Source organism: Streptomyces sp. NEAU-174 (assembly GCF_052665095.1).
The window spans coordinates 681,709-739,133 of sequence record NZ_JBQTCE010000002.1 but is presented as its reverse complement, the minus strand read 5'-3'; the positions used below and the strand labels follow the sequence as shown (position 1 = coordinate 739,133).

51 protein-coding genes (2 of these 51 only partly in view) are annotated in these 57,425 nt (G+C 71.0%); 31 read left to right on the top strand and 20 right to left on the bottom strand.

All coding sequences use genetic code 11. The features are described 5' to 3' along the window. The 8 genes from ACT2CW_RS08070 to ACT2CW_RS08035 form a co-directional block, all read left to right on the top strand. A protein-coding gene (locus ACT2CW_RS08070) for a nitrate- and nitrite sensing domain-containing protein (RefSeq protein ID WP_445516054.1) crosses the window boundary here: on the top strand, positions 1-1,159 show its 3' end. The gene continues 1,682 nt to the left of window position 1, outside the view; 1,159 of the gene's 2,841 nt are visible here — the last part of the coding sequence; the start codon falls outside the window, past its left edge; the stop codon is at positions 1,157-1,159. 30 nt (positions 1,160-1,189) lie between these two features. After that, positions 1,190-1,639: a roadblock/LC7 domain-containing protein gene (locus tag ACT2CW_RS08065; RefSeq protein ID WP_037953651.1), complete on the top strand. Its 450-nt coding sequence runs from the start codon at positions 1,190-1,192 to the stop codon at positions 1,637-1,639. Between the two features lie 16 nt (positions 1,640-1,655). Then, a complete protein-coding gene (locus ACT2CW_RS08060; RefSeq protein ID WP_445516053.1) occupies positions 1,656-2,270 on the top strand; it encodes a DUF742 domain-containing protein in 615 nt (204 codons plus the stop codon). 485 nt (positions 2,271-2,755) lie between these two features. Further along, the gene (locus ACT2CW_RS08055; RefSeq protein WP_445516052.1) at positions 2,756-4,099 is read left to right on the top strand and encodes an extracellular solute-binding protein; all 1,344 of its coding nucleotides are present in this window, start codon (positions 2,756-2,758) and stop codon (positions 4,097-4,099) included. 9 nt (positions 4,100-4,108) lie between these two features. After that, positions 4,109-5,086: a carbohydrate ABC transporter permease gene (locus ACT2CW_RS08050; protein WP_445516051.1), complete on the top strand. Its 978-nt coding sequence runs from the start codon at positions 4,109-4,111 to the stop codon at positions 5,084-5,086. Beyond that, positions 5,083-5,928 carry a carbohydrate ABC transporter permease gene (locus ACT2CW_RS08045; protein WP_445516050.1) on the top strand — a complete coding sequence of 282 codons (846 nt, stop codon included), beginning with the start codon at positions 5,083-5,085 and terminating at the stop codon, positions 5,926-5,928. The genes ACT2CW_RS08050 and ACT2CW_RS08045 overlap by 4 nt, the downstream gene beginning before the upstream one ends. Before the next feature lie 53 nt (positions 5,929-5,981). Continuing rightward, entirely contained in the window at positions 5,982-6,938 is a 957-nt protein-coding gene (locus ACT2CW_RS08040) for a carbohydrate kinase family protein (protein WP_445516049.1), read from the top strand. Further along, positions 6,935-8,245, top strand: a complete 1,311-nt coding sequence (locus tag ACT2CW_RS08035; RefSeq protein ID WP_445516048.1) for an alpha-glucosidase/alpha-galactosidase — start codon at positions 6,935-6,937, stop codon at positions 8,243-8,245. The genes ACT2CW_RS08040 and ACT2CW_RS08035 overlap by 4 nt, the downstream gene beginning before the upstream one ends. Before the next feature lie 56 nt (positions 8,246-8,301). On the opposite strand, the gene ACT2CW_RS08030 is transcribed toward ACT2CW_RS08035, so the two are convergent. From ACT2CW_RS08030 to ACT2CW_RS08005, 6 genes are all read right to left on the bottom strand, one after another. Next, positions 8,302-9,204, bottom strand: coding sequence for a LysR family transcriptional regulator (locus tag ACT2CW_RS08030; RefSeq protein ID WP_445516047.1), 903 nt, complete (start codon positions 9,202-9,204; stop codon positions 8,302-8,304). A 135-nt stretch (positions 9,205-9,339) separates the two neighbouring features. Beyond that, positions 9,340-10,785, bottom strand: coding sequence for a glycoside hydrolase family 43 protein (locus tag ACT2CW_RS08025; RefSeq protein ID WP_445516046.1), 1,446 nt, complete (start codon positions 10,783-10,785; stop codon positions 9,340-9,342). Positions 10,786-10,844: 59 nt separating this feature from the next. After that, positions 10,845-12,695: a glycoside hydrolase family 76 protein gene (locus ACT2CW_RS08020; protein ID WP_445516045.1), complete on the bottom strand. Its 1,851-nt coding sequence runs from the start codon at positions 12,693-12,695 to the stop codon at positions 10,845-10,847. Positions 12,696-12,975: 280 nt separating this feature from the next. Further along, positions 12,976-15,282 carry an AbfB domain-containing protein gene (locus tag ACT2CW_RS08015; protein ID WP_445516232.1) on the bottom strand — a complete coding sequence of 769 codons (2,307 nt, stop codon included), beginning with the start codon at positions 15,280-15,282 and terminating at the stop codon, positions 12,976-12,978. Positions 15,283-15,521: 239 nt separating this feature from the next. After that, positions 15,522-15,962 (bottom strand): hypothetical protein, encoded by a 441-nt coding sequence (locus tag ACT2CW_RS08010; RefSeq protein ID WP_233361485.1) that lies wholly within the window; start codon positions 15,960-15,962, stop codon positions 15,522-15,524. 48 nt (positions 15,963-16,010) lie between these two features. Next, entirely contained in the window at positions 16,011-16,472 is a 462-nt protein-coding gene (locus ACT2CW_RS08005) for an ATP-binding protein (protein ID WP_445516044.1), read from the bottom strand. 243 nt (positions 16,473-16,715) lie between these two features. Here ACT2CW_RS08005 and ACT2CW_RS08000 point away from each other — a divergent pair, with 243 nt between their 5' ends. The 3 genes from ACT2CW_RS08000 to ACT2CW_RS07990 all read left to right on the top strand — a co-directional run bounded on the left by ACT2CW_RS08000 (position 16,716) and on the right by ACT2CW_RS07990 (position 18,830). Then, complete coding sequence (locus tag ACT2CW_RS08000) at positions 16,716-17,591, top strand: helix-turn-helix domain-containing protein (protein WP_164431884.1); 876 nt, start codon at positions 16,716-16,718, stop codon at positions 17,589-17,591. Between the two features lie 25 nt (positions 17,592-17,616). Continuing rightward, positions 17,617-17,829 (top strand): DUF397 domain-containing protein, encoded by a 213-nt coding sequence (locus ACT2CW_RS07995; RefSeq protein ID WP_445516231.1) that lies wholly within the window; start codon positions 17,617-17,619, stop codon positions 17,827-17,829. A gap of 185 nt (positions 17,830-18,014) precedes the next feature. After that, entirely contained in the window at positions 18,015-18,830 is an 816-nt protein-coding gene (locus ACT2CW_RS07990; RefSeq protein ID WP_445516043.1) for an SAM-dependent methyltransferase, read from the top strand. A 73-nt stretch (positions 18,831-18,903) separates the two neighbouring features. Here the strand turns inward: ACT2CW_RS07990 and ACT2CW_RS07985 are convergent, their stop codons facing one another. The 5 genes from ACT2CW_RS07985 to ACT2CW_RS07965 all read right to left on the bottom strand — a co-directional run bounded on the left by ACT2CW_RS07985 (position 18,904) and on the right by ACT2CW_RS07965 (position 24,600). Further along, positions 18,904-20,256, bottom strand: coding sequence for an MFS transporter (locus ACT2CW_RS07985; RefSeq protein WP_445516042.1), 1,353 nt, complete (start codon positions 20,254-20,256; stop codon positions 18,904-18,906). A 107-nt stretch (positions 20,257-20,363) separates the two neighbouring features. Beyond that, complete coding sequence (locus ACT2CW_RS07980) at positions 20,364-20,834, bottom strand: RpiB/LacA/LacB family sugar-phosphate isomerase (protein ID WP_164431473.1); 471 nt, start codon at positions 20,832-20,834, stop codon at positions 20,364-20,366. A 127-nt stretch (positions 20,835-20,961) separates the two neighbouring features. After that, the gene (locus ACT2CW_RS07975) at positions 20,962-21,993 is read right to left on the bottom strand and encodes a LacI family DNA-binding transcriptional regulator (protein WP_445516041.1); all 1,032 of its coding nucleotides are present in this window, start codon (positions 21,991-21,993) and stop codon (positions 20,962-20,964) included. 244 nt (positions 21,994-22,237) lie between these two features. Then, positions 22,238-22,930: a response regulator gene (locus tag ACT2CW_RS07970; RefSeq protein ID WP_164431469.1), complete on the bottom strand. Its 693-nt coding sequence runs from the start codon at positions 22,928-22,930 to the stop codon at positions 22,238-22,240. Next, the gene (locus tag ACT2CW_RS07965; RefSeq protein ID WP_445516230.1) at positions 22,927-24,600 is read right to left on the bottom strand and encodes an ATP-binding protein; all 1,674 of its coding nucleotides are present in this window, start codon (positions 24,598-24,600) and stop codon (positions 22,927-22,929) included. Before ACT2CW_RS07965 ends, ACT2CW_RS07970 begins: the two co-directional genes overlap by 4 nt. A 97-nt stretch (positions 24,601-24,697) precedes the next feature. Between ACT2CW_RS07965 and ACT2CW_RS07960 the strand changes: the two genes are divergently transcribed. From ACT2CW_RS07960 to ACT2CW_RS07950, 3 genes are all read left to right on the top strand, one after another. Further along, positions 24,698-25,705, top strand: coding sequence for a Bug family tripartite tricarboxylate transporter substrate binding protein (locus ACT2CW_RS07960; RefSeq protein WP_445516040.1), 1,008 nt, complete (start codon positions 24,698-24,700; stop codon positions 25,703-25,705). A gap of 134 nt (positions 25,706-25,839) precedes the next feature. Beyond that, entirely contained in the window at positions 25,840-27,300 is a 1,461-nt protein-coding gene (locus ACT2CW_RS07955) for a GntP family permease (RefSeq protein WP_445516039.1), read from the top strand. Positions 27,301-27,459: 159 nt separating this feature from the next. After that, positions 27,460-28,482, top strand: a complete 1,023-nt coding sequence (locus ACT2CW_RS07950; RefSeq protein WP_445516038.1) for a LacI family DNA-binding transcriptional regulator — start codon at positions 27,460-27,462, stop codon at positions 28,480-28,482. Positions 28,483-28,580: 98 nt separating this feature from the next. On the opposite strand, the gene ACT2CW_RS07945 is transcribed toward ACT2CW_RS07950, so the two are convergent. The 4 genes from ACT2CW_RS07945 to ACT2CW_RS07930 are packed head-to-tail and all read right to left on the bottom strand — an operon-like array spanning position 28,581 to position 32,936. After that, positions 28,581-29,450 carry a carbohydrate ABC transporter permease gene (locus tag ACT2CW_RS07945; RefSeq protein WP_445516037.1) on the bottom strand — a complete coding sequence of 290 codons (870 nt, stop codon included), beginning with the start codon at positions 29,448-29,450 and terminating at the stop codon, positions 28,581-28,583. Then, positions 29,440-30,411, bottom strand: coding sequence for a carbohydrate ABC transporter permease (locus ACT2CW_RS07940; protein WP_164431463.1), 972 nt, complete (start codon positions 30,409-30,411; stop codon positions 29,440-29,442). The genes ACT2CW_RS07945 and ACT2CW_RS07940 overlap by 11 nt, the downstream gene beginning before the upstream one ends. Continuing rightward, positions 30,408-31,784, bottom strand: a complete 1,377-nt coding sequence (locus ACT2CW_RS07935; protein WP_414083352.1) for an ABC transporter substrate-binding protein — start codon at positions 31,782-31,784, stop codon at positions 30,408-30,410. Before ACT2CW_RS07935 ends, ACT2CW_RS07940 begins: the two co-directional genes overlap by 4 nt. Before the next feature lie 60 nt (positions 31,785-31,844). Continuing rightward, complete coding sequence (locus ACT2CW_RS07930) at positions 31,845-32,936, bottom strand: glycoside hydrolase family 172 protein (RefSeq protein ID WP_445516036.1); 1,092 nt, start codon at positions 32,934-32,936, stop codon at positions 31,845-31,847. Between the two features lie 297 nt (positions 32,937-33,233). On the opposite strand from ACT2CW_RS07930, the gene ACT2CW_RS07925 reads away from it, so the two are divergent. The 5 genes from ACT2CW_RS07925 (at position 33,234) to ACT2CW_RS07905 (ending at position 40,918) form a co-directional block, all read left to right on the top strand. After that, positions 33,234-34,712 (top strand): FGGY-family carbohydrate kinase, encoded by a 1,479-nt coding sequence (locus ACT2CW_RS07925; protein ID WP_445516035.1) that lies wholly within the window; start codon positions 33,234-33,236, stop codon positions 34,710-34,712. 131 nt (positions 34,713-34,843) lie between these two features. After that, on the top strand, positions 34,844-36,493 hold the full coding sequence (locus ACT2CW_RS07920; RefSeq protein WP_445516034.1) for a fucose isomerase: 1,650 nt from the start codon (positions 34,844-34,846) through the stop codon (positions 36,491-36,493). Between the two features lie 83 nt (positions 36,494-36,576). Continuing rightward, a complete protein-coding gene (locus tag ACT2CW_RS07915) occupies positions 36,577-37,701 on the top strand; it encodes a DUF4185 domain-containing protein (protein WP_445516033.1) in 1,125 nt (374 codons plus the stop codon). Between the two features lie 34 nt (positions 37,702-37,735). After that, positions 37,736-39,433: a hypothetical protein gene (locus ACT2CW_RS07910; protein WP_445516032.1), complete on the top strand. Its 1,698-nt coding sequence runs from the start codon at positions 37,736-37,738 to the stop codon at positions 39,431-39,433. Between the two features lie 132 nt (positions 39,434-39,565). Then, positions 39,566-40,918 (top strand): FAD-dependent oxidoreductase, encoded by a 1,353-nt coding sequence (locus ACT2CW_RS07905; protein WP_445516031.1) that lies wholly within the window; start codon positions 39,566-39,568, stop codon positions 40,916-40,918. A 77-nt stretch (positions 40,919-40,995) separates the two neighbouring features. Here ACT2CW_RS07905 and ACT2CW_RS07900 read toward each other — a convergent pair whose 3' ends face one another. From ACT2CW_RS07900 to ACT2CW_RS07890, 3 genes are read right to left on the bottom strand one after another with little or no spacing between them, the layout of a single operon-like run. After that, positions 40,996-41,766, bottom strand: a complete 771-nt coding sequence (locus ACT2CW_RS07900) for an SDR family NAD(P)-dependent oxidoreductase (protein WP_432046869.1) — start codon at positions 41,764-41,766, stop codon at positions 40,996-40,998. A gap of 29 nt (positions 41,767-41,795) precedes the next feature. Next, complete coding sequence (locus ACT2CW_RS07895; RefSeq protein WP_445516030.1) at positions 41,796-42,824, bottom strand: phosphotransferase family protein; 1,029 nt, start codon at positions 42,822-42,824, stop codon at positions 41,796-41,798. After that, entirely contained in the window at positions 42,821-44,023 is a 1,203-nt protein-coding gene (locus ACT2CW_RS07890; protein ID WP_445516029.1) for an acyl-CoA dehydrogenase family protein, read from the bottom strand. Before ACT2CW_RS07890 ends, ACT2CW_RS07895 begins: the two co-directional genes overlap by 4 nt. A 348-nt stretch (positions 44,024-44,371) precedes the next feature. Here ACT2CW_RS07890 and ACT2CW_RS07885 point away from each other — a divergent pair, with 348 nt between their 5' ends. Continuing rightward, positions 44,372-45,673: an MFS transporter gene (locus tag ACT2CW_RS07885; protein WP_164431441.1), complete on the top strand. Its 1,302-nt coding sequence runs from the start codon at positions 44,372-44,374 to the stop codon at positions 45,671-45,673. Positions 45,674-45,708: 35 nt separating this feature from the next. Here ACT2CW_RS07885 and ACT2CW_RS07880 read toward each other — a convergent pair whose 3' ends face one another. Beyond that, the gene (locus ACT2CW_RS07880) at positions 45,709-46,458 is read right to left on the bottom strand and encodes an SDR family oxidoreductase (protein WP_445516028.1); all 750 of its coding nucleotides are present in this window, start codon (positions 46,456-46,458) and stop codon (positions 45,709-45,711) included. A 71-nt stretch (positions 46,459-46,529) separates the two neighbouring features. Next, complete coding sequence (locus tag ACT2CW_RS07875; RefSeq protein WP_445516229.1) at positions 46,530-47,570, bottom strand: NAD(P)-dependent alcohol dehydrogenase; 1,041 nt, start codon at positions 47,568-47,570, stop codon at positions 46,530-46,532. A 95-nt stretch (positions 47,571-47,665) separates the two neighbouring features. On the opposite strand from ACT2CW_RS07875, the gene ACT2CW_RS07870 reads away from it, so the two are divergent. The 11 genes from ACT2CW_RS07870 to ACT2CW_RS07820 form a co-directional block, all read left to right on the top strand. Further along, a complete protein-coding gene (locus ACT2CW_RS07870) occupies positions 47,666-48,469 on the top strand; it encodes an SDR family NAD(P)-dependent oxidoreductase (protein WP_445516027.1) in 804 nt (267 codons plus the stop codon). Positions 48,470-48,607: 138 nt separating this feature from the next. Continuing rightward, a complete protein-coding gene (locus ACT2CW_RS07865) occupies positions 48,608-49,840 on the top strand; it encodes an acyl-CoA dehydrogenase family protein (protein ID WP_445516026.1) in 1,233 nt (410 codons plus the stop codon). Between the two features lie 94 nt (positions 49,841-49,934). Beyond that, positions 49,935-50,723 carry an enoyl-CoA hydratase/isomerase family protein gene (locus tag ACT2CW_RS07860; RefSeq protein WP_164431434.1) on the top strand — a complete coding sequence of 263 codons (789 nt, stop codon included), beginning with the start codon at positions 49,935-49,937 and terminating at the stop codon, positions 50,721-50,723. Positions 50,724-50,728: 5 nt separating this feature from the next. Further along, a complete protein-coding gene (locus ACT2CW_RS07855) occupies positions 50,729-51,112 on the top strand; it encodes a Zn-ribbon domain-containing OB-fold protein (RefSeq protein ID WP_445516025.1) in 384 nt (127 codons plus the stop codon). Further along, positions 51,109-52,254 (top strand): thiolase family protein, encoded by a 1,146-nt coding sequence (locus ACT2CW_RS07850; RefSeq protein ID WP_445516024.1) that lies wholly within the window; start codon positions 51,109-51,111, stop codon positions 52,252-52,254. Before ACT2CW_RS07855 ends, ACT2CW_RS07850 begins: the two co-directional genes overlap by 4 nt. A 30-nt stretch (positions 52,255-52,284) precedes the next feature. Then, on the top strand, positions 52,285-53,487 hold the full coding sequence (locus tag ACT2CW_RS07845) for an acyl-CoA dehydrogenase family protein (protein WP_445516023.1): 1,203 nt from the start codon (positions 52,285-52,287) through the stop codon (positions 53,485-53,487). Next, the gene (locus ACT2CW_RS07840; protein WP_445516022.1) at positions 53,484-54,458 is read left to right on the top strand and encodes a phosphotransferase family protein; all 975 of its coding nucleotides are present in this window, start codon (positions 53,484-53,486) and stop codon (positions 54,456-54,458) included. Before ACT2CW_RS07845 ends, ACT2CW_RS07840 begins: the two co-directional genes overlap by 4 nt. A 38-nt stretch (positions 54,459-54,496) precedes the next feature. Continuing rightward, positions 54,497-55,729, top strand: a complete 1,233-nt coding sequence (locus tag ACT2CW_RS07835) for an acyl-CoA dehydrogenase family protein (RefSeq protein ID WP_445516021.1) — start codon at positions 54,497-54,499, stop codon at positions 55,727-55,729. After that, entirely contained in the window at positions 55,726-56,502 is a 777-nt protein-coding gene (locus ACT2CW_RS07830; protein ID WP_445516020.1) for an SDR family oxidoreductase, read from the top strand. Before ACT2CW_RS07835 ends, ACT2CW_RS07830 begins: the two co-directional genes overlap by 4 nt. Next, positions 56,499-57,278 carry an SDR family NAD(P)-dependent oxidoreductase gene (locus tag ACT2CW_RS07825; RefSeq protein WP_182469476.1) on the top strand — a complete coding sequence of 260 codons (780 nt, stop codon included), beginning with the start codon at positions 56,499-56,501 and terminating at the stop codon, positions 57,276-57,278. Before ACT2CW_RS07830 ends, ACT2CW_RS07825 begins: the two co-directional genes overlap by 4 nt. Next, on the top strand, positions 57,275-57,425 hold the beginning of the coding sequence (locus tag ACT2CW_RS07820) for an enoyl-CoA hydratase/isomerase family protein (protein ID WP_445516019.1). It continues 641 nt past the right edge of the window; the window shows 151 of its 792 coding nt (coding positions 1-151); it begins with the start codon at positions 57,275-57,277; its stop codon lies off the right edge, out of view. Before ACT2CW_RS07825 ends, ACT2CW_RS07820 begins: the two co-directional genes overlap by 4 nt.

The window sequence follows — 57,425 nt, the reverse complement described above, 5'->3', positions numbered from 1 at the left end:
GCCGGAGACCCGGGTGACCGTCAGCAATACACTACGGCTGGACGGTTCCGCACTGATCGAGGTCCGCGACGAGGGATTTGGGATGAGCGGTGCCGAATTGGCCAAGGCTCATCGGCGCGTAGCGGGGGACGCATCCGTGGAGGTACCTACGTCCCGGCAGATGGGCCTGACCGTCGTCGGTCGGCTGGCCCGTCGTCACGGCGTCACCGTGGAGCTGATCTCGGAGCGGGACACCGGTGGCGGGCTGCGCGCGGGTGTGCTCGTACCGGCCAGGCTGATGCTCGGTGACAGGCCCGCCATCGGGGGCCGGGAGAGCTCGCTGCCGGTCCGGAAGACCTCCGCCAGGACGTCCGAGCCGGCGCGGCCGCACCGTGAGCTCGGTGGCGCCCCGGCGGCGCCCCTGCCGCGCCGCGTGCCCGACGCCCCCCGCTCGCTGCGCGCCGGTGATGCCCCGGCCGCGTCCGAGCACGCGGGCCGCTCCCTGCCGACCCGCCCCGGCTCCTCGCGGGCGTTCACGGATCCCCAGCAGACCGGCGGACTGCCGCGCCGGAACCCCGTAAAGCCAGGCCACCCGGCCAAGCCAGGTCACCCCACCAAGCCGGGTCGTCCCACCCCGGTCGGCGAGGGTGCCCCGGTCGGCGACGGAGTACCGGCTGGCGACGGAGTACCGGCCGGCGATGGCGCACCGGAGAAGAACGGCGCCCTGCCCGGCGATGCCGGAGCGCCCGTGGACCGCCGTACCGCACAGCCGCCGGGGCAGCCCATGGTGCCCCCGCAGCGTTCGCGTCCGACCGCCCCGGACGACGCCGCCTCGCCATGGTTCACGTCGCCCGAGACGGCGCCGGCGGGCTCCCACGACGAGGAGCCGCCCGACGAGAGCCGGCCGGACCCCGCGGACGAGCCCCGCCAGATCGTCCACGAGCGGCCCGGTGCCGCGGAGGCGGGCGGCGTCACCCAGGCCGGGCTGCCCCGGCGGGTGCCGCGCCAGGGTCAGGCGGCGGACCGGGAGAAGCCGCGCGCCACCGGAGAGCGGTCCGCGCCGCGCGCCACCGCGGACGAGGCCGCCGCGCGGCGGAACGCCGGTCGCACCCATTCGTTCCTCAGCAATTACCAGTCGGGCATCCGGCGGGCTCAGCCCGACGGACGCGACGAGACATAAGGTCTCAGCGAAGATGGACAGGAAGAACCCATGACCTCACCCCAGCTGCGGGAGGTGAGCCAGTTCGGATGGCTGGTCACCAACTTCACCGAGCGTGTGCCCAATGTGGCGTGCGCCGTGGTGGTCTCGGCCGACGGGCTGTTGCTCACCGCGTCGGAAGGGCTGGCGGCCGATCGGGCCGAGCAGGTCGCCACCATCGCCGCCGGGGCCATCAGTCTGATCCAGGGCGCTGCCGAGTGCATGGACACCGGTGATGTGCGGTCCTCCGTGATCCAGATGGAGCTCGGGAACATGCTCCTGATGTCGATCAAGGACGGCTCGTGCCTCGTGGTGCTGGCGGCGCCGGACTGCGAAATCGGTCAGGTGGCGTACGAGATGACGGTACTGGTCGATCAGGTCGGCGAGATGCTGACTCCGGAACTCCGCGCCGAGCTCCAGGAATTGCATCTTCGGGGCATCAAGCGGACAGCAGCCCAATAGGCCGGACGGGGAGAAGATGAGCACCGGTGAAGGCCCTTCTGGGCAGGGACCTGGGAGAGAACAGGGGGCGGAGGACGAACAGACCTTCGCCGACGTGCTCAACGCCTTCAGCTTCGGCAAAGGGCGACGCGGGCGGAAGCCACGCCGGTCCGACGGGGCGCCGGAGGGCGCCCGGTCCGGCCGCCGGGGCGGGCACGCCCGGCCCGAGGAGCCCGGGGAAACCTCCCCTCGGGGGGCGTCGGAGCCGGAGCGGTCGAGCGTCTGGGACGCGGAGCACGACGGGAGCCAGGGCCCGGCCTCGCTGGTCCGCGCCTACTCGTGGACGGGCGGCCGGACCAGGTCCGACCATCACTTCGAGGTCGAGACCCTGGTGACCACCACCGAGCTGGGCCACCGCTCGATGGACACCCTCCACGCGGACCACCGCCCGGTGATCGCGCTGTGCCAGGAGCCGCGGTCGGTGGCCGAGGTGGCGGCCATGCTCTCGGTGCCGCTGGGGGTGGCCAAGGTCCTGCTCGGCGACATGGCCGAGCACGGCCTGATCACCGTCCACCGGACGGCTTCCACGGAGGGCGACGTACCGGACGTCTCCCTGATGGAGCGCGTGCTGGTGGGCCTTCGGCGGATCTAGGGGGTGTCCGGCGGATTCTTGGCGCCCGCGGCGGGTCTTTCCCCTCCCCGCCCCTTCCCTCAACTGGGGCTCCGCCCCAGACCCCGGGGTCCAGGGGCGAAGCCCCTGCCACGAGGTGGAGCCGCATATCGGTGCTGTGGGAAGGGGCGGGGAGGGGAAAGGCCCGCCGGACACCCGTGGCGGCTTCGCCGCGCGGGAAGCGACAGGTCCCCGCGCGGCGATATGCCCGTTTCTGGGTGCGATGCCCATCGAAGAACGTCCACTCGCTGATTGCTTGTGCGCGTTCAAAGCCAACACTGAGCAGTTTCACGCTCTTGACGTGATTCGGTCTGATCGGTTTACTCCCTGGCACGCCGATGTCGAATCCTCGGCGGCAGAGGTACGCCCAGCCGGTATGCGGCTCCGCCGTGAGTCCGGCCCGAGTCGCCAGGTCGCTGTCCGTGACCGAGGCGGGGCCGTGCCCTCGGATCATGGAGCTCTCAGCGATGAGCCTGAACCGTTCGCGTATCCCTCCTCCTGTGCGCGGCGGTCCGTCCCGGCGTGGGCTGCTGCGTGGCGGCGGGGCGCTGGCGCTCACCGGCGCCATGGGTGCCGCCGTGGCGGGATGCGGGACGGGCCTGGGGGTGGATTCCCACGGAACCGTGCACATCGAGGTGTGGCACGGGCAGACCAGCACCGCCCTGCGAGCGGTCAAGCGGCTCGTGGCCGACTTCCACCGCGGCCACCCGAAGATACGGATCGACCTGAGCGGCGGCGTGCTCGCGGACGACATGCTCCAGAAGGTGATGGCCGGTCTCGTCGCCGGATCACCGCCCGATGTCGCCTACATCTTCGGCTCCGACCTGGCCAGCGTCGCCAGAAGCCCCCAGCTGACCGATCTGACGACGGTCGTGGAATCGGGGCAGGTGCCGTGGAAGCAGTACTGGCCCGCCGCCCGGGAGGGCGTCACGGTCGACGGTGTGGTCCGTGCGGTGCCCGCGGTGCTGGACTCGCTCGCCGTGGTGTGCAACAAGGCCCTCTTCCGCCGGGCCGGTCTTGAGCTGCCCGGCCCCGGCTGGACGTGGCCGGAGTTCATCGAGACGGCCAGGAAGCTGACCGACCGCGGCAGGGGCACGTTCGGCACCGGCTGGCCCGCGGCGGGCGACGAGGACACGGTATGGCGGATGTGGCCCATGATCTGGGACCTGGGCGGCGAGGTCATCGCCGAGGGCAAGCGGGAGATCGGATTCGCCGGTGAACCCGGGGTCCGGTCCCTCGAGGTGCTCGCGGCACTCGCGAAGGACAGGAGTGTCTACGTCGATCCCAAACCCGGTGGCGAGCAGATGTACCAGGCGTTCGCCGCCGGCCGGGTGGGCATGGTCGCCACCGGCCCATGGCAACTGCCCGACATCCGCCAGGCGAAGATCGACTATCAGGTCGTCCCGCTGCCGAGTTTCCACGGCAAATCGGTGACCATCTCCGGCCCGGACACCTGGAGCGTGTTCGACAACGGCTCCGCGCGGCTGACGGCGGCCCGTACGTTCGTCGGCTGGCTCATGGAGCCCGAGCAGGGGTATCTGTGGGACACCCAGGTCGGCAGCCTGCCGCAGAGCCGGCCGGCCGAGCGCCGTCCGCAGTGGCGGGCGTACGCGGCCGAGGTGCCCGGTCTGCCGGTGTTCACCGAGGTGCTGGAGACCGCCCGGGTACGGCCCGTCGACCGGGCCTACCCCAAGATCTCCATGCCGTTCGGCGAGGCCATCACCGCCGTCCTGCTCGGCAGGAGCACACCGGAGAAGGCCCTGCGGCGATGCGCCGACGAGGCCGACGCGGCCATCGCGAAGGTGCGTTGAGGAGCTCCCATGTCCCGTCTGCCCACCCCCATCACCCGTCCGGCGCCCCGCACACCGGCCCGTCCCGCACGCCGCACCGGCCGCCGGGAGCCCGCACGCCGCACCGGCCGCCGGGAGGCCGCGACCGCCTGGGCGTTCGTCCTCCCCTCCGTCCTGGTCATCCTGGGCCTGAGCGTCATCCCCGTCCTGTGGTCCCTGCTGCTGTCGTTCCAGTACAGCGACCTCCTCACCCCGAGCGTCTGGGTGGGCTGGGACAACTACCGCCGGCTGGCCGACGATCCGCAGTTCGGCCAGGCCGTGCGCAACACCCTGGAGTACACGGCGCTGTACGTACCGCTGAGCATCGGTCTGGGGCTGGTGCTCGCGCTGGTCCTCAACCGCCGGATCAGGTTCGCCGGTCTGTACCGCACGCTGCTCTTCGTGCCGTTCGTGGTCTCGGCCGCCGCCCAGGGCGTGCTGTTCTCCTTCATCCTCGACCCGGAGTTCGGCGCGGCCAACTCGCTGCTGCACCACCTCGGAGTCTCCCCGCAGGGCTTCCTGTCCGACCCGGGCCAGGCGCTGGTGGTCCTGGTGGGCATCTCCCTGTGGAGCGGCACCGGCTTCTGCGTCGTGATCTACCTCGCGGCCCTCCAGGACGTGCCCCGCGAACTCACCGAGGCCGCCACCCTGGACGGCGCGGAACGCCGGCATGTGCTGCGCCATGTCACCCTGCCCACCATCGCGCCGGTCAGCGTGTTCCTGCTGCTGTGGCAGACGATCAGCGCCCTACAGGTCTTCGACCTGGTGTATGTGACGACGAAGGGCGGTCCGCTCGGGTCCACCACCGTGATCGTCTACTTCGTCTGGGAGCAGGCGTTCCGCAACTTCACCGCCGGTTACGGGGCCGCTGCGGCCTACGTCCTCGGCGTCGCCCTGCTCGTGGCCGCCGCCGCGCTGCGGCTGGTCCGGCGCCGTGGCGACCGCCGCATCGAGGGAGCCACGTCATGACGGATCCGTCCTCCTCACGGCGGTGGCCGCGGCTGCCGTTCAGCCCGTGGCATCTGCTGCTCGCGCCACTGGCGCTGCTCTTCGCCGTACCGCTGATCTGGCTGGGGCTCAGCTCGGTGATGAGCGACGCGGAGATCAACCGCTTCCCGCCCGCGCTCTGGCCCTCCGGAATCCACCTGGGCGGCTACCGCTTCGTACTCGGCAACGCGATGTTCCCGCGCTGGTTCGCCAACTCCCTGATCGTCTCGGCGGTCGCGGTCGTGTCCAATCTGCTGCTGGGGACGCTGGGCGGCTACGCCTTCGCCCGGATGCGGTTCGACGGGTCCCGGGTGCTGCTGGTGCTGATGCTGGCCACCATGGCCATCCCGTTCCAGCTGACGATGATCCCGACCTTCCTGGTGATGCGGAAGCTGGGGCTCGTCGACACCCTCGGGGCGCTGATCGTGCCGTCGCTGGTGACGCCGTTCGCGGTGTTCCTGCTGCGGCAGTTCTTCCTCTCGCTGCCCCGGGAGCTGGAGGAGGCCGCCTGGATCGACGGGTGTTCGCGGCTGCGGGTGCTGTTCCAGATCGTCGTCCCGCTGTCCCGCCCGGCGCTGAGCACGGTCGCCGTCCTGACCTTCCTCACCACCTGGAACGACCTGTCGTGGCCGCTCATCGCGCTGAACCACGACGCCAACTACACCCTCCAGCTGGGTCTGACCACCTTCCGGGGGCAGCACCACACCCAGTGGTCGGCCGTGATGGCGGGGAACGTCATCACCGTCCTGCCGGTGCTGCTCGCCTTCCTCGCCGCCCAGAAGACCTTCGTCCGGTCGATCACCTCCACCGGCCTCAAGGGCTGACCGACACCTCAATGAGGCGGCTCGGCCCCTCCCTCACCTGTCAGGAACCCGTTATGTCACCCACCTTCGACCTGCTCGTCATCGGGGACGCCAACCCGGACGTCATCGTCGGACCGCTCGACACCGCGCTCGCCTTCGGCCAGCGCGAACAGCTCGTCGACGGCGGCGCGCTCACCCTCGGCGGATCCGCCGCGATCACCGCGTGCGGCGCCGCCCGGCTGGGGCTGCGCGTGGCCTTCGCCGGACGCGTCGGGGACGACGGCGCCGGACACTACCTGCGCGACCGGCTCGCGGCGCACGGCGTCGATGTCAGCGGGCTGCACCTGGACGGCGGCCTGCCGACACCGCTCACGGTCATCGTGACCCGCGGCGACGACCGGGCCATCCTCACCGCGCCGGGCACCCTCGCCGCCACCTCGGGCCGCGACATCCCCCCACACCTGCTGGCCTCGGCCCGGCACCTCCACGCCGCGTCCTTCTTCCTCATGCCCGGCCTCGCCGCCGATCTGCCGGACCTGTTCGACACCGCCCGCGCGGCGGGCGCCACCACCTCGCTGGACACCAACGACGACCCCTCGGGCCGATGGGACCCCGCCGCGCTGGCGCCCGTCCTCGCCCGGACCGACCTCCTGCTGCCCAACGCCGCCGAGGCCCACCGGCTGGCCGGCACCGACGGCACATCCGTCGCGGCGGCCGCCGAACTCCTCGCGCGACAGGTCCCGCTGGTGGCCGTCAAGAACGGGGCGGACGGCGCCCTGTGCCACGACGGCCGGACCCTGCACACCACCGCCGGGATCCGTGTCACACCCCAGGACGCCGTCGGCGCGGGCGACAGCTTCAACGCGGGCTTCCTCGCCGGACGGCTCACGGGCCGGCCGATCGCCGAGGCGCTCGATCTCGCCGCCGCCTGCGGTGCGCTGTCCACCCGCGCCGCGGGCGGCACCACCGCCCAGCCCACCTGGGACGAAGCTCTCACCCACCTCACCGCCAACGGAGACCTCCCGTCATGATCAACCCCAAGATCGTGCTGATCGGCGCGGGCAGCGTCGTCTTCACCCAGGGCCTGCTGGCGGATCTCTTCGCCTTCCCGGAGCTGAAGACCGCGCGGATCGCCCTGCACGACATCGATCCGGAACGCCTCGCCACCGCCGAGGCCGCCGCGCGCTACATCGCCGAGCGGCGGGGCGCCGCCGCGCACATCACCGCACACGCCGACCGGCGCGAGGCGCTCGACGGCGCCGACTTCGTCATCAACCTCGTCCAGATCGGCATGGGGGAGGCCACCCGGATCGACTTCGAGATCCCGGCGCGCCACGGTGTGCGGCAGACCATCGGCGACACCCTCGGCGTCGGCGGCATCTTCCGCGCCCTGCGCACCTTCCCGTTCCTCAAGGCCCTGGGCGAGGACATCGCCGCCGTATGCCCCGGGGCATGGCTGCTCAACTACACCAACCCGATGGCCATGAATGTGCAGTACCTCGTGGCGGCCACCGGTCTGACCCGGGTGGTCGGCCTGTGCCACTCGGTGCACTGGACCATCCACGACCTGTGCGAGCTGCTGAAGGTCCCCTTCAACGAGGTCACCTACCGCGCCGCCGGGGTCAACCACCAGGCGTGGGTGCTCCGTCTGGAGCACGACGGCACCGATCTCTACCCCCGGCTGGACGCGCTGATCGCCGAGAACGCGCAGCTGCGGCGGCGGGTCCGGGTCGACATGTACCGGCGGCTCGGCTACTACCCGACCGAGACCAGTGAGCACTCCTCCGAGTATGTGCCCTGGTATCTGCACCACGACAGCGAGATCGAGCGGCTGCGGCTGCCCGTCGGCGCGTACCTCGGCATCGTGGACGAGAACGTCGCCGCGTACGAACAAACCCGCGACGCCCTGGCGACCGGCGCCCCGATCGACGTCGAGGGGACCATGGAGTACGCCCCGCAGATCATCCACTCCATGGTGACCGGCACCCCCAGGACCGTCTACGGCAATGTGCCCAACCACGGCCTCATCGAGAACCTTCCGTCCCACGGCGTGGTCGAAGTGCCGTGTCTGGTCGACCGGTCCGGGGTGCGGCCGACCCGGGCCGGTGCGCTGCCGCCGCAGCTCGCCGCGCTCAACCGCACCTACCTCAGCATGAACGACCTCGTGGTGCGCGCCGCCCTGGAGGACGAGCCACGCCACATCCGGCACGCGGCCATGACCGACCCGGCGACCGCCGCCGCCCTGCGTGTCGAGCAGATCTGGGAGCTGTGCGACGAGATGGTGCGCGCACACCGCGAACGGCTGCAACCGGCGCTGCGCGCGACCCTCGCCATCTGACTCTCGCCATTTGACCGTCACCATCTGACAATACGAAGAATAGTGTGCCAAGCGACTCACGCAGTGCCGTCGGTCGCCTCGCGGAGCACGTCCCGCACCTGGCCGCGCAGCCATGCATGGGCGAGGTCGCTGTCGTGCCGGTGATGCCAGGTGAGGACCACCCGGGTCGGTGGCAGCTCCAGCGGGAGCCGCCGGGTGACGAGACCGAGCCTCGCCGCGGCGGGGCGGCAGACCCGCTCGGCGACGACGGCCACGGCGTCCGAACGGGACACCACGTCCAGCGCCGCGGCACTCGTCGGCAGGGACGCGATCACCCGCCGCCGCAGCCCGCGTTCGGCGAGGGCGTCGTCGATGGCGTTGTGCAGCCGGCCCCGGCGCGAGACGGTCACGAAGGTCATGCGGACGAGCCGGTCGAGGCCGACCCGGCCCTTGGCGAGCGGATGCCCCCGTCGCAGCGCCAGGACCAGCCGGTCGGCGCCGACCACCTCGGAGGAGATCTCCGGGCGGCCCGGCTCGTTCGCGCCGATCTCCAGATCGACCTGGCCCCGGGCGAGGTCGGGCTGGTCGGCGGCGGACTCGGCCAGCAGGCTCAGATGGATGTTCGGGGCGGTGGCGCCGATCCTGGCGATCAGCGGGGCGGCGAGGGCGGCCAGCAGGGCGTCATGGCCGCGCACGGTGAAGTGCCGGTTCAGGGCGGCGAGGTCGAGCCGGCGTACGGGAGTGAGCACGGCGGTGGCCCGCCGGACCAGGTCGCGGGTCTCCTCGCGCAGTTCCAGGGCGCGCGGGGTCGGGACCATGGTGCGGCCGGCGCGCACCAGGATGTCGTCGCCGGTCGCGCGTCGGATCCGGGCCAGCGTCCGGCTCATCGCCGGTGGCGTGAGGTTCAGCCGGTCCGCCGCGGCGGTCACGCTGTTCTCCTCCAGCAGCGCGTCGAGCGCCACGAGCAAGTTGAGATCCACCTGCGCCACGGTAAGGCAACCGCCGGTGGGATTGCGCACGGCGCCATGTCCCACCCGACCCCGCGGCGTGTGCGGCCCCCGCCGCCGGGCGGGGGCCGCGGAGGTGCCGGGCGGGGGCCGCGGAGGTGCCGGGTGTCAGCGGGTGTACACCTCGGCGCGGTCCACGCTCACGAACGAGGCGCCCGACTGGGCGTTGTGCTCGCCGGTCACCCGGATGCGCAGGGTGTGGCGGCCGGAGGCGAGCCGGGGACTGCGGTACTGGAGCGTCTCGCCGGTGCGGATCGCCCCGTAGAAGTCCACGCGCTGCTCGGGGCCGCCGTCGATGCTGAGGGCGGCGATGCCGTTGCCGGTGTCGCGGACCGACAGCAGGGCGATCCGGGTGCCGGTGAAGGAGAAGGTGGCGGTGTTGCCCGCCCGGTCGCTCCAGTGGTCGTCGCCCCAGAAGCACTGGGTGGCGCAGCCGGTCCCCGAGTTCCAGGAGCCGGTGTAGGACACGCTTCCGTCGCCGCTGGACCGGCCGTCGTCATTGATCCAGTACGTGCCCGCTCCCGGGTCGCCGGACGGCAGGTCCTGGGTGGCGCCCATGGCGAGCGGGCGGCCCAGGTTCGGGCTGCCGTCGGCGTTCCAGGTGATCTTCTGCGCACGGGTGGTGCGGTTGCTGTAGGTGTTCACCGACGTGGTCTTGGCGTGGTAGACGATCCAGTCCTCCTTGCCGTCGGGCGAGCGGAAGAACGCGTGGTGGCCGGGGCCGTAGACGCCGTGGTCATCGGCGCGGGAGAACACCGCGCCGGAGCGCTGGGTCCAGTTGCCGGGCACGAGCGGGTCGGCGGTGGACGGCAGGGACATCATCCAGACCTGGTAGTCCGGCTTGCCGGTGTCGCAGGTGGAGTACGTCATCCAGGTGCGGCCGTTGCGGTAGAGGAACTCGGGGCCCTCGCGCACCTCCGGGCAGCCGCCCGCCGCGTTGATGGCGACCGCGTTGCCCGAGACGGTGTACGGGTTGGACATCGGGGCGATGTTGAGGCCGTTGTGCTGGTACTGGTTGATACCGGAGTAGGCGAGGTAGAGGCGTCCGTTGTGCTCGAGGAGGCCGGGGTCGATGGCGAAGTCCGCGGCGTGGTTGGGCGGCGTCAGCCGGGACTTGAAGTGGTACGGGCCCGCCGGGTCGTCGCGGTCCGACTCCAGCACATAGAGCCGGTGGTGGTCGTCGGTCCCGTCGTCGGCGGTGTAGTAGAGGTACCAGCGGTTGCCGAAGCGGTAGAACTCCGGTGCCCAGATGTGCTGGTTGCGGGAGGCGTCGGTGTCCGTCCACACGGTGATGGGGTCGGCATCGAGCAGGGTGCCCAGGGAGGTGGAGCGCCACATCCGGATGCTGTCGCCCTGCGTGGTGGTCAGGTAGTAGTTCCCGTTCCAGGTGGCCACAAAGGGGTCGGGGCCGGTGTTGAGGGGGTTGCGGAAGGTGCCCGCGGCGGTGGTGTGCGGGGCCGCAGTGGCCGCGGGCGGGCCGGAGATCAGGCCCCACAGGACGGCGAGCAGGGCGGTGAGCAGCGCCGCGCGGCGGCGGGTGGTGCGAGGGCTCATGGGCGCTTCCTTGCGTCGATGCGAGTACGGCTTGTGAGGGTTGGCTCGTGGGGGAGGTGTCACAGGCCGTCCGCGGCCGTCAGCGCGCCGAGTCCACTGGCCTGGGTGCGCCAGTCCACCTGGTTGGGGCTGGTGCCCGCCCAGCGCTGGCCGAGCCGGTTGAGGGGGTCGCGGTCGGTGGCCCAGATCGAGTCGGCCTGCTTCTTGATGTACGCCCGGTAGCCGGCGGATCCGGTGGCGTCCGCGAGGTCGGCGAAGTGGCGCATGAAGACGCCCTTGAACTGCTTCTGGTTGTCGTCGCAGGAGTTGCCGCCGGTGTCGCAGGACTCGGTCAGCACGCCGTCGCGGGTCAGCGCCGCCGAGCTGGTCGCGGCGTCAGCCAGGCGGCGGGCGGTGTCCAGGTACTTGGTGTTGCCGGTGGACCGCCACAGCTGGGTGAAGGCGCCGATGGCGAGGCCCTGGTTGTAACTCCACACGGTCTGGGAGTTGTTGCGGCAGTCGCCGGTGAGTCCGTCGTTGACCAGCCCCGATCCGTTGATCAACCCGCTGCCCAGGTACCAGGTCGCGGCCGTGGCCGCCCGGCCGCCCCACAGGGTGTCGCCGGAGATCCGCCGGTGCAGTGATGTGGTCAGCCACAGGTACAGCCCGTTGGTCACGGCGTTCTTGTAGGTGCGCTCACGGTCCCACCACACACCGCCGCCGCAGCTGCCGGTGTCCCAGTACTGGTGGACGTAAGCGGCGATGGTGACCGCCTCGTCCAGGTAGCGCCGCTCGTGGGTGTGGTCGTACGCGGCCAGCCAGGCCACGCCCCACCAGGCCGCGTCGTCGACGGCGCGGCTGATGAAGTGGCCCTCCACCGCGTCGGAGCTGCGCTCGCCCGGGGCGAAGGTGCCGCGGTTCTGCTCGAAGGTGCGGGCGATGACCCAGTCGTAGTCGTGCCGCCCGGTGCGCTGGGCGAAGTCGATGAGCGAGGTGACCGCGACGGCCGAGTTCCACCAACTGCTGCGCCACCAGCCCTCGTACGGGTGGTACGAGGCCATCAGCGCGTCGGCGGCGGCGCGCGCCCGGCTCGGCGCGGGTCTGACCCAGGCCGTGCAACTGCCCTCCTGGTGGCTCGCCTCGCGGCCGCACGCCCGCACCGCGCCGCCGAACATCAGCCCGCGCGGATCCCGGGTGGCGAACATGGCCGTCCGTGTCGAGGTCTTGCCCGGCGCCACGCTCGTACGGCCGAGGGAGGAGCCCTCGGGCCAGGTGGCGCCGGCGTCCCAGGAGCGGTCCAGCCAGATCTCGTCGCCCGTGCCACCGCTTTCGATGACGCCCCACGCCATCGCGTTCTTCTGGTCGACATGGAGGCTGATGGTGCGCCCGAACAGGGTGGTGGCGGGCACCGGGCGGTCGTCGCCCGCCGCGGTGGCGGGGTCGGCGCCGTCGCAGAACGCGCCGTCGCACACCTTCGGGTAGACCCAGCCGGTGCAGGCGACACCGGCGGCGTCGGCGCAGGCGCGGATCCAGCCGCGCCGGTGGCCCACCGGGTCGGTGAGGTTGTACATCAGGGTGCGGGTGCCGGTCCAGGTGCCGGGGATGCTCGCCTTGCCGAGCAGGCCCTCCCAGGTGGCGCCCCGGTCCCAGGACCGGTCGAGCCAGACCGCGTCGCCGCTCACACCGTTGTCGATGCTGCCCCAGGCCATGGAGTCGGGGTCGGAGACGTGCAGCTTCAGGATCCGGCCATTGAGATTCACCTGCGGTACGGGGAAGGTCTCGCGCTGCGCCTTCGAGGGGTCGAGGGTGTCGCACGCCAGCGCGCAGACCGGGGTCGCGGCACGGGACGGCGTGGGGAGGGCGACCAGTCCGGCCAGGGCGATGGCCAGGGTCAGAAGTCCGTGGAGGACACGGTGGAGCCGCGCTGACATGACGTACCCGCCTTTCCGTGGGGGCCGTGCGCATGAGCGTGGGGGAGGAGCGAAGTGGCGGCTGAACGTGGGGGAGGAGATACGGGCGGCCGCCCGCGCGGGGCGGCCGCCGGAGCGCGCGGGCCCCTTCGGCCGGGGCCCGCGGCGGTCGTGCTAAGCGCTCCGCTGGAAGTGTCGCGATGGGGCGTCGGCCGGCTGCGGTGCCGTCGTGGCTGGTCGCGCAGTTCCCCGCGCCCCTTCGGGGCACTGCCCGAACCGTAGCGGACTTCCTCTGACCTGCTTAGGGAGCCCAGGGCGACTCGATCGCCCAGGTGGTGTCCTCGGTGAAACTGGCCGGGTTGTCCCAGGCGTGGCTGCCGCCGGACTGGGCCAGCCACAGCTCGGCGTTGATATGCCGCAGATACTGTCCGGGGAAGTTGGCGGCCGACATCCGGATGCCACCGTTGCCCTGGGTCGGGCACCAGGTGGCGTCCTCCTTGGACACCGTGGAGCCGTCGCCCGCCTCGCGCCGGACGCGGAAGTCGCGGTGGCGCAGATACTCACCGGGGTAGTTGCGGGACTCGAAGGAGTAGCAGAGCTTGTTCGCGAGACCCTGCCGGACCGTCCAGGTGGCGTCCCGTTTCAGCAGATCGGCGCTGGCCGCGTGCACCACCTCGGTGAAGCCCAGACCGTCGTAGTGGCGGATGTAGCGGTCGGTGTAGCCGGGGGTGGTGACCCGGATCGACACGTTCTGCCCGACGGGCAGCTTCACCGTGGCGCCGGCCGACCGGGAGGCCGCGATGAGGGCCTGGTTGGCGGCCCGGACCCGGGCCTGGTCGACCTTGACCACCTGCCGGTCGTAGGACATCAGCCCGTTGGCCTCGTTCTCCACGTCCGTGATCTGGGTGTAGACGGAGGCCGACAGGCCACCCGCGGGCATGCCGCTCTCCCGGATGCCGTCGAGCAGGCCGACGAGCCGGTTGTTGAGCGCGGGGACGCTCGGCTGGTCCTCGTAGCTGAACCCGCCGCCCGGATACCACTCATGGCCGGGCATCCGGTAGCCCAGGCCGCCGTACTCCCCGAGCACCGAGGCGCGCACCGGCTCCGCCGGGGTATTGCCGGGCCCGACGTAGTTGTGGTTGTCGATGACGTCGCCGTTGCCGCCGTCCTTGGCGGCGCAGCAGTTGACGCCGCTCATGTTGTCGACCAGGCGCGAGGGGTCGTACGCCTTGACCATGTCGGCGATGCGGGCCTGGTCGTACTGGCCCCAGCCCTCGTTCTGGTCCACCCACTGGATGAGCGCGGGCGAGCTGCGGTGCTGGTCGATGATGGCGCGGTACTCGCTCTCCCACTGGGCGCGGGCCGCGGTGTCCGGGGTCTTGCCGCTGTCCATCGAGGGCATGTCCTGCCACACCAGTAGCCCGAGCCGGTCCGCCCAGTAGAACCACCGCTGCGGCTCGACCTTGATGTGCTTGCGGACCATGTTGAAGCCCAGGTCCTTGTGTTTCTGGAGGTCGTACTTGAGGGCCTCGTCGGTGGGCGCGGTGTAGATGCCGTCCGGCCAGTAGCCCTGGTCCAGGGTGCCGGTCTGGAAGACGAACTTCCCGTTGAGCACCGGCCGCCGGACCCCGCCCACGTCCTTCACCGCGATCGACCGCATGCCGGTGTAACTGCCGACCTTGTCGGCTCCGGCGGCGCCGGTCAGCTCGGCCGTGACGTCGTACAGGAACGGGTCCTCCGGCGTCCACAGACGGGCGTTCGGCACCGGTACGGAGAGCTCGCCGCCCACGGTGCCGGTGGCGCTGCCGACCGTCGTACCGCCGCTGGAGACGGTGACCTTGACGCCCGCGCCGTCGGCTCCTCCGGCGCCGCGCACCGTGACCCGCAGGGTGTTGTCCGCCAGGCGCGGGACCATGTCCAGCCGGGTGATGTGCGCGGGGGCGGTGGGCTCGAGCCAGACGGTCTGCCAGATCCCCGACGAGGCGGTGTAGACGATGCTGCGGCCGGGGTGCGGGGTGACGTCCTGGACGCGCTGCTTGCCGATGGCCTGACCGCCGGTCTCCGTGGGGTCGTACACGGAGACGACGACGGTGTTGGTGCCGCCGTTCAGCAGAGACGTGATGTCGTAACTGAAGGCGTCGTAGCCGCCGCGGTGGGCGGCACCCGCCTGCTTGCCGTTGACCCAGACCGTGGTCTCCCAGTCGGACGCGCCGAAGTTGAGCTGGACACGGCGGCCGTTCCAGCCGGAGGGGACCGTGAAGGTGCGCTTGTACCAGAGCTTGTCATTCTGGGTGATCTTGCGCTGGACGCCGGAGAGCGCCGACTCGGGCACGAACGGCACCCGGATCCGCTCACCGAACGTGGCCGGCTGTCCGGCGTCGCGGGAGGTGACCGCGAAGTCCCAGATCCCGTTGAGGGGGGACCAGTCGGGCCGGGTGAGCTGCGGGCGCGGATACTCCGGCAGCGGGTTGTCGACCGGGACCTGGTTCGTCCACGGGGTCGTCATCGGGGAGGGTTTGGGCTCCCAGGCCTGGGCGGCGTGGGAGGGGCCGGCGCCGGAGACGAGCAGACCGGTGGCGGCCAGCGCGGGGACCACGGCGGCGGCCACGCGCCGCCGCCAGGTCCGTCTTGGACGGAGGGCGGGGAAGCGAAGGAACAAGTGTCTCAGCACGCTGCTGCTCCATGGTCCGGTTGGCGCCGCCGCCCGGAGGACGGCGGAACTCTTCCACAGGGAACACTTGCTGCACGCATTACCAGAGCACTCACTCCAGTGTTTGTCCATACCTTGGGACAACGTTGTCGGCGAGGCAGGGTCGTATGCGGAGCGGCAGCGCGCGGGAGGGGGCCCTAGATCGCTCGGGACGGCCCGGAGGCATCCCCAGGTGACCAGCGGGGCCGGATGCCCGCGATATGACAGGTCATGAAGTACAGCGGAATCGGCGGGGTGTACGGCGAGTCGTCCTGGGGGTGGTGGATCAGGCGGGGGAGGCGGGAGCGCCCGGAGTACTCGCCGCTCAGGTCGGTCATCCGCGCCCCGACCGCGTAGCTGGTGAACGGCGGCCAGGCGACGTCGATGTGCGACCCCGACGGCACGATCCACCACCACCGCTGGTCGTCGGCGAAGACACAGCCGATACGGGGCAGACACTTCATGACCCGCCTGCCGATGTCCGTGGGCATCCCCACCGCGTCGTACCCCAGTCTGGCGGGCAGTCCGTCGGGGAGCCGCAGACGTCCGCGGTGGCCTCGCCAGAGGCGCGCCGCACCGAGTGACGGGGCCTCAGGCATCTCGCGTGCCTCAGGCGCCTCGGGGGCAACAAACTGTCGGTCCATGAGTCAGTGACACTCTTCCGTGCGCGACGGCAGCTCGGCCCATACGATCCGCCCCGGCCCGTGCGGGGCGTCCCTGACGCCCCAGGCGCTGCTCACCGCGCCGACCAGCAGAAGCCCTCGCCCGCAGTGCTCATCGGAGTCGGGGGTGCGGGGCGCGGGGAGGGTGTGGGCCCGGATCTCATCCTCGACCTCGAGGCGCAGCAGTCCCGCGCCGACGCTCAGCCTGCACTCCAGATGATCGCTGACCGTATGCGTGATCACGTTGGTGACCAGCTCGGAGACCACGAGGAGCGCGTCGTCGCACACCTGGGCGCTCACGCCCCAGGCGCGCAGCCGCTCGCGCACGGCCGCGCGGGCCGTGCTCACCGACGAAGCGGTGGACGGAAGCCGTAAAGCACATCCCGGGTGGGTGTCCTGCTCCCGGGACGTCCGAAGGGGAGTCAGGGGAAGGGCGAGGGGAGCCACGAGCGGCCGCCTTTCGTCTGCCTGCGCATCATGACCGTGCCGTTCCCGCACTGCGCAGTGCCTACGGACGTACCCACGCAAGCGTTCCCACCGTGATCGGACGGTGTGACCACTGTGACAGGTGCAACGAACGACTTGCAAGCGGTAAGTTGAAAATTGCAAGTTGCCATCGGGGGGATGTCGTTCGCGCGGCCGGCGACCGTGACAGACTTCAGCCGTAGCCCGGTGTGGGGAGGTAGAGCGTTGGCGGCGGAAACCGCATGGGGCGGTGCCCCCTCCGTCCTCCGCATGATCCTCGGCAGGCAGCTGGAGGAGCTGCGGACGCGCGCCGGCCTGACCTACGACCAGGCGGGCGCCGCGATCGGGGTCAGCCACTCCACGATCCGCAGGATGGAAGCCGCCAAGGTGGCCCGGCTCAGACTCGCGGACGTGGAGAAGCTGCTCCAGACGTACGGCGTCACCGACCGGCATGAGCTCGACACCTTCCTGAAGTCGGTCCGCGAGGCCAACAAGCGCGGCTGGTGGCACACCTACCGCGATGTGATGCCGGACTGGTTCGCCGCCTATCTGAATCTGGAGCAGGCGGCGCTTCAGATCCGCGCCTACGAGGCGCAGTTCGTGCACGGGCTGCTCCAGACCGAGGACTACGCCCGTGCGCTGCTCAGCGCCGGAAATCCGCACGCTCCGTCGGAGGCCACCGAGCGCCGGGTCGCCCTGCGGATGCAGCGCCAGGAACTGCTGTCCCGGGAGTCCCCTCCCCGGCTGTGGGTCGTGATGGACGAGACGGTGCTGAGGTGGCCGGTCGGGGGCCCGGCCGTGATGCGCGCCCAGATCGACCATCTGATCGAGGTCAGCGCCCTTCCCCAGGTGACCGTGCAGATCATGCCGTTCGGAAGCGGACCGCATCCGGCCATGCGGGCCGGTGCGTTCCATGTCTTCCGGTTCAGGGCCCCGGAGTTGCCCGACATCGTCTACCTCAGCGGCCTGGTCGGCGCGGTGTATCTGGACAAGGAAGACGACGTGGTGGTGTATCGCGAGGTCCTGGACCGGTTGGGCGCCCAGTCGGTGCCCGCCAGGAAAACCGAGGCCGTCCTCGGCGCAATTCGCAAGGAGCTCTGAAGTGCACCACCACATACGCAGCGGCATGCCCTCCGACGACCTCGGCGCCCTGGGCTGGTCCAAGCCGTGGAGCGACGACGCCGGGGGCGCCTGCGTCGAGGCCATGAAGCTGCACGACGGACGGGTGGCGCTGCGCCAGTCGACCGACCCCGACGGCCCCGTACTGGTTTTCACCACGAACGAGATGACCCTGTTCCTGGCGGGTGTGAAGGACGGCGACGCCGACTTCCTCTGCTAGCCGTCACGACACCACATCCTTCCCGGTCGCGGGGGGAATTTTCTAGCCTCTCTACCAAGGGAAACACCACACACAAAAAGCAACAACAAACGAAATATCCCTCCTCACACTACCACCCCCACCCCCCCCCCCACGACCGGGGGCCACACCAACAGCGAACTGACGATCCACTGGGAGGGGACGCCTTGAGCGACAACGGATGGTCGGCCGACCGCATCGACACCGAGAGCGCGCATTCGGCACGTATCTACGACTACATCCTCGGCGGTAAGGACTACTACCCGGCCGACAAGGAAGCGGGCATCGCCATGTCCCGCGAGTGGCCCGCCCTGCCGATTCATATGCGGGCCAACCGCGACTTCATGAACCGGGCCGTGCGCTATCTGGCCGAGGAGGCGGGCATCCGGCAGTTCCTCGACATCGGCACCGGCATCCCGACCTCGCCCAACCTCCATGAGATCGCCCAGGCGGTGGCCTCGGACTCCCGGGTCGTCTACGTGGACAACGACCCCATCGTGCTCACGCTCTCCCAGGGCCTGCTCGCCAGCACCCCCGAGGGCAGGACCGCCTATGTCGAAGCGGACATGTGTGAGCCCGCCACCATCCTGCGGGCCCCCGAACTCCGCGAGACCCTCGATCTGACGCGGCCGGTCGCCCTGACGGTGATCGCCATCGTGCACTTCGTCCTGGACAAGGACGACGCCTACGGAATCGTCAACCGCCTCCTGGAGCCGCTGCCCTCCGGCAGCTACCTGGCGATGTCCATCGGCACCGCCGACTTCGCGCCGGACGAGGTGGCCCGGGTCGCCCGTGAGTACGCGGCCCGCGACATGCCCATGCGGCTGCGCACCGAGGCCGAGGCCGAGCGGTTCTTCGACGGCCTCGAGCTGGTCGAGCCCGGCCTCACCCAGGTTCACAAGTGGCGCCCGGACGCCACCGCCACCGAGGACATCAAGGACGAGGACATCGCGATGTACGGGGCGGTGGCCCGCAAGCCCTGACGTCGTTGCCCGACGCCGTTGACCGGTGGGCCCGGCGCCGTATCCGGGCCCACACGCCGACTGCTCCTCGCCCTCAGCGGGAGGGGTGCCGTTCGCGATCGGCCGCTCGCCGCGGCTGACCGGACGGGAGGACCGCGCGCCGCTCGGGGCTCCAGGTCTCGCGGGTGGACAGCACCCCGAGGAGTCCCACGAGCGCGATGCACACATAGAGTCCGGCCGGGCCCACCCAGCCGAAGGACTCCGCGAGTAGCACGGCGAGGAACGGCGCGAAACCGGCCACCGACGCCGCGGTCTGGTAGCCGAGGGACGCCCCGGACGTACGGGTGGCGGTGTTGAACAGCTCGGCGAACCAGGCGGCTTGGGTGCCCGTCAGCGCCGCGTGGATCACCCCGATGCCGATCAGGAAGATCAGCACGATGAGCACCGGAGCGCCCGTGTTGGCCATCAGATACATCGGGAAGCCGAAGACCGCGGCCAGCACACACGCCACCAGGTACACCGTACGGCGGCCCACGCGGTCGGTGAGCGCGCCGGAGAGCACGGTGGTGGCGGTGGCGAGCAGGCTGGCGGTGACCACACCGGCGAGCGCCACCCCACGGTCGCCGTCGTCGCGGTCGGTGATGTAGGAGAGGAGATAGGTGGCCGTCAGGTAGTAGGCACAGGACTCCACCACGCGCAGCGCGATGATGCGCAGGATATTGCGCCAGTCCTCGCGCACCACGCTGAGCAGCGGGTTGCGGACGGTAGTGCCCTTCGCCCGGGCGGCCTCGAACTCCGGGGACTCGGTGAGCTTCATCCGGATCACCACTCCGGCCACGATCAGCAGGGCGCTGGCCAGGAACGGCAGCCGCCAGGCCCAGTCGGAGTCGAGGGTGGCGGAGAGCAGGAAGGCGATGTTGGCGAGCGCGATGCCCAGGGGGTTTCCGGCCTGCGGTATCGCCGAGTACAGGCCGCGGCGGGTGCGCGGCGCGTGTTCGTACGTCATCATCACGGCGCTGCCCCACTCGGCGCCGAACGCCAGCCCCTGGACACAGCGGATGACCACCAGCAGTACCGGCGCGGCCACTCCGACCTGCTGATAGGTGGGCAGCATGCCGATCAGGACGGTGGCTATGCCCATCGTCAGCAGGGCGCCGACCAGGACCGGCTTACGTCCGTGGCGGTCTCCGAGGTAGCCGCCCACGGCCCCGCCGATCGGGCGCATCAGGAAGCCGACGCCGAGGGTGACGAAGGCCAGCAGGGTGCCGACCACCGGGTCCGAGTTGGGGAAGAACGCGTCGCCGAAGTAGAGGGCGGACGCGGTGCCGTAGGCGACGAAGTCGTAGTTCTCGACGCAGGTGCCGACGGCGGACGCGAGGGCTGTCCTGACGCGTCCTCGTGCGGCGGGCGGGGGCGGGGGAGACGAGGGTGAGGCAGGAGTGGTCATACCGGTTCCCTTCGAGCGGAGGTGTGCCGGGGACGGGGTGTGCCGGGGACGGGTGTGTGCCGGGGACGTCAGAGGTGGTCGGCGGGATCAGAGGTGGTCGGCGGGGATCAGAGGTGTTCGGCGAGCTCGCGGGCCGAACGCAGCTCCAGATCGCGGAGCTTGGCCACGCGGCGTACGGTGTCGGCGTCGTCGTCGAACGTCGCGCCGAGGAACGCCGCCAGGACCTCCGTGGCCATGGCGGGTCCGATGAGCCACGCGCCCATGGCGAGCGCGTTGGCGTCGTCGTGCTCGACTGCCTGGTGGGCGGAGTACACGTCATGGCCGAGGCCACACCGAATGCCCGCGATCTTGTTGGCGGCCATCAGCGCCCCCGCGCCCGTCCCGCACACCAGCACGGCGCGGTCGGCTTCCCCGCCGCGTACGGCGTCGCAGGTGGCGAAGGTGATGTCGGGGAAGTCCACGGGGGTGTCGGTGTCGGGACCGAAGTCGACCACCTCGTGTCCCAGACGTAGCAACACCTGACGGACGTGTTCCTTGAGGGTCAGCCCCGCGTGGTCGTTGCCGAGTGCGATGCGCATGGTCAGCCTTTCGTCGGTGCGTCGGGCAGGGTGAGCCGCCCCGCGGACGCCACGCCGAGGCGGCGGGACCGCGGGGTGGGCGGGTCCGCGGAGTGTGCGGGTGAGGGGCGGGTTGGGTGTGGGGTCGTCAGACGGAGGGGTGACTGGCAGCGGTGTGCGGTCGCGCCGCCGATGACCGGCGGGGGATCAGCCGCATCGGCAGGACGACCGACTCGGCCGTACCGCCGTCGATGACATCGAGCAGGAGCCGCATCGCGGTCGCCCCTAAGGCGCGGGCATCGTGGGCCACCACCGTGAGCGGGGGATCGAGTTCGCCGAACCACTCGATGTCGTCGAAGGCGACCAGGGCCAGATCCTCGCCGATCCGCAAGCCCCGTTGGCGCACCTCGGCCAGGGCGCCGACCGCCATCAGGCTGTCGGCGGCGAGCAACGCGGTCGGCGGCCGGTGGTGCGCGAGGAGCTTCGCGGCCGCCGTGCCACCGCTCGCCCGGCGGAAGTCCCCCGCCGTGATCAGCGCGGGGTCGTCGTCCAGGTGGTGGCGGGCGATCGCCCCCAGGAACGCGCTGAGCCGCGCCCGCCCGGTGGACACCGACGGCGGTCCGCCGATGTATCCGATGCGGGTGTGGCCCTGTTCGGCGAGATGGGCGACGGCGAGCTCGACGCCCTGTGCGTTGTCGGCCGTCACGCTCGGCACATCGAACCCGTCCACGACGCGGTCCACGAAGACCAGTGGCACCCGCGCCTCTTCCAGAGCGCGCAGATTGCCACGGCCCTCCCCCTGGGGAGCGATGATGATGCCGTCCACCCGCTGGGTGAGGAACACATCCAGGTAGGTGTCCTGTTGTGCGGTGTCCTCGTTGGCGTTGGCCAGCAGTGTGACGTACGACGAGGCGAGCGCGGTCTGTTCGGCGCCGTGGGCGATGTCCGCGAAGAACGGGTTGCGTACGTCGGAGACGAGCAGCCCCACCGCATGGCTGCGCGCCGAACGCAGCGCCTGCGCCCGGGCGTTCACCCGGTAGCCGAGCTCGGTGGCCGCCGCCCGCACCCGTTCGCGGGCCGCGGGTGAGGTGGCCGAGTGGCCGGAGAGCACCCGCGACGCGGTCCCCACGGAGACACCCGCGCGGGCTGCGACGTCCTTGAGGGTCACGGTGGCGTCCACATGCGGCCTTTCACTGGGGCGGGCTCGTGCGGGTGCGGCGAAGTCGCCTTCCTGGTGGTTGAGGTTGGGAAGTTGACGGCAGGGACGGCGGGCCTCGGAATCGATTCCATGGAATCGATTCCAGCGGGGATCTTGGTGGACGCGCCCAGCCGAGTCAAGAGTTCTCACAAGGCTCGTTCGGCCGTCTCGGCCAGTGGTCGCCCGCCCGGCCCGAATTGAGCCGTCGCGCGGACCTTCCGGGGCGCTACGCCCGCCGGCTGTAGCGGCGCTCCGGGCGCCCGGCGGTGCCGTAGCGCAGGGAGACGTCGGCGTGGCCGGTGGCGTGGAAGTACTCCAGGTAGCGGCGGGCGCTGACCCGCGAGATGCCGATGGCGGTGGCCGCCTCGGCGGCGGAGACGGTGCCGTCCGCCTCGCGGAGGGCGCGCTCGACGAGTTGGGCGGTCTCCACGCTCAGGCCCTTCGGGAGGGCGCCGCCCGCCGGGGGCGCGAACGCCCCGGCCAGGACGCGGTCCACATCCGCCTGGCCACGGACGACCGTGGTGAGCAGCCGCCCGCGCTGGGTCGCATAGCGTTCCAGGCGGGGCTGGAGGTCCTCGTAGTCGAAGGGCTTGAGGAGGTAGTCGACCACGCCCTGACGGACGGCGCCGCGCACCGCGTCGGCCTCCCGCGCCGCGGTGATCACCATGACGTCGCAGTCGTGCCCGGCGGTGCGCAGCCGGGGGATGACGTCCAGGCCGAAGAGGTCCGGCAGATAGAGGTCGAGCAGGACCAGGTCGGGCCGGTGCGCGTCGACCGCCTCGATCGCCTGCTCGCCGGTGTGGGCGGTGCCGACGACGCGGAACGGCGCCACCCGCTCCACGAAGGTGCGGTGGACGCGCGCCACCATGAAGTCGTCGTCCACGACGAGCACATCGATCGTGCCGGCCGACTCGGTCATCGGGTCGCTCCTTCCGCCACCGCGTCGGCGGGGTGGCTGACGGACATGCGGGCGCTGAACATCGCGCCCTGGCTGGTGTTGGTCACCGCGATCTCGCCGCCGCGCCGCTCGCAGACGAGCCGGGTGAGCGCGAGTCCGATACCGCGCTCGCCCTCCCTGGCGGCCTTGGTGGTGAAGCCGTGGGCGAAGACCTCCTGGGCGAGTCCGGGGGCGACGCCGGGGCCGGAGTCGCGCACCACGATCTCCACACTGGTGTGGTCCTGGCGCAGCTCGACCTCCACCCACGGCTCGTCGCCGTCCCCGCCGCCGCCCTTGTTCCCACCGCCGTGCTCGGACGTGGCGGCGTCGATGGCGTTGTCGACCAGGTTGCCGACCACGGTCGCCACATCGGCGGCGTCCTCGGGTGTCAGCCGGTCCAGCGCGGTGCGGTCCGAGAGGCGCAGGGCCACCTTACGCTCGGCGGCCTGGGACGCCTTCGCCATCAGCAGGGCGGCGATGGCGGTGTCACGGACCCGGCGGCCGATGGACATGTCGAGCGACTGGCGGCGCTGGTTCAGCGCCCGGATGTAGCGCACCACCTCCTCCTGCTCGCCGATCTGGATCAGCCCGGAGATGGTGTGCAGCTGGTTGGCGAACTCATGCGTCTGCGCGCGCAGCAGCTCCGAGGTGGAGCGGAAGGAGCCGATCTCGCGTTCCAGCCTCGCCAGCTCGGTGCGGTCCCGCAGGGTGGTCACGGAGCCGAGCGGCCGTCCGTCCTTGACCACGGTCATGCGGTTCATCACCAGGACCCGGCCGTGCCGGACCACGACCTCGTCCTTCGGGTCCGCCGACTCCTTCCGCGCCCCCGCGAGGACGTCCAGCAGCCGTCCCTCGATGCCGAGCTCGGCCAGGTTGCGGCCCACACAGTCCTCGGGCAGCTCCAGCAGCCGCCTGCCCATGTCGTTGACGAGGGTCACCCGGTGCTGCGGATCGAGGGCGACGACGCCCTCGGCGATGCCGTACAGCATCGCCTCGCGGTGCTCGGCAAGGCCGGTGATCTCGCGCGGCTCCAGGCCCAGCGTCTGCCGTTTGACGCGCCGGGCGAGCAGCCAGGAGCCGACGACGCCGAGCGCGCTCGCCACGCCGAGATAGACGGGCAGATACGAGGACGCGCCGCTCAGCCGCTGCCACACCGTGGGGGACGCCTCGCCGATCATGACCGTGCCCAGATGCCGCCCCAGGTCGTCCCCCGTCGCGCCGAGCACCGGCACCTGCGCCACCAGCTCCCGGCTGCCGTCCCAGTCCAGCGTGCCCGACCAGCCACGGCCCCGGCCGACCCCCTCGCCCAGCGGCAGCCGGTCGCCGAGCACGGTGGGGTTCGTCGAGCTGACCACGCGCCCGTGGCGGTCGGCCACCGTGACGGACGTCACCCGCGACTGCACCCGCGCCGAGTACACCAGCGGGGCCAGCGCCTCCGCCGGCGACGGCCCCACCAGCCTGCTGCGCACCAGCGGCTGGGCGGCCAGCTGCTCGGCGAGCGCACCGACCCGGCGGCCCTCCACCCGGTTGAAGGTGGCCTCCGACTGCGCGAGCGAGACCGCCGCCACCGCCATCAGCACCACCACGACGATGGCGAGCTGGAGGAGCAGCATCTCGCCCGCGAGCGTTTGGCGACGGAACGCGGCGACCACAATGAACTCAATCTCTCCTGCTGACACAACCTGGGCGCATTGTCCACCAGGCCGCACAATCATGGCGTCCGCCGATGGGAAGCGAAAGGGAGGTGCCATGAGACGTCGCACCGGCACCCGTACCCGTACCCGCCTCCTGTCCGGCGCCCTGGCCGCCGTGTTGTCCCTGCTCGTCGGCGCCTGTGGCACCTGGCCGGGCACCGGGAACACCCGGGACGACGGGCTGCGGATCCTGGTGCCGAACACACCCGGAGGCGGCTACGACACCACGGCCCGGACCGTGGCCCGGGTGCTGGAGGAGACCGGGACCACCTCCGGCACGGAGGTGTTCAACCTGCCCGGGGCCGGTGGCACGGTCGGTCTCCAGCGCACCGTGGACGAGCGGGGCAACGGACGGCTCGCCCTCCAGATGGGCCTCGGTGTGCTGGGCGCGTCCCATGTCGCCCACGCGAAGGTGACCGTGGCGCGGACCACCCCGATCGCCCGCCTGATCGAGGAGCCCGAGGCGGTGGTGGTCCGCGCGGACTCGCCGTACCGCACCATCGGGGACCTGGTCGCGGAGTGGCGGAAGCACCCGGGAGACATCACGGTCGGCGGTGGCTCGTCGCTGGGCGGCCCGGACCACCTGCTGCCCATGGCGCTGGCCCGCGCCGTCGGCATCCAGCCGAAGACGGTGCGTTACGACGCCTACGACGGCGGTGGCGGCGATCTGCTCCCCGCGCTGCTGGACGGCCGGGTCGACTTCGCCACCAGCGGCATCGGCGAGTTCCTCGACCAGATCGCGGCCGGGCAGCTCAGGGTGCTCGCGGTCACCAGCGACCGGCCCGTGGCCGCGCTGCCCGGGGTGCCGACGCTGAAGGCGGCCGGGATCGACCTGGTCTTCGACAACTGGCGGGGGATCGTCGCCCCGCCCGGCATCAGCTCCGCGGACCGCGAACGCTGGATCGCGGTGCTGACCGCGCTGCACACCTCCCGGCAGTGGAAGGCCGAGCTCACCCGCCACGGCTGGACCGACGCCTTCACCACGGGTGGCGCCTTCGCCGCGTATCTAGCCCGGCAGGACAAGAACGTGGCGGTGCTGGTCGGACACCTGGGACTGGACTGACCGAACACCCCGCCGGGGCGCGTTTCTTCGCCTTGTCGCCCTTGAACCACACCCCCTGACCCACCCATGCCCTGGTGGCGTACGAACCCCCCGCATGCCCTGGTACGAACCCCTATGTCCTGGAAAGGCACCGCATGACCGCACACACCTGGTGGCTGCTGCTCATCCTCACGGTGGCGATCGCAGCACTGATCTATCTCATCAACTCACGGTTGCGGATCCATCCGTTCGTCGCGCTGATCCTGGTCAGCGTGGGCACGGGGATAGCGGCCGGGGAGCCCGCCGCGAAACTCGCCGGATCCATCGAGGAGGGCGCCGGCGGCACCCTCGGCGACGTGGGCGTCACCCTCGCCCTGGGCGCCATGCTCGGCCGTTTGCTGTCCGACTCGGGCGCCACCGACGCCATCGCCCGCGCCCTCGTCGCCCGCGCCGAGGCCCGCAGACTGCCCTGGCTGGTGGGTGCCGCGGCATTCGTCATCGGTGTGCCCATGTTCTTCGAGGTGGGCCTGATCGTGCTGCTGCCGTTGATCTTCAGCGTCGCCCGCAGGATGGAGGAACAGGGCGGCACCAAGGGCAGCCCGTACGTGCTCCTCGGCGTGCCCGCCATCGCCTCGCTGTCCACCCTGCACGGCATGCTGCCGCCCCACCCCGGCCCGCTGACCGCCATGACCGGCCTGCACGCCGACCTCGGCCTCACCCTCGGCGTCGGCATCGTCTGCGCCGTGCCCACCGTCATCCTGGCCGGGCCCGTCTACGCCCGCTGGATCGCGCCCCGGCTTCCCGATGTGGCTCCGGACGCCGAACTGGTGGCGCAGTTCACGGGGGTTGAGCGGCAACCCGCTGAAACCGGCACCTCGGCGCCCGGTGCGCGGGCGGGCGCGGAGGTGTCCCGCCGGACCGGTGTGCCGACCGGTCTGGCCGTGGCGGCCGTGCTGGTGCCCGTCGCCCTGATGCTGCTGCGCACCCTGGCCGAGACGGTGCTGGACGAGTCGAGCGGGCTGGGCGCGGCGCTGGTGTTCGCCGGAGAACCGCTGGTGGCGATGCTCGCCGGTTTCGTCTTCGCCCTGGGCGTGACGATGGTCGGCTCCGCCCGTTCGGGTTCCGGCCGCTCCGGTTCCGGCCGTTCGGGTGAGGAGACCCGGGCCTCGCTGACCGACAGTCTGAAGTCCATCGCCGCCATCCTGCTCATCATCGGCGGGGGAGGGGCGTTCAAGCAGGTGCTTCAGGACTCAGGCATCGGCGATGCCATCGCGTCGGCCGCCGAGGGCGCTCATGTCAATGTGATCCTGCTGGGCTGGCTCGTCGCCCTGCTGCTGTCGCTGACCACCGGTTCCGCCACCGTCGGCATCGTCTCCGCCACCGGCATCGTGGCCCCGCTGATCGGCGACGGCGGGGGCCTGGAGGCTTCTCTGCTCGTGGTCGCGATCGGCGCCGGTTCGCTCGGTCTCAACTACGTCAACCACGCGGGGTTCTGGCTGGTGAAGGAGTCGTTCGGAATGGACCTCACCCAGGCCACCAAGACCCAGACCGCCGTGCAGACCCTGGTCAGTGTGCTGGGTCTGGCGATGGCCCTGCTGCTGTCGGTGTTCGCCTGAGACACCGGTAGCCCGCGGTGGGTCCGGCGGCCCGGTGGCTGTCGGACCCACCTGCGAGACTCCGGCTACGCGCGGTACCGGCCTCTACCCCCCTCAACACCGGTGTGAAATCCTTTTCACCGCGGGGTAGGGTGAAGCCTGACCGTACACGGTGAAAGGATGCGGACACAGTTGGTGACGATCCATGACGTGGCGCGAGCCGCCGGTGTCTCTCCGGCGACCGTCTCGCGCGTCTTCAACGGCGGCAAGGTCACACCGGCACGTGTCCTGTCCGTACAAGAGGCGGCGGCCGCCCTCGGGTTCGCGCCCAATCGGGTGGCGCGGTCGCTGCGCAAGCAGCGGTCCAGTGTGATCGCGCTGATCATCCCGGACATCGAGAACCCGTTCTTCACCTCGCTCGCCCGTGGCGTCGAGGACGCCGCGCAGCGCACCAGCCTCTCCGTGGTCCTGTGCAACTCCGACGAGGACACCGACAAGGAGCGCCGCTATCTGGAGGTGGCTCTCGGTGAGCAGATGGCGGGCGTGATCGTGGCGGCGGCGTCCCAGGACGAGACGGATCTGGGGCCGCTGACCGACCGGCGTGTGCCCGTGGTCGCCGTCGATCGCCGTCCGCGCGACGCCGAGGTGGACGCGGTCCGGGTCGACAACCACCACGGTGGCGAGGTGGCCACCCGCCACCTCCTCCAGGCCGGTTACCAAAGGATCGCCTGCATCACGGGGCCCGAAGGCGCCTCCACCTCCGAGGAGCGCCTCGCGGGCCACCGCACGGCGTTGCGCGCCGCCCAGGGCGGCCCGGCCGCGGCCGACGACACCTACGTACGGCACGCCGACTTCCGGGTGGACGGCGGCCGCGCGGCGATGCGCGAACTGCTTGCGCTGCCCGAGCCGCCCGATGCCGTGTTCGTCGCCAACAACCTCATGACCATCGGCGTCCTCGACGCCCTCCGCGAGACCGGCCGCACCCCACCCGACGTCGGTGTGCTCTCCTTCGGGGACGTTCCCTGGGCGTCGCTGGTGCGCCCGTCGCTCACCGCGGTCGAACTGCCCTCGTACGAGCTGGGGCGCACCGCCGCCGACCTCCTCCTCCAGCGCATGGACGGCAGCGTGTCGCCGGTGCAGACCGTGGTGCTGCGCACAAAGCTACAGGTCAGGGAGAGCACGGCCGGGCCTGCCCGGGCCTGACGGGCACCCACCCCGCCCCGGACAACAAACAAAGCGGCGCCGCACCGGCCGTCCAGCCCGTGCGGCGCCACTTCACCTCACTTCACCTCACAGCGCGCTCACTTCAACCCCGACGTCTTGATCGACTCCACAATCTGCCGCTGGAAGATGAAGAACAGCACCAGCATGGGCAGCGCGGCCACCGTCGCCGCCGCCAGGATGTAGTTCCAGTTGGACGTGTACTGCGTCTGGAACGAAGAGATGCCGAGCTGCACCACCGTCAGGTCCTGATCACTCGTGGCGACCAACGGCCAGACGAACGCGTTCCAGTTGGCGAGGAAGAAGAAGATCGCCAGGGCCGAGAGGATCGACCGGGACATCGGCAGGACGATGTTCCAGTAGACCCGCCAGTGGCCGCAGCCGTCGATGACCGCCGCCTCCTCCAACTCCTTCGGCAGCCCCAGATAGAACTGGCGCAGCAGGAAGATGCCGAACGCGTTGAAGATCGCCGGGATGATCAGCCCGGCGTAGCTGTCGAGCAGGCCCAGCTGGCGGGCGACCAGGAACAGCGGGATCAGCACCACCGGCGCGGTGACCAGCAGCGTCGCGAAGATGGCGCCGAAGAGCTTCTCGCGCCCGGGGAAACGCAGCCGCGCCAGCGCGTAGGCGGCCATCGAGTGGAAGAACAGCGCCGCCACGGTGATCACCGTGGAGATGAAGAAGCTGTTCCACAGATAGCGGCCGAACGGCACCTCGGTGAAGACGTAGACGAAGTTCTGGAAGGTGAAGTCCCGCGGGACCAGCCGTCCATCGGTGACGGTGGCCCGCGTCTTGAAGGACGACGTAACCATCCACAGCACCGGAAAGAGGCTGATCAGCGACAGGACGACGGCCAGGAGGGTCAGCTCGGCGCGCGAGGACGGCAGTCGACGCCGACCGGTCGCGGTGGCCGTGGTGTGGGTCCGGGTCGTCAGGGTGTCACTCGCCATCGTCGAACCTCCCGCCTCTCGTGAACGTGAAGAGCAGCGCGGAGATGAGCACCATGATCAGCACCAGGAACGAGCCCATGGCCGACGCATAGCCGTACTCCCCGAATCCGAACGCCTGCTGGTAGATGTAGAAGATGGCGAGCGATGTGCCGTTGGCGGGGCCGCCGTTGGTCAGGACGAAGATCAGGTCAAGGCCGCCGGTGATGGCGGCGACCGTCGACATCAGCAGGACGAAGAAGCTGGTGGGGCGCAGCAGCGGCCAGGTGATGGTGCGGAACGTGGTCCACGGCCCGGCGCCGTCCAGCTTCGCGGCCTCGTAGTACTCCTGGGGGATCTCCTGGAGTCCGGCCAGGAAAATGATCATGTAGTAGCCCATCATCACCCACACCATGACGGCGATGACACAGCCGAGGGCGAGGGACGGACTGCCGAGCCAGGACTCACCGTCGAGACCGGCGGCGCGCATGGCCCGGTTGACGACCCCCGTCTGCTCGTCGAGCAGGAACTTCCACAGCACACCGACCACCACCAGGCTGATGACGTACGGCATGAAGAGCATCGTGCGGTAGACGCCGACCCCGGGCAGCTTCTGCTTCACCAGCAGACCCAGGCCCAGACTCACACAGAACAGGATGGGGACGAGGAACACCACATACAGCCCCGTGATCTTCATCGAGTCCCAGAACAGCGGGTCGTCCATCATCCGCCGGTAGTTGCCGAGCCCGATCCACTCATAGCTGCCGAAGCCGCTGACCTGGAAGAAGCTCAGCCCGATGGACAGCACCATCGGGATCGCGACGAACACCAGCAGCCCGAGCACATCGGGTGCGAGGAACAGCCCGGCGGCCAGCCACTCGCGGTGCTCGCGGCTCAGCCTCGGCCGTCGGCCGGACGTGGCGGGCGACTGCGCCGGGGCCACGGTGGCCCGGCGGCGGCGCTCCTGTGCGGCGACACTGCTCATATCAGGCTCGCCCCCTGGTAGCTCTTGGTGTAGGCCGCGATGGACCGGGCGGCTCTCTCGGCGTCACTGGCCACGCCGTGGCCGGCGAGCATGGTGCCCTGGATGGCGTCGGAGATCGCCTTGTAGACGACCGGGGGATAGCGCGGTTCGGCACGGCCGCCCGGGAAGATCTCGTCCTTGAACTTCTTCATGATCTCGGAGTCATAGCCACCCTTGGCGGAGCCGCGGTCCAGGGCGGTGTCCCGTGGCGCCACATCGGACTTGGTGCCGACGCACCACTCCACCATCCGGTTGATGGACTCGTCCTTCATGGAGCCCAGCGCCCAGACGCAGAACTCGGCCGCCGCCTCGGGGTCGCGGCCCTGGGCATTGGCGCAGAAGGACCAGCCGCCCAGCGCGGTGACGTACCGGCCGCCCGGGGGCGTGGGCAACTTGAAGACGCCGTAACGGTACTTGGGCGCGAACGCCTTGAAGCTGGAGACGTTCCAGATGCCCTGCTGCCACATGGCCACGTTGCCGCCCTTGAAACCGCCGACCACGTCCGCGGCGGCGGGCATGGTGCGCGGGGCGATGCCGTGGCGCACCGCGTCCTGCCAGAGCCCCAGGGCCTGGCGGGTGGCCTTGGAGTCGAAGACCACATCGCCGTGCTCGTCCAGGACCTCGCCTCCGCCCTGCCACATCCACGGGTACCAGGTGAAGTTCTGGTAGTAGCCCGGCCTGGTCTCGAAGACCAGCCCGGCCCGTGTCCTCGTGCGCAGCTTGTCGCCGATGTCGAGCATCTGGTCCCAGGTGGTGGGGATGTCGGCCTCCGACAGACCGGCCTTCTCCCAGACGTCCTGGGCGTAGAACATGGCCAGCGGCTCGATCTCCATGGGGAGGGCGTAGACCTTGCCGTCCACCATGCGGCTGTCGAGCGCGGAGCCGAAGTCGTCGATGGCCGCCTTCTCCATGTGCGGGGTGAGGTCGGCCAGGACGCCGCCGTTGTAGTAGCGCAGGAAGTCGCCGGGGGAGAGCAGGAAGATGTCCGGGCCCTCACCGGTGGCGAAGGCGGACGGCAGCTTGAATCCGTTGAGATAGGTGGGCTGCGGCAGATAGACGAGGTCGATCCGCGCCTTGTGGGTGGCGTTCCACCGGTCGACCATGTCGACGAACCACTTGGCCTGTGCGTTGACCGCGGGGTCCGGCGAGCGCTGGGGCCCGTAGAAGTTCCAGAACTGGAGGTTGCCCCCCTTGGCCCGGGCCGTGCCGCAACCGGTGAGCAGGGCCGGGGCCGCCACGGCCGAGCCCGCGCCCGCCGCCGCGGTGAGGAAACGGCGGCGTGAGGTGCCGGGGGAGGTGGCCGGGCGCCCGGCTTCATTGCCGTGCTGGAGCATGCGTGTGCGCTCCTGTCGGAGTGGGATGGGGACGTATGGATCCGGAGGTGGGTGGACCGCTCAGTCGACTTCGAGCGTGAGCAGGTCCGGTGTGGCCGGGCGGGACGCGGACGACGGGGCGTCCAGGTAGAACAGCGAGGTGCTGGCGATGTCATCGCTGGTGTGCCGGTAGCGGTGCGGCAGCCCGTTGCCCTGCCCCGGGCCGATGCCGAGGCTCTGCACGGTGACGCGCAGGTCCTCGGAGAAGCGGATGGGGTCCAGGACGTGCCAGCGATACATCCCGAACCGCTGCTGGCTGTTGTACAGCCCGTCCGGGCGCAGGACCTGGTTCAGGCCCAGGTACGGGGTGGTGTAGGCGGTGTAGCCCTGGCCGGGGACGTCGAAGTTCCAGGCGCCGCCGAAGTAGTCCTCGGTGCCGGTGCCGCAGAGCGTGGGGAACTCGTCGTCGCCGTCGAGGTAGAACTTCAGCTCGCCCTCGCCCCACCAGCCGGGGCTGTTGACGCCCCACGCCAGATAGGTGCCGACATAGCCGCCGGCGCCGGTGACCGTGTCGAGCAGGGTGTGCACCTCGCCGTACGGCACCGGGTGGCTGCGGCGCCACTGGGCGTGGAACCAGAGGGCGTCGTCCTCGACCTCGTCCAGCTCGTAGTCCACCTGGTAGTAGAGCGTGACCTTCTCGGCGGTCAGGTTCTCCAGGGTGATGCGGGCCGCGCGGCGGAACGGCATCGGCCAGTACGCGTTGAAGCCGCCGTTGGGGTTGGCGGCGACGGGCACGGACGAGACCTGGCTGAAGGTGTTCCAGCCGTTGCAGAAGAAGTCACCGAGCGGGACCTCGACGGCCGGTTCCTCCTCGCCCTCCCAGTACATCCGCAGCAGGGTGCCCCGCCAGGCCCGGTGCGGGTCGGTGGTGCACCACAGGTGGCGGATGGTGCCCGGCCCCTCGATGTCGGCGAGCACCGCCGTCGTGCCGGGGGCGATGTCGATGCTGGGGGAGATCTTCCAGCCCGGACCCAGCCTGCTCGCCGCCACCGCTCCGGTGCCCTCCGTGGCGCGGCCGCCACCCGACTTGGCGCCGGTGGTGTTCTCGGCGCTGATGGAACGGCTCACGGCACGCGTCCTGCGGGAGATGCCGTCGAGTCCAAAGGTCGTCATCGTGTCTTGCCCTCATGGGTGGAGTACGGGACGCGCGCCGACCGGCCGGAAGAGGCGCCGTGGCGCGCGGAGAACGGCGTCACCGGCAGTGCGGCGCAGCGCGTCTGAAATCCATTTCACCGAAACGTAGAGCGGGCCCCAGGGGGTGTCAAGGGGTGAGACATACGGCCACTCACGGGGTGTCCCGGAGTGTCCCTGGGTGCCGACGCACGCTGCTGATATGGCTTTTCGCCGGGGCAAAGGCCATTCGCGTGGTCTCCCTTGACGATGAAATCGTTTTCTGTCAGCGTGCTCGCCATGCCTCGCAACGCAGTCATCGGAGTGGACATCGGCACCTCGAGCAGCAAGGGCGTCCTCGTCGGTCTCGATGGCGCACTGATCCGCTCGGCCACCCGGGAGCACACGCCCGCGAGACCGGGCCCCGGCCACTTCGAGATGAACGCCTCCGTCTGGTGGCGCGAGTTCACCGAACTCGCCCGCGAGCTGACCGCCGCACAGGACACCACCGTGGTCTCCGTCGGGGTCAGCGGCATGGGCCCCTGCGTCCTGCTGACCGATGAGCACGACGCCCCGCTGCGCCCCGCCGTGCTCTACGGTGTGGACACCCGCTCGGTCCGGCAGATCCAGCGCATCGAGGCGCGGCTCGGCGCCGACGAGATCATCCGTCGCGGCGGCTCCGCCCTGACCACCCAGGCCGCCGGGCCGAAGATCGCGTGGATCGCCGAGGAGGAGCCCGAGCTCTACGCGCGGGCCAGGCGCCTGTACATGCCGAGCTCCTGGCTGGTCAGAAAGCTCACCGGGAACTACGTCCTGGACCACCACTCGGCCAGCCAGTGCACCCCGCTGTACGACACGCTCGCCGGCGAGTGGTACGCCCCCTGGGCCGCCGAGGTCGCCCCCGGGATCGAGCTGCCGCCGCTGCGCTGGCCCGGCGAGGCGGCCGGCGCCCTCACCCCCGAGGCCGCCACGGCGACCGGTCTGCCCGCCGGTATCCCCGTCACCACCGGCACCATCGACGCCTGGGCCGAGGCCCTGAGCGTGGGGGCGCAGAACATCGGCGATCTGATGCTGATGTACGGCACCACCATGTTCCTCATCCACACCGTGCCCGAGCCGCTGACCAGCCCGTCCCTGTGGGGCACGGTCGGCGCCCTGCCCGGGACCCGGAACCTGGCCGGTGGCATGGCCACCTCCGGCGCGGTGGCCAACTGGCTGAAGGACCTGTTCGCCGACGGCGGCCACGCCGAACTCACCGCGCTGGCCGCCGAGTCGGGCGTCGGCGCCAACGGCCTGCTGATGCTGCCGTACTTCTCCGGCGAGCGCACCCCGATCATGGACCCCGACGCCCGCGGAGTGATCGCCGGGCTGACCCTGTCCCACACCCGCGGCGACCTCTACCGGGCCGCACTCGAGGCCACCGGGTTCGCCATCCGCCAGAACATCGAGGTCATCGAGGCGGTCGGCGGCGACATCCGCCGGGTGGTCGCCGTCGGTGGCGGCACCCAGGGCTCGCTGTGGACACAGATCGTCTCCGACATCACCGGCCGCCCGCAGGAGGTGCGCACCACCACCATCGGCGCGGGCTACGGCGACGCCCTGCTCGCCGCCCAGCTCGTCGGCGACGCCTCCATCGACGACTGGAACCCGGTGCGCGAGACGGTGACGCCCCGCGCCGAACACACCGGGCGCTACGACGAGCTGTACGCCCTCTACCGGCGGCTGTACCCGGACACCGCCGCGACCGTCCACGCGCTGGCCGCGCTACAGGAGCGCTGAGCGCCCCGCGCGCCCTAAAGCCACCTGCGGCCCGCAGCCGCCCCAGCGCCCCCAGTCCCAGTGCCTTCAGCGCCCCCAGCACCACCCGCGCGCCCTCAACGAAACAACGACGCATCACCAACGGAGACCGCATGACCGCGTACACCCTGCCCGAGCTCCACCGGCCGCCCGCCGCCGAGCCGGCCACCGTCTACACCGTGGCCAGCGGCGATCTGCGCCCCGCCGCCAACGTCACCTGCTGGCCCACCCAGGAGAAGCTGGAGAGCGACCTCACCGCGGCCCTCACGGACCTCGGCTGGAAGGTCCGCCGCGGCCACGCGGTGGACCAGGCCAAGGGGCACGGGTTCATCGACAGCCAGCGCGCCGGTATCGAGGTCTTCAAGCACATACCCAAGGACGCCCCGCTCATCGTCGTCGAGGCCGTCTGGCAGTACAGCCACCACGTCCTCGCCGGTCTGCGCGACCACCAGGGCCCGATCCTGGTGGTGGCCAACTGGAGTGGCGAGTTCCCCGGGCTGGTCGGCCTGCTGAACCTCGCCGGGAGCCTCACCAAGGCGGGGCGCGACTACGCGGTGCTGTGGAGCGCCGACTTCACCGACGCGTGGGCGCGCGAGTCGCTGCGCACCTGGCTGGAGACCGGCACGCTCACCCACGACACCAGCCACGTCCGGCCCCTGCCGCCCCTGCCGAGCGCGAACCCCGAGACCGAACTGGGCGTGGCCCTCGCCCGGCAGCTGCGCGAGGAGAAGGCGATCATCGGCGTCTTCGACGAGGGCTGCATGGGCATGTACAACGCCATCATCGACGACGAGTTCCTCAACCCGCTCGGCATCTACAAGGAGCGCCTGTCGCAGAGCGCCCTGGTGGCCGAGATGAGGAAGGTGTCCGACGAGGAGGCCCAGGAGGTCCGGGCCTGGCTCGACCGGGCCGGGATGACCTTCCACACCGGCACCGACGAGGCCACCGAACTCACCGACGCCCAGCTGCTCAGCCAGTTCAAGATGTACATCGCCGCCGTGCGCATCGCCGACGACTTCGGGCTCGACGCGGTCGGCATCCAGTACCAGCAGGGCCTGAAGGACACCGTCCCGGCGAGCGACCTCGCCGAGGGTCTGCTCAACAACGTCCAGCGGCCGCCGGTGCGGAGCCGCGACGGCTCCCGCGAGCTGTACGCGGGCGCGCCGCTGCCGCACTTCAACGAGGTGGACGAGGGCGTCGCCGTCGACTCCCTGGTCACCAACCGCATCTGGACGGCGATGGGCCTCGACCCGGCCACCACACTGCACGACATCCGCTGGGGCGAGGAGTACGACGGCCGGTTCGTCTGGGTCTTCGAGATCTCCGGCTCGGTGCCCGCCTCGCACAACGGCGGCTACGACAAGTCGTACAGCATGCGCCAGCCCCCGATGTTCTTCCCGCTCGGCGGCGGCACCCTCAGCGGTGTCTCCAAGCCGGGCGAGATCGTCTGGTCGCGGGTGTTCCTGATGGACGGCAGGCTGCACGTCGACCTCGGGCGCGCCACCTCGGTCGAGCTGCCCGAGGAGGAGACCCGGCGCCGGCTCGACGCCACCAACCACCAGTGGCCGATCATGCACGCGGTCCTGCACGGCGTCACCCGCGACCAGTTCATGGCCCGCCACCGCGCCAACCACCTCAACGTGGCCTACGCACCCGACGCGGCGACCGCCGACAAGGCGCTGCGCGCCAAGGCCGCGCTCTTCGCCGAGCTGGGCGTCGAGGTGCACCTGTGCGGAGACGTGGCGGTCCACCCGCAGCCGTAGCCATAGCCGTAGCCACAGCCGTAGCCACAGCCATAGCCGTAGCGCCACAGCCGCAGAAAGCGCACGATTCCGAGGAGTCGCACATGGCAGCTTCATCACCACCCGTCCCCGCCGGAACGGCCGGTGGGGACCCCGCTCGAACCGCCGGTGGCCCCGGCCGCCGCCTGGTGCTCGCCGCCGGTCTGGGCCTGGCCACGGCGGCGGCCGGGCTGACGGCGGGGGCGCCGCGGGCGAGCGCCGCCGCCACCGCCATCACCGGTACGAAGGTCAGAAACCTCACCGGCCCGGCGGAGACGGGCCGGTTCGCCGCGCCCTGGACCGACCTGGGCATCCCCGTCCGCTGCCCCGACGGCACGATGCTGTTCGTGTGCGGCGACACCTTCGACGGAGGTGGCGTGGGCGGCCCCAACTGGCGGGCCCCGGTGGGCCTGCGGGCACGCCACCCCGACCTGAACGCCCTCGTCATCGACGACAGCGTGGGCGGTTCGCAGGCCGTGGGCCTGGTCCCGGAGAGCCACGAGAACAACACCACCGCCATACCGTCGGACGTCTTCACCATCGGTGACACGATGTACATGCATCTGATGCGGGGTGTTCTGTACCAGACCCACCACTCCGACTTCTGGCGTTCGACGGACAACGGCCAGACGTGGCAGTACCTGTGCCAGTGGCCCGGCGACCAGTACGGCGGCCAGTTCCAGCAGAAGACCTACGCGGTGGCGGACGACGGCTACGCTTACGTCCTCTCCAGCGTGTTCAACCGGGACGTGCCCTCCGACCTTCTGCTGCACCGCGTCCCACAGGACCGGTTGGGCGACCCGGCGGCGTACCAGCCGTGGGGCTACGCGAACGGCGCCTGGGCCTGGGGCAACTACCCGACCACCATCACCGCCCGGCGCCGGTTCGGCGAGATCTGTTTCCGGGCGATGGGCGGCAAGTACGCCCTGACCTGGCTGAACATGGAGCCCCTTGACATCCGCGCCCAGGTCTTCCCGCTGCCGACGAGCAACTTGTTCACCACTCCGGAGCAGCCCCTCATCGTCCCCACCACTCCCGGCAACGAGTCCGGCAACGCGGTGGCCAACCCCTACGGCGGCTTCATCGTCCCGGGCTCGACCTTCGGCGACTTCCACATCGCCGTGAGCCAGTGGTACGACGACCAGAACTACCGGGTGATGCAGTACCGGATCAACGGCCTGGCCGCCTGAGCACGCCGCCACCGACACCCGCGAGGAGCACACCGTGCGACGATCCAGAGTTCTGATCACCCTGGCGGCCGGGCTGGCCGTCGTGACGATGGCGACCGTACCCGGCGTCCAGGCGGACAGCACCGGCAGCCGCCACACCGAGCGCGAATCCGCCGCGGCCGCCACGGCCGCGAACGCCCCGGAGAGCGACTACTTCTCCACCGTGGACATCGCCCCCGGCGCCACCATCGGCGCCCCCGCGATCGGCGACAACAAGGAGCACGGCGACCTGTGGCCGTCGTGCTGGTCGAATGACGACAACGTCTACGCCGCGTACGGCGACGGCGTGGGCTTCGGCGACACCTGGCAGGACATCGGCGTGGCCCGGATCAGCGGCTCGCCCGGCAACCTGGCGGGCGCCCAGCGGGCGTCGGGCGACGGCATCGGCCGGATCTGGGGCGCCCCCCAGGACTACTACCGCAAGCCGACCGGCATGGTCTGCGTCAACGGCGACCTGTACCTCGCCGTGCAGGACCTCAAGAAGGGCACGCTGGACAACGCGCCGAGCGCGACGGTCGTGAAGTCCACCGACAAGGGCGCCACCTGGACATCGGACAAGGTCAAGCCGATGTTCTCGGACCAGAAGTTCACCACGGTGATGTTCCTGGACTACGGCAAGGACAACGCCAACAGCCCGGACGGATACGTCTACGCCTACGGCCTGGACTACAACTGGCGCGACACCTTCGACCCCGACCCGGACCCCACCGACCTCTATCTGGCCCGGGTGCCCGCCACGTCCATCATGGACCGCTCCACCTGGCAGTTCTACGCCGGTGACAGCGGCGGCGCCCCGCGGTGGTCCGCCGACATCGACCAACGGGTGTCGGTCCTCCACGACGACCACCGCGTCTACCAGAACGTGGGAACCGCGGGCCGGGTCAAGGACCTCAGCGTGATCAGCCAGGGCGGCGTGGTCTACAACAAGGCGCTGAAGCGGTACATCTACACGTCCTGGACGGAGTACACCTACGAGTTCTACGAGGCGCCCACGCCCTGGGGCCCGTGGAAGCACTTCACCCCCAAGGACTTCGGCGGCTACCCCTGGACCCACACCAAGCACGGCGGCTACGCCACCACCATCCCGTCGAAGTACATCAGCGCGGACGGCAAGTCGATGTGGCTCCAGTCCAACGTCTGCCCCTGCGGCGGCGGTTACCCGGCCGGTGACTTCTGGGCGTACACCTTCTCACTGCGCAAGATGTCCCTCACCCCCTCGGCCCCCAGCACCCCGGACAACACCCCGGACGCCGCCCGCAACCTCGCCCGCGAACCCGGCACCGTGCCCATCGAACGCGCCACCCACTTCGGCCGCGCGATCTACAACGACGGCGACACGACCCAGAACGAGGACGACTGGAACGACGAACGCAAGCCGACCAGCTGGTGGGGCTACACCTGGCCACGTACGTACCGCCTCAACCAGGTGACCTACACCACCGGGACCATGTTCGGCGACGGCGGCTGGTTCAGCAGCCCGCCCAAAATCCAGGTCCGCCGCGACGGCACCTGGACCGATGTCACCGGTCAACGCGTCACACCGGCCTACCCGACCTCCTCGGCCGCCGGCACGAACAAGACCTACGTCTTCGACTTCGACACCACGACCGGTGACGGCGTCCGCGTCATCGGTGGCAGCGGCGGAACGCAGACCTTCACCTCCATCGCCGAACTGGCGGCCCACTACCGCTGAGACTCTGATCAGGCGAATCCACTTCGGTCATGGTGATGCTGGTTCCGGCAGGCTGATCTGGTTCTGGAGCTTGCTCTCTGAACTGGATTCGGTTTTGCTGGGAGGGTCGTCCCATGACCGGAGGGGAGTCGCGTGCGCGCGGAAGAAGTCGATCTGCTGATCATCGGTGCGGGCATGGCGGGGTTGACCGCCGGTGCCCGCGCGGTTCACAACGGTCTGTCCGTCACGGTCGTGGAGATCGGTGAGGACGTCGGCGGTTCCGCGCTCTTCGCGGGTTACGCATGGACCGCGCCGAGCCACGACGTCATGGACCAGCAGAATCCGTATGGAGACACCGCGCTCAAGCGCGCCCTGGTGGAGCGGTTCCCCGAGGGCGTCTCATGGATCCGTTCCCTCGGCGTGGACATCAAGGACGCACAGCGCGTTCTCAGTTTCGGCCGCGGGCACCAGTTCGACACCCATCAGTATGTCGCCACCTGTCGTCAAGCCATCCGCCGAGGCGGTGGCACGCTGCTGTTGGAGACCAGCGCCGAAAGGCTGGTGGTCGAGGACGGTGTCGTGACCGGGGCGGAGCTGCGGCTGGCCGATGGCACCCACACCCAGGTGCGTGCCGGATCCACACTCATCGCGACCGGTGGGTTCCAGGGCGATACGGAACTCCGCACCACGCATGTGCACCCCCGCGCCGGGGACATGGAGCTCCGCTCCAACCCCTTCAGCCGCGGCGGTGGCTACCGTCTGGCCACCTCGGTCGGCGCCGCCACCGGCCACGATGACGCGGGCTTCTACGGCCATCTCATCCCCAGCGGCATCCCTTTCGCCGACCCGGCGGACTTCGTCGACCTGTCGCTCTACTACAGCGAACACGCCCTCCTGTTCAACCTGGCCAACGACCGGTTCGTCGACGAGACGCTGGGGGACCACCTCACGGCCATGGCGTTGCTGGAGCAGCCCGAGGGCCGGGGCCTGCTCATCGCCGACGCCCGGGTGTTCCGTGACTGGGTCGTCGGCAGTTACGTCGAGGGCGCGGTCGCCGTGGACAAGTTCGCCCTGGCCGACAAGCGGGGCGGCCGGGTGGGACTCGCCGAAGACCTCGACGAGCTGGCCTACCTCCCGGAGGAATGGGGGTATCGGGGCGATGCCGTGCGCGACGCGGTCAAGCGGTTCAACGAACACGCCGCGGCGGGGCTGGAGCCCTCGCCCGGCCGGAAACTGGACCGCCTCCCGCTCGACGAACCGCCGTACTACGTGATCGAGGCGGTACCGGCCATCACCTTCCCCTTTCACGGTGTCCGCATCGACGACCGGGCCCGCGTACTGCGCGGGGACGGCGAACCGCTGCCCGGACTGCTCGCCGCCGGGTCGGACACCGGCGGCCTGTGGCGCCGTGCCTACGCCGGTGGCATCGCCTCGGCCCTGGTGTTCGGACTGACCGCCGCGGACACCGCCACCGCGACCGCGACCGCGTCGCACGCGACGGGCTGAGCACGCACAGAGCACGTGGCGGACGGGCACCCGGCTCGTCCGCCACCCGCTCGTCCGCCACCACAGGCGGCGTCCCGTCAGCGTGCCGTCCAGCCGCCGTCCACATACAGCTCGGAGCCGGTCACGAAGCTCGCGTCCTGGGACGCGAGGAACGCGACGGCCCCCGCCACCTCGTCCGGACTGCCGAGCCGCCCCATGGGGGTGCCCTCGACCATCGCGGTGTGACGAGGCGTGCCCCGCCACAGTTCGCGCGAGAGCGGGGTCTCGATGAAGCCGGGGTGGATCGAGTTGACCCGGACGCCGCGGGTGGCCCAGTGCAGCGCGGCGTTCTTCGTCATCAGCCGCACCGCGCCCTTCGCGGCGTGATACGAGAACTGGCTGCCGAAGCCGCCCACCGTGCCGAAGATCGACGCGATGTTGATGATCGAGCCGCCGCCGGAGCGTTCCATCGCGGGGCCACCGTGCTTCATGCCGAGCCAGACACCGCCCTGGGTCACCGCGATGACCTTGTCCCAGGACTCCTGGGTCTCCGTCTCCACGGTGCGCATCTGGGCGATCCCCGCGTTGTTGACGAGCACGGACAGGCCGCCCAGTTGGGAGACCACGCGCTCGACCGTGCCGCGCCACGCCTCCTCGTCGCTCACGTCCAGCGCGAGGCCCAGCGCCGGCGCTCCGTCGGCCGCCAGCTCCTTCGTCAGCTCCTCCGCCAGCCGCTCGCAGCGGTCGGCGTCCACGTCGGTCACCACCACCGTGGCGCCCTCGATGGCCAGCCGCCGCGAGATGGCGGTTCCTATGCCGCCGGTCGCGCCGGTGACCAGGGCGATCTGTCCGGACAGTCGGTCTCGCACGGGCTCTCCTTCGTCTTGCGTGTCAGTGGTCACGGCAGGAGTTCCAGCCCCGAGCGCAGCAGCGCGGGCACCGCGGAGCCGACCCGTTCGAACCCCGTGCCGACCGTCTGTCCCGCCGAAAAGCGGGCGTGGATGCCCTCCGCGATGACGGCGAGCTTGAAACAGCCCAGGGCCTGGTAGTACGGCAGGGCGTCGATGTCCCGTCCGGACTTCTCGGCGTATCGCTCGGCCAGCTCGCGCCCCGATCCGAAACCGGGGTTCGCCGTCGGGACATGCCGCGCCGCGAGGACCGGTTCGCAGGTCCGGTCCCAGTACATGAGCAGCATCCCGAGGTCGGCGAGGGGATCGCCGAGCGTGGCCATCTCCCAGTCGAGGACCGCGGCGATCCGCCCGAAGCCGTCGGGTGCCAGGATGACGTTGTCCAGGCGGTAGTCGCCGTGCACGATGGCCGGGGCGCCGCTCGCGGGCAGCGAACGGGCCAGTCTGCCGTGCAGTTCGTCGAGGTCGGGCAGGCTCCGCGTGGCGACCTTGTCCCACTGTCCGCGCCATCGCCGCACCTGGCGCTCCAGATAGCCGTCGGGCCGGCCGAAGTCGCCGAGCCCGACGGCTGCGGCGTCCACCGAGTGCAGCGTGACCAGGGTGTCCACCAGCGTGTCAGCGGCGCGCCGCGCGTCGTCCGGCGGGAGTACGGCGGCCTCGTCGCCGTCGCGCAGCACCGTGCCGTCCACGAAGTCGACCACGCAGAACGGCGCCCCGATCACCTCCGGGTCCGTGCACGACAGCACGGCCCGGGCGACCGGCACCGCGGTGTCGGCGAGCGCGGCGACGACGCGGTATTCGCGGTCCATGTCGTGCGCCGTCGGTGTCAGCACCCCCAGCGGCGGTCGGCGCAGCACCCACCGATGTGTCCCATCGGTCACCGTGTAGGTGAGATTGGAGCGCCCGCCCTCCAGAAGCGTGACCTCGAGCGGGCCCGCGCACTCGGGTACGTGGCGTGCGAAGTAGCGCTCCAGCGCGGCCACGTCGACACCGGCCGGAGTCGTCCCGGGGAGAGTCACCGAGCCGCCCTCCGCTCCCGCGCCGCCCGCACCGCGCGCTTGGCGATGGCCCAGCGATGGGTCTCGGAAGGGCCGTCGTAGATACGGAACGGACGCACCTCGCGGTACAGCCGCGACAGCGGGGCGTCCCCCGAGATGCCGAGCGCACCGCATATCTGGACGGCCCGGTCGACCACCCGGTGCACCGCCTCGGAGACGTAGGTCTTGGCGATGGAGGTGTGCTGGGCGGCCGGACGGCCCTGGTCCAGCTCCCAGCAGGCCCGCCACAGCACCGCCCGGCCGGTCTCGATGTCGATCTCGGAGTCGGCCAGCATCTGCTGCACCATGCCCAGTTCGGCCAGCGGCTTGCCGAAGGCCGAACGGTCCGCCGCGCGCTCCAGGGCGATGTCCTGCGCCCGCCGGGCCACTCCGAGCCAGCGCATGCAGTGGGTCATCCGCGCGGGCCCCAGGCGTACCTGGGCATACCCGAAGCCCTGGTCCACCTCGCCCAGCACGGCCTCGTCCCCGACCTCGCAGCCTTCGAAGGCGACTTCGCTGTGGCCGCCGAAGAGGCCCCGGTCCAGGGTGTCGATATTCCGGACGATCTTCATGCCGGGGTTGTCGGCGGCGACGAGGAACATCGTCGCGCCGCCCGGGTCGCCGGGGCCGCCGCTGGTGCGGGCCATGCAGATGGCGAAGGCCGCCCCGTCGGCGCCGCTGATGAACCACTTGCGGCCGTCGATCCGCCAGCCGCCGTCGATCCTCGTCGCGGTCGTCGCGAGGGCGCGCGGGTCGGAGCCGGCGCCCGGCGCCGGCTCGGTCATCGCGAAGCACGAGCGGGTCTCACCGGCCGCCAGCGGGCGCAGATACCGCTCCTTCTGCTCCTTCGTGGCCACCACCTCGAGCAGGTGTGTGTTGCCCTCGTCGGGCGCCGCGCAGTTGAGCGCGAGCGGGCCCAGCAGCGAGTACCCGGCCGCTTCGAACACCACTGCCTGTCCGCGCAGGTCCAGTCCGAGTCCGCCCCATTCGGCGTCGACGTGCGGAGCGAACACCCCCGCCTCGCGGGCCGCGTCCTGAAGTCGGCGGCGCAGCGGCTCCGGCCCGGCATGGACATCGCCGTCACACACCCGCTCCTCGGGTATCACCACGTCCCGTACGAACTCGGTGGTGCGCCGCGCGATCTCCGCGACTCTTTCCTCGATCTCGAACCCGATGGGCACGTTGCACTCCCGAGCTTGGCTACTGCCTGCCTGTAGGTCTGCGGCGCGGACGTCGCACGCGGTGCGCCCGCCCCTTATGAGTAAACCGAATCCAATTCAGATCATCAACCGATCGGGCGTGTGTTGCCGCGCTGGCCGTCCCGCGTGGCGCTTCGCCACCGCCTGATCCGCAGGTCGGGCGCCTTATGTGCAGAGCTCTGTGGGTCCGCGCGCCCGATCGTGCCCACGGCGTCCGCCGCGCTCCCCGAGAAAACTCCTGTTCGATGGCTAGCTGTACTGAGTTCAGTTCTGTAGCGTCCCCGGCGTCGGCAGGGCACCGGACCCTGCCGTCGGGAAGGGAGCCGGAACATGAGCACCACACAACAGCCAGCACCTCCGGGGGAGGAGTCGGCGTCGTACGATCCACGGACGGTGCGCCGCGCGATGCTCGCCGGGAGCATAGGCACCCTGATCGAGTACTACGACTTCAGCGTCTACGGCTATCTCGCCGTGGCGATCGCTCCGCAGTTCTTCCCGGGAAACGATCCCACCGCCTCGATGCTGGCGGCGCTCGCGGTGTTCGCCACCGGCCTGGTAGTGCGGCCGATCGGCGGTGTCTTCTTCGGATGGATCGGCGACCGATGGGGGCGGCGCAAGGCGCTGGTCTCCTCGGTGCTGTGCATGGGGGTGGCCAGCAGCGTCACGGGGCTGCTGCCCACCTACGGTCAGATCGGGGTGGTCGCCGCGGTGCTCCTGTTCATCACCAGGCTGGTGCAGGGCATCTCCTCGGGCGGCGAGTCGGTCGGCGCCTACACCTATATCTACGAGTCGGCGCCACCTCGACGCAGGGCCTTCCTCGGCGCCGTCACACCCATCGGGTCCAACCTCGGGTTCATGTTCGCGGCCGCGACGGCCGGAGCGATTTCCGCCTTCACCACCAAGGACCAGATGGCCGAGTGGGGCTGGCGGCTGCCGTTCTTGATGGCCGTGCCGCTCACCTTGATCTGTCTGTGGGCCCGGCTGCGGATCGAGGACACCCCGGAATTCAAGGAGGCCGCACAGCGCGCCGATATCCCCGCGGCTCCGATCCGGGAGGTCCTGTCCACCCACCGTGTGCCGCTGTTGCAGTCCGTCGGTCTGGCCATGGCCCAGGGCGGCGCCATCTTCCTCGGGCTGACGTACATCGGCATCTACATGACCACCAACCTCGGTTTCGACACCACGCAGGTGTACTGGCTGAGCTCGGGCGTCGTGCTCGTCACCGTGTTGCTCATGGTCCCGGCCGGCTGGCTCTCCGCCCGGTTCGGCTGCCGCCGCGTCCTGATGGGCGGCTTGCTGGCCTTTCTGGTGACCGCCTACCCCGCGATGATGCTCATGGGCCGGCACAGCCTGGCCCTGGCCGGGGCGGCGTATGTCCTGCTGATGCTGGGCAGTGCGTTCGTGCAGGTCCCGGCGGCCAGCTTGTGGCCGCATCTGTTCGAGCGCCGGGTCCGCTACACCGGCATGGCGATCGGGTACAACATCGGCACCGTCCTCGCGGGCGGTACGGCTCCGTACATCGCGACCTTCCTCGTGGACAAGACCGGGAACCTGCTCTCCCCGGCGTTCTTCGTCATGCTGGTCTGCCTGATCGGGATCGGTTCCCTGCTCACCGTGCGCAAGGACGTGTAGCGGCGGCCGCGGTGGCCGCCGGCCACCGTGCCGTGTCAGTCCGCCGTCGTGTCGGAGTGGCCGCCGAGGCCGATGGTCTGGCCACCGTCGATGAGGAACTCCCCGCCCGTGGTGTAGGAGGCGTCGTCGCTCGCGAGGAAGAGCACCATGCGGGTGACCTCCTCGGGCTCACCGATGCGTGCCACGGGCTGATGGGCGAAGAGATCGGGTGAGGCAGTCTCACCCATGGGCGTACGGATGACCCCGGGGTGGACGGAGTTGATACGCACCCCGCTGCCCGCCATGTCCAGTGCGGCGGCCTTGGTCATCCCGCGCACCCCCCACTTGCTCGCCACATAGCCGATGCCATTGGCGAAACCCGTCATCCCGGCCGCCGAGGAGACGTTGACGACGGCCCCGTGGCCGCGCTCGCGCATACCGGGGAGGACGGTGTGCATGCCGAGGAAGGCGCCCACCAGATTGACGTCGACGATCCGGCGGAAGTGCTCGGGCGACTGCTCCTCCACCCCGCCGTAAGTCATGATCCCCGCGTTGTTGACCAGGACGTCCACGGGTCCGAGGGTGTCCTCGACCGTGCGGACGACGGACCGCCACTCGGCTTCGTCGGTGACGTCGAGGTGGCAGTACCGCGCATGGGCGAGTTCCCCGGCCAGGGTCTCCCCCTCGTCGTCCAGCAGGTCGCAGACGGCGACCCGGGCGCCCTCCGCGACCAGCTCCCGTACATGCGTGGCGCCCATGCCCCGGGCGCCGCCGGTGACGATCGCCACCTTTCCGTCGAAGCGCATGCTGAACTTCCCTTCCGCATCCATGAGCCCGGCATCCATGAGCCGGAGCCATCGGTTCCCCGCGAATGTGATCAGTTGGGGACGAGCACGGTCCGGCCCCGAGCCGCGCCCCGGCGAAGCCGGTCGAGCGCCTCCGGGGCCGCGGACAGCGGGAGGCATTCCGTCTCGACGCGGAGCGCTCCCGAACGTGCCAGCGTGACCACACCGGCCAATTCGTGCCGCGTCCCCCAGAAGGGCAGCGAGAGCCGGAAGCCGGCCGGGAGGACACCCGGCTTGGCCACCGTCAGGCTGCCGCCGCCGCTTCCGACGACGGCGAGTTCGCCACCGGGGCGCAGCACGCCGACCGCGAGTTCCAGTGTCTGCGCGGTGCCGACGAAGTCGAGTACGGCGTCCGCTCCCACGTCACCGCTGCGCGCATGCAGCGCGCGGGCGGTGTCCGGCCGCATCAGGGTGGAGAAGTGCGCGCCGGAGCGGTCCGCGAGGGCCAGGGCGTCCTCCCGGACGTCGACCGCAAGCACCCGGCTCTCGGTGGTGGCGCGGAGGATCTGGACGGCCAGGTGGCCGAGCCCGCCGACACCGATGACGACGGCGGTGGTGCCCTCGCCGAGTGCGGGCCGCAGCCCGGACACGGCGTGGTAGGAGGTCAGGCCCGCGTCGGAGAGCGGGGCGGCCTGGTCGGCCGGCAGATCGCCGATCGGCACCAGCTGGCGGGCGGACGGGACGAGCAGATACTCGGCCATTCCGCCGTCCCGGCCCAGTCCCGCCCCGTGCCAGGCGAGGGTGTCACGCCGGTCGCAGTAGTTGCCGGAGCCCGCGGCGCAGCGTGCGCAGGAGCCGCAGCCCCAGGGCCCGTAGACCACCACGCGGTCACCTTCCGCCACCCCGTCGGCGTCCGGCCCCAGGGCCGTGACCTGCCCGGCGATCTCATGGCCGAGGGTGAACGGCAGCCGGTAGGGGAGCGCTCCCGGAGGAGCGTCGATGACGTGCAGATCGGAGCGGCACAGCCCGGCGGCTTCGACCCGCACCAGCACCTCGGCGCCGTGCGGGACGGGCCGCTCGACCTCAACCGATGCCGGAGCCTCGCCCCAGGCCGTCAGCCGCAGTGCCTTCATCTTCACCGTCCCGGGTCTTGTCAGCGCCGCGGCTGCCACGGTAACAGAGGTGAAGTCGGTTCAATAGATGGTGTGGGCAAGTGACGGGAGTCGATGTGACACGCGAGGATGTCCGCGCCGGGAGGTTCGCCGGCCGGGTCGCGATGGTGACGGGAGCCGCTTCCGGCATCGGCGCGGCGGTCGCCCGGCAGCTGGCCGCCGAAGGGGCGGGGGCCGTCGTCCTGGCGGATGTGAACGGTGAGGGTGCCGCGGCGGTCGCCGAGGAGCTGCCCGGCGCCGGGTCGATCGCGCTCGACGTGACGGACGCGGCGGCCGTCGACGGCGCCTTCCAGGAGGTGCTGCGCCGGTACGGGCGGCTCGACGTCCTGGTGCACGCGGCGGGGGTGGACGATCCGGAGGCGAAGCGGCGCATCGCGGACGCGGCAGTCGAAGGGCGGCCGGTCGAGCTGACCGACTCCCTCGACGACGCCTCCTGGCGGCGGGTCCTGGGCGTGAACCTGGACGGAACCTTCCGTGTGCTGCGCGCCGCGGTGCGGGTCATGCGGCCCGCCGGGGCCGGGGCGATCGCGGTGATCGGGTCGTCGTCGGCCTTCGACGCCCCCGTCGGCTACCCCCATTACGCGGCCTCCAAGGCGGGTGTGCACGCGCTGGCCCAGGCCGTGGCCAAGGAGGTCATCGCGTCCGGGATCCGCGTGAACGTGGTGGCGCCGGGGCCGACCGAGACGGGGATGGCGGCCCGCACCCCCGAGGCGCTGCGGGCCGGTTTCGCCGACCCGCGGGTGCGCCCGTACGCGACGCCCGAGGAGATATCCGAGATCGCCCTCTTCCTGGTGAGCGATGCCGCGGCGAACCTGGTCGGCGCGGTGCTGCTCGCCAACGGCGGCCGGTTCACCGCCTGAGCGGGTGTACGGGGCGGGCGCGGCGCGGGTGCCGCCCGCGGTGCGGGTCTTGCCCACCCGGGGTTCGATGCCTACGGTCTTGAATTGAGTTCAATTCTTGCACCGTCCGGCCCGTCGTACGAGCACGATGGAGATCCCATGCACCGTCGCCACCCCGAGGTCGCCCCCCAGCTGCTGTCCGAAACGGAGGAACAACGACAACTCCGAACCGTCCTGCGGGACTTCTACGCCGAGACGAGTGGCGTCGAGGATCTGCGCACACATCTGGCCACCCCGCGTGGATACGACGAAGCGCTCTGGGCGCGGCTCGCGCGCGAGATCGGGGTCCATGGGCTGGCCGTTCCGGAGGAGTACGGCGGGTCGGGGTTCACCTTCGCCGAGCTGGCCGTGGCCCTGGAGGAGTCCGGGCGCGCCCTGTACTGCGGGCCGCTGCTGCCCACGGTGGTCCTGGCCGCGCACGCCCTGCTGCTCAGCGGCGACCGTACGGCATGCGAGCGCTATCTGCCCCGGATCGCCGACGGCACGCTCACCGCCACCGTGGCCGGGTTCGACGACGGCGTGCCCGGCGTCGCCGCGGAGCGGGGGAGTGGCGGCTGGGTGCTGCGCGGGCGGACCGACTTCGTACTCGACGGGGCCGGTGCGGAGCTGATCGTGGTGCGGGCCGGAACGCCCGCCGGGCCCCGGCTCTTCGCCTGTGAGCCCGCCCCTGACAGCTGCCGGCGGACTCCGCGCCGCGTCCTGGACGAGACCCGGCGCCAGGCGCTGGTGGAGTTCCGGGGCGCCCCGGCCACCGCCGTAGGCGAGGCTGGCGGCACCGAGGGCACGGCTGGCGGTACGGAGGGCACGGCTGGCGGCACCGAGGGTGCCGCGGACGGCGCCGAGGGTGCGGTGTCGGCCACGTTGGACGCCGGACGGGCCGCGCTCGCCGCCGAGCAGGTCGGCGGCAGCGGCCACGCGCTGGACGCCACGGTCGCGTTCGTGGCGCAGCGCCACCAGTTCGGCCGTCCCATCGGCTCCTTTCAGGCCATCAAGCACCGGCTGGCCGATGTGCTGGTGGCGCTGGAGGCGGCGCGTTCGGCGTCCGCGTACGCGACCGCCTGCGTGGCCGTCGCCTCCTCGCAGCTGCCGGTGGCCGCCTGTGCCGCCGCCGTGGTCTGCTCCGAGACCTTCCGCCTGGCGACGGCCGAGTATGTCCAGCTGCACGGCGGTATCGGCTTCACCTGGGAGCACCCGGCCCATCTGTATGTGCGCCGGGCGCGCGGCGCCGAGGTGCTGTTCGGCACCGCGGACCAGCACCGGGCCCGGCTCGCCGGGCTCGTCGGCCCCGCCGCCCGCACCGCCGGCCGCACCGCCACCCACCCCGCCGCCTGAACCGCGATAGGTATGTCTCGATCAAGGGCTTGACACCGTGCGGCATTGGAATCAGAGTTGTAGTGAATTCAGTTCAGTTTCAGAGGGGTGAGGGATGACAACGGAAGACGAGATCCAGTTCGAGCGCGACGGCCACGTCGCCCGGGTGTGGCTCAACCGTCCGTGGAAGAAGAACTGCGTCACGGTGCCGATCCTGGACCGGCTCGACGAGATCATCACCGAGGTGGACGAGGACCCCGAGCTGCGGGTCCTGGTGGTGCGCGGCCGTGGCGGCACCTTCTGCTCGGGCTTCGACCTGGACAGCCTGAAGGCCGAGTACGTCGGCAAGTCGAACGCGATCGACGTCGCGGTGAAGTCCGCGAAGGTGTGCGACCGGCTGTACTCGATGAAGACCCCCTCGGTCGCGGTCCTGGAGGGCCACGTCACCGCCGGTGGCTTCGAGATCATGATCTCCTGCGACTTCGCCATCTCCGCCGACGACGCGAAGATCGGCGACTTCCACATCCGCCGTGCGCTGTTCGGCGGGGCCGGTCCGATCTACCGGGTGCCGCGCATGATCGGTATCCGTAAGACCAAGGAGCTGATGCTCACCGGCAAGCTGCTCTCCGGGGTCGAGGCCGCGGAGTTCGGGCTGATCAACAAGTCGGCCCCGGCCGACGAGCTGGACGCGACGGTGGAGGAGTTCATCAGCCACCTCGCCGACAAGAGCCCCTTCACGATGTGGCTCACCAAGATGACGATCGACCGCAGCCTGGACGCCGACACCCAGTCGCTGATGGTGATGGAGCACCTCGCCGTGGGCGTGGCGCTCAACTCCGAGGACGCGAACGAGGGCGTCTCGGCGTTCCTGGAGAAGCGCGAACCCAAGTGGCAGGGGCGCTGATCCGGATGACCACGGATCCGCGGAGCGCCGCCGCCGGCGGGCTCCAGGGCGCACGCTGCTCCGGCTGCTCGGTGACGGTGTATCCCGCGGACGACACGTGCCCGCGCTGCGGAGGGCCGGCCGCTCCGGCGGTCCTCCAGGGCACGGGCACGCTGTGGACCTGGACGGTGCAGCGGTACGCGCCCAAGTCGCCGCCCTACCAGGCCCCGCCCGGAGGCTTCACGCCGTTCGCCCTCGGCTATGTCGAGTTGGCGGATGACGTGCGGGTGGCCGCCGTCCTGGACGTCGACGACCTCGACGACATCCGCATCGGCATGGCTCTCTCCGTGACCGCCGGCCCCGGGGTGCCCCGGGCCAGGCCCACGACCCCGAGCGAGGAGGGCTCTTGAGCACCGATGTGCTGATCTGCGGCGCGGGGCGCACCCCGTTCGGCCGGTCCGAGGCGACCGGCCGGCAGCTGGCCGTCGCCGCCGTGAACGCCGCGCTGGCGGACGCCGGGATCCCGTGGTCGCGGGTCGGGGCCGCGTTCGGCGGCAGCGACAGCGCGGGCCTCGCGGACACCCTGGTGGCCCAACTCGGCCTGACCGGGCTGCCGTTCGTCAACGTCAAGAACGGCTGTGCCACCGGCGGCAGTGCGCTGGTCTCCGCCGTGAACGCGATCCGCTCCGGCATGGCCGACGTCGTCCTCGCGGTCGGCTTCGACAAACATCCGCGCGGCGCCTTCGATCCGCGGCCCGAGGACTGGGGCCTGGGAGCGGAGTACGGCAGCGACGGGCTCATGGTGACCACCCAGTTCTTCGGCATGAAGATCCAGCGCTATATGCACGACCACGGCATCACCCCGCGGACCCTCGCCCTGGTGGCCGAGAAGGCGTACCGCAACGGCACTCTGACCCCCGAGGCATGGCGCCGAAAGCCGCTGTCCGCCCAGGAGGTCCTGGAGTCCGGCATGGTCAGCGACCCGCTGACCCGCTATATGTTCTGCTCCCCGGGAGCGGGCGCGGCGGCGCTGGTCCTCTGCTCGCCCGAGGCCGCCCGCGCGCTGGACGGCACGCCGGTCACCCTGCGCTCGGCGGTCGTACGCACCCGGCGCTTCGGCTCGTTCGAGGTGTTCAGCCCGTGGATCCCCGGGGGCGAACTGGCCAGCGTCAGCCGTGACGCCTCGGCCGCCGCCTTCGAGGAGGCGGGAGTCGGCCCCGGCGACGTGGACGTCTGCCAGTTGCAGGACACCGAGAGCGGTGCCGAGGTGATGCACATGGCCGAGTGCGGGTTCTGCGCGGACGGCGAGCAGGAGGGGCTGGTCGCCTCGGGCGCCACCGGGATCGGCGGAACGCTGCCGGTCAACACCGACGGCGGCTGCATCGCCAACGGCGAACCCATCGGCGCCTCGGGGCTGCGCCAGGTCTACGAAGTCGTCCAGCAGCTGCGCGGACGGGCGGGCGAACGCCAGGTCCCGGACGAGCCCAGGATCGGCTTCACCCATGTGTACGGCGCCCCCGGCGTGAGCGCCTGCACGGTCCTGTCCCGCTGAACCATCCGCTGAAAGGAGGTGGCAGCGAAGATGAGCGGCATCCCGGAACCTGATGAGTTCCGCGCCGCGGCCCGGCGGTGGCTCACCGGAGTCGCCCGGCCCCGCGCCGCCGACGGGGAGTGGGGCAGCGGCTCCGACTCCGTCGCCGTGTTCGACAACTGGACCGAGGAGCAGGAGCGCGAGCACACCGCGCGCGTCCAGGAGTGGGAACGCACCCGCTACGACCACGGCTGGTCCGCGTTCAACTGGCCGCGGGAGTACGGCGGGCGGGAGCTGCCCGCCTACTACGAGCAGCTCTACCGCGCCGAGGAGGCGGCCTTCGACCTACCCCACCGCCCCGAGATCTTCCCCGTGACACAGGCACTCGTCGCCCCCGCGATCGGCCTGTGGGGCACCGAGGAGCAGAAGAGCCGCTGGCTCGTGCCCCTGCTGCGCACCGACGAACTGGCCTGCCAGCTGTTCTCGGAGACCGAGGCGGGCTCCGACCTCGCCGCGGTGCGCACCAAGGCGGTGCGCGAGGGCGAGGACTGGGTGCTGACCGGGCACAAGGTGTGGACCTCCGGCGCCCGCGTCGCCACGTGGGGCGTGGCGGTGTGCCGCACCGACGGGGACGTCCGCAAGCACGCCGGCATCACCGTCTTCCTGGTGCGCATGGACGCGCCGGGCGTCACCGTACGGCCCATCCGGCAGATGACCGGTGGCACCAGCTTCAACGAGGTCTACCTCGACGGTGTGCGGGTGCCGGACACCGACCGGCTCGGGCCGGTCGGCGAGGGCTGGCGGGTCACGCTCAGCGTGCTGGCCGCCGAACGGCTCGACTCCGGCGGCCTCGGCCTGGACAACGCCGACCGGGCGCTGGACCTGGCCGCGAACCTGCCGCGCCCGCACACCGGCGCCGAGCGGCAGCGCGCCGCCGACCTCCACATCCGCACCCTCGTCCAGCGGCTCATGGGGCTGCGGGTGACCGCCGCCCTCGTCGCGGGGCGCGAGCCCGGCGCGGAGGCGTCGGTCGGCAAGCTGTACGCCACCGAGACCATGCGGCGCACCAGCGACCTGGTGTCCGAGCTGCTCGGGCCGAGCCTGGTGGCGGATACGGGGGAGTGGGGCACCTACGCCTGGACCGAACACCTGCTGGGCGCGCCCGGCTACAGCATCGCGGGCGGCACCGACGAGATCCAGCGCACCATCCTCGCCGAACGCGTCCTCGGCCTGCCCAAGGAGCCCGTCCGATGAACATGGCCACGCAAGGAACGGAGCTGGCCGCACGGGTCCGCGACCGGCTCGCCCGCCACCACCCGGGCGCGGCCATAGGCGAGCTGCGGGTGCTGCCGGGCGGCCACTCCGGGCTGACGTACGAGGTCGCGGCGGGGGACTCCCGGTACGTCGTCAAGGCCGTGCCACCGGGCCAGCGGCCTGTCGGACGCAACGACGTGCTGCGCCAGGCACGGGTGCTGGGCGCGCTGGCCGGGTCCGCGGTGCCGGTACCGGGCGTGGTGGCCGTAGACGAGACCCAACCCGCCTGGTTCGCCATGGAGTTCGCGGACGGGGAGGCCGTCGAGCCGGTGCTGGACGACCACGAGGTGCCGCCCGCGACGGCCCGCGCCCGGATGCTGGAGATCGCGTCCGTCCTGCGGCGGCTGCACGGCACCGATGCGCACACCCCCGGGCTCGACCCGCCCGCACCGCTCGACCCCTCCGGCGAGCTGGACCGATGGAGCCGCACCCTGCGTGCCGTTCCCCCCGAACTGCGGCCCGGCGGGGAGGAGTTGCTGGTACGTCTCGCCGATGGCGTGCCAAGCGGCCTCCCGCCGGTGCTGCTGCACGGGGACTTCCGGCTCGGCAATGTGCTGTGCGCGGGCGAGCGGGCGGTGGCCGTCGTGGACTGGGAGATCTGGAGCGTCGGCGACCCCCGTATCGACCTGGGCTGGTTCCTGCTCTTCGCCGACCACCGCAACTTCCCCCAGCTGGGACACGCCGTGCCCGGCCTGCCCGGCGAGGCGGAACTGCTGGACACCTACGGCGACGCCGGGCCCGCGCTGCCCGCGATGGACTGGTTCCGGGCGCTCGGCCGCATGAAGATGGCGGCGATCATGGGCCACAACCTGCGCCGCCACCGCGAGGGCAAACACCACGACCCGGATCAGGAACGCCTGCCGCCCACCATCGCCGCGATGATCCGCACCGCCCGCGACATCCTCGGCTGACCCGGCAGCGGTCCGTACCCCACCGAACAGGAGCACTCGTGGATTTCGGATACTCGCCACGGGCGAGTGAACTCCAAGACCGCATGCGGTCGTTCATGGACGAGTACGTCTTCCCCGCGGAAGCCACGTACGACCGGCAACTGGCCGAAGGGGACGATCCGCACGCCCTGCCGCCGGTGATGGCCGAGCTGAAGGCCAAGGCCCGCGCCGAGGGTCTGTGGAACCTCTTCATGGCGCACGGCGACTGGGGCGCGGGGCTCAGCAACCTGGAATACGCGCCGCTCGCCGGGCTGGCGGGCGAATCCATCATCGGTCCCGAGGTGTTCAACTGCTCGGCGCCCGACACCGGCAACATGGAGCTGCTCGCGCTGTACGGCACCCCCGAGCAGCAGGAGCGCTGGCTGCGGCCCCTGCTCGACGCGGAGATCCGGTCGTGCTTCGCCATGACCGAGCCGGAGGTCGCCAGCTCCGACGCCCGCAACATCCGCACCCGTATCACCCGCGACGGCGACACGTATGTGGTCAACGGCCGCAAGTGGTACACCTCCGGGATCCTCGACCCCGACTGCAAGCTGATCATCCTGATGGGCAAGACCGACCCGGAGGCGCCCACCTACCGGCAGCAGTCCATGCTGCTCGTCCCCAGGGACACCCCGGGCGTCAAGATCCTGCGCGACCTGCCGATGTTCGGCTACACCGACCGGCTCGGACACGGCGATGTGCTTTTCGAGGACGTCCGCGTACCGGTGGAGAACGTCCTCGGCGGCGAGGGCGAGGGCTTCGCGCTCGCCCAGGGACGGCTGGGCCCCGGCCGGATGCACTACGCGATGCGCGCCGTGGGCTTCGCCGAGCGCGCCCTGCGGCTGATGTGCGAGCGCGTCACCGAACGCACCGCCTTCGGCGGGCCGCTCGCCGACCAGGGAGTGGTCCGGGAGTGGATCGCCCGCAGCCGCATCGAGATCGAGCAGGTGCGGCTCCTCGTCCTCAAATCGGCCTGGCTGATGGACACTGTCGGCAACGCCGCCGCCCGTATGGAGGTGGCCGCCATCAAGGTCGCGGCGCTGGAGGTCGCGCACAAGGTGGTCGACCGGGCGGTGCAGGCGCACGGCGCGGCGGGGGTCAGTGACGACACCGTACTGGCCCGGCTGTACGCCATCACCCGGGCGCTGCGCATCGCCGACGGCCCCGACGAAGTCCATCTGCGGACGGTGGCCCGCCAGGAGCTCGCGCCGTACAAGAAGAAGACCGATGCGAAGGCAGGGGCAGCGTGAGCGCCAACGGCCTCGACGGCAAGGTGGCCGTCATCACCGGCGGATCCCGCGGCATCGGCCTCGGCATCGCCACCGCCTACCGGGCGGCCGGTGCCCATGTGGTGATCGCGGCCCGTAAACCGGCCGGACTCGCCGAGGCGCGCGAGGAGTTGCTGCGCGTCAAGGGCGACGGCGATGTGCACACGGTGGTGGCGAACGCCGGTGAACCGGAGCAGGCCGAGCGGTGCGTCGAGGAGACCATGGCCCGCTTCAGCCGCCTCGACATCCTCGTCAACAACGCGGCGACCAACCCGTACCACGGCGATCTGCTCGACCTGGACCTGCCGCGCGCGGAGAAGACCGCCCGGGTCAACCAGTACGGCATGATCGCCTGGACCCGCTGTGCCTGGCGGGCCTGGATGGCCGAACACGGGGGAGCGGTGGTCAACATCGCCTCCGTCGGCGGGCTCGTCGTCGATCCGCACATCGGCTACTACAACGCCACCAAGGCGGCCATGCTGCACATGACCCGGCAGCTCGCGTACGAACTCGGGCCGCGCGCCCGCGTCAACGCCATCGCCCCCGGTCTGATCAAGACGGAGCTGGCACGGGCGGTGTGGGAGGTCCGGGAGCCGATCCTCACCGCGAAGCTGCCACTGCGGCGCCTGGGCACGGTCGAGGACGTGGCACACGCGGCGCTGTTCCTGGCCACCGACGCCTCCTCCTGGATGACCGGCCAGACCCTGGTGCTCGACGGTGGCGCGACCGCCCTGCCGATCGGAGTGGAAGGATGAGCGCGCCGCTCGCCGCCGCGGAGCTGTTCTCGCTCCGGGGCAGGACGGCGGTGGTCACCGGCGCGTCCGCGGGGCTCGGCGCACGCTTCGCCGCCGTCCTCGCAGAGGCCGGGGCCACCGTGTTCGCCGCCGCCCGGCGCGTCGAGAAGCTGAACGAACTCGCCGACTCCGACACCCGTATCCACCCCGTCGCCTGCGATGTCTCGCTCGCCGCCGACCGCGCGCGGCTGACCGGGACGGCGCTGGGCGCCACCGGCCGCATCGACGTCCTGGTCAACAACGCGGCCACGTCCGGGGAGACCCGCGCCGAGGACGAATCCCCGGACGCCTTCGCCGATGTGCTCGGCGTCAACCTCACCGCCCCCTTCCACCTGGCGCGCCTGGTGGCCGAGGCACCCGCCGTGGACGGCGACCCGCCCCGCAGCGTCATCAACGTCTCCTCCATCCTCGGCCTGGTCACCGCCGCCCCGCTGGGCGGTGCGAGCTACGCGGCGTCCAAGGCCGGGCTGATCGGGCTGACCCGGGAGCTGGCCGGGCAGTGGGGCGCGAGCGGAACCCGCGTCAACGCGCTCGCCCCGGGCTGGTTCCGTACCGAGATGACCGCGGACCTCTTCGGCGACGAGCGCTCCAGCCGCTGGGTCGAGCGCAACACCCTGCTGCGGCGCGGCGGCGGGGCCCATGAACTGGACGGCGCGCTGCTGTTCCTCGCCTCGGACGCCTCCTCGTACTGCACCGGCCAGGTCCTGACCGTCGACGGCGGATGGACCGCGCGATGAGCGTCGGCATCGAGATCGACGACGGCCTGGCCCGTGTCACCCTGCGCCGGGGCGCGGCGGGCAACGCCATCGGGCTGGACATGGCACACGGACTGCTGGACGCGGCGCGGGCCTGCGCCACCGAGTCCGTCCGGGCCGTGCTGCTGA

What these genes read in the sequence shown, in the direction of transcription:
- ACT2CW_RS08010 (WP_233361485.1), bottom strand. Translation starts at nt 15,962, where the DNA reads ATGCCTGAGGCCCCGTCACTCGGTGCGGCGCGCCTCTGGCGAGGCCAC.
- ACT2CW_RS07960 (WP_445516040.1), top strand. Translation starts at nt 24,698, where the DNA reads ATGAGACGTCGCACCGGCACCCGTACCCGTACCCGCCTCCTGTCCGGC.
- ACT2CW_RS07935 (WP_414083352.1), bottom strand. Translation starts at nt 31,784, where the DNA reads ATGCTCCAGCACGGCAATGAAGCCGGGCGCCCGGCCACCTCCCCCGGC.
- ACT2CW_RS07970 (WP_164431469.1), bottom strand. Translation starts at nt 22,930, where the DNA reads ATGACCGAGTCGGCCGGCACGATCGATGTGCTCGTCGTGGACGACGAC.
- ACT2CW_RS08035 (WP_445516048.1), top strand. Translation starts at nt 6,935, where the DNA reads ATGATCAACCCCAAGATCGTGCTGATCGGCGCGGGCAGCGTCGTCTTC.
- ACT2CW_RS07885 (WP_164431441.1), top strand. Translation starts at nt 44,372, where the DNA reads ATGAGCACCACACAACAGCCAGCACCTCCGGGGGAGGAGTCGGCGTCG.
- ACT2CW_RS07955 (WP_445516039.1), top strand. Translation starts at nt 25,840, where the DNA reads ATGACCGCACACACCTGGTGGCTGCTGCTCATCCTCACGGTGGCGATC.
- ACT2CW_RS07925 (WP_445516035.1), top strand. Translation starts at nt 33,234, where the DNA reads ATGCCTCGCAACGCAGTCATCGGAGTGGACATCGGCACCTCGAGCAGC.
- ACT2CW_RS07920 (WP_445516034.1), top strand. Translation starts at nt 34,844, where the DNA reads ATGACCGCGTACACCCTGCCCGAGCTCCACCGGCCGCCCGCCGCCGAG.
- ACT2CW_RS08025 (WP_445516046.1), bottom strand. Translation starts at nt 10,785, where the DNA reads ATGAGCCCTCGCACCACCCGCCGCCGCGCGGCGCTGCTCACCGCCCTG.
- ACT2CW_RS07985 (WP_445516042.1), bottom strand. Translation starts at nt 20,256, where the DNA reads ATGACCACTCCTGCCTCACCCTCGTCTCCCCCGCCCCCGCCCGCCGCA.
- ACT2CW_RS07980 (WP_164431473.1), bottom strand. Translation starts at nt 20,834, where the DNA reads ATGCGCATCGCACTCGGCAACGACCACGCGGGGCTGACCCTCAAGGAA.
- ACT2CW_RS07915 (WP_445516033.1), top strand. Translation starts at nt 36,577, where the DNA reads ATGGCAGCTTCATCACCACCCGTCCCCGCCGGAACGGCCGGTGGGGAC.
- ACT2CW_RS07855 (WP_445516025.1), top strand. Translation starts at nt 50,729, where the DNA reads ATGACCACGGATCCGCGGAGCGCCGCCGCCGGCGGGCTCCAGGGCGCA.
- ACT2CW_RS07995 (WP_445516231.1), top strand. Translation starts at nt 17,617, where the DNA reads ATGCCCTCCGACGACCTCGGCGCCCTGGGCTGGTCCAAGCCGTGGAGC.
- ACT2CW_RS07840 (WP_445516022.1), top strand. Translation starts at nt 53,484, where the DNA reads ATGAACATGGCCACGCAAGGAACGGAGCTGGCCGCACGGGTCCGCGAC.
- ACT2CW_RS08055 (WP_445516052.1), top strand. Translation starts at nt 2,756, where the DNA reads ATGAGCCTGAACCGTTCGCGTATCCCTCCTCCTGTGCGCGGCGGTCCG.
- ACT2CW_RS07945 (WP_445516037.1), bottom strand. Translation starts at nt 29,450, where the DNA reads ATGGCGAGTGACACCCTGACGACCCGGACCCACACCACGGCCACCGCG.
- ACT2CW_RS07930 (WP_445516036.1), bottom strand. Translation starts at nt 32,936, where the DNA reads ATGACGACCTTTGGACTCGACGGCATCTCCCGCAGGACGCGTGCCGTG.
- ACT2CW_RS08065 (WP_037953651.1), top strand. Translation starts at nt 1,190, where the DNA reads ATGACCTCACCCCAGCTGCGGGAGGTGAGCCAGTTCGGATGGCTGGTC.
- ACT2CW_RS07825 (WP_182469476.1), top strand. Translation starts at nt 56,499, where the DNA reads ATGAGCGCGCCGCTCGCCGCCGCGGAGCTGTTCTCGCTCCGGGGCAGG.
- ACT2CW_RS07940 (WP_164431463.1), bottom strand. Translation starts at nt 30,411, where the DNA reads ATGAGCAGTGTCGCCGCACAGGAGCGCCGCCGCCGGGCCACCGTGGCC.
- ACT2CW_RS08040 (WP_445516049.1), top strand. Translation starts at nt 5,982, where the DNA reads ATGTCACCCACCTTCGACCTGCTCGTCATCGGGGACGCCAACCCGGAC.
- ACT2CW_RS07865 (WP_445516026.1), top strand. Translation starts at nt 48,608, where the DNA reads ATGCACCGTCGCCACCCCGAGGTCGCCCCCCAGCTGCTGTCCGAAACG.
- ACT2CW_RS07880 (WP_445516028.1), bottom strand. Translation starts at nt 46,458, where the DNA reads ATGCGCTTCGACGGAAAGGTGGCGATCGTCACCGGCGGCGCCCGGGGC.
- ACT2CW_RS07845 (WP_445516023.1), top strand. Translation starts at nt 52,285, where the DNA reads ATGAGCGGCATCCCGGAACCTGATGAGTTCCGCGCCGCGGCCCGGCGG.
- ACT2CW_RS08020 (WP_445516045.1), bottom strand. Translation starts at nt 12,695, where the DNA reads ATGTCAGCGCGGCTCCACCGTGTCCTCCACGGACTTCTGACCCTGGCC.
- ACT2CW_RS08045 (WP_445516050.1), top strand. Translation starts at nt 5,083, where the DNA reads ATGACGGATCCGTCCTCCTCACGGCGGTGGCCGCGGCTGCCGTTCAGC.
- ACT2CW_RS07875 (WP_445516229.1), bottom strand. Translation starts at nt 47,570, where the DNA reads ATGAAGGCACTGCGGCTGACGGCCTGGGGCGAGGCTCCGGCATCGGTT.
- ACT2CW_RS07950 (WP_445516038.1), top strand. Translation starts at nt 27,460, where the DNA reads ATGCGGACACAGTTGGTGACGATCCATGACGTGGCGCGAGCCGCCGGT.
- ACT2CW_RS08060 (WP_445516053.1), top strand. Translation starts at nt 1,656, where the DNA reads ATGAGCACCGGTGAAGGCCCTTCTGGGCAGGGACCTGGGAGAGAACAG.
- ACT2CW_RS08050 (WP_445516051.1), top strand. Translation starts at nt 4,109, where the DNA reads ATGTCCCGTCTGCCCACCCCCATCACCCGTCCGGCGCCCCGCACACCG.
- ACT2CW_RS07860 (WP_164431434.1), top strand. Translation starts at nt 49,935, where the DNA reads ATGACAACGGAAGACGAGATCCAGTTCGAGCGCGACGGCCACGTCGCC.